This is a genomic window from Pseudomonas sp. L5B5 (genome assembly GCF_020520285.1).
In the GTDB taxonomy this organism is placed as follows: domain Bacteria; phylum Pseudomonadota; class Gammaproteobacteria; order Pseudomonadales; family Pseudomonadaceae; genus Aquipseudomonas.
Genome location: NZ_CP084742.1, coordinates 4,645,763 through 4,701,468, shown reverse-complemented (window position 1 = coordinate 4,701,468; position 55,706 = coordinate 4,645,763). Strand labels below are relative to the sequence as shown.

55 protein-coding genes and 1 riboswitch (2 of these 56 running past the window's edge) are annotated in these 55,706 nt (G+C 63.8%); of the genes, 23 read left to right on the top strand and 32 right to left on the bottom strand.

All coding sequences use genetic code 11. The features are described 5' to 3' along the window. From LGQ10_RS21480 to yccS, 6 genes are all read left to right on the top strand, one after another. A protein-coding gene (locus tag LGQ10_RS21480; RefSeq protein ID WP_058436563.1) for a TldD/PmbA family protein crosses the window boundary here: on the top strand, positions 1-1,048 show its 3' portion. Its footprint begins 395 nt before the window's first position; only the last 1,048 of its 1,443 coding nucleotides appear in the window; its start codon lies beyond the left edge, outside the window; the stop codon is at positions 1,046-1,048. Next, a complete protein-coding gene (locus tag LGQ10_RS21475) occupies positions 1,048-2,385 on the top strand; it encodes a TldD/PmbA family protein (protein ID WP_058436562.1) in 1,338 nt (445 codons plus the stop codon). The genes LGQ10_RS21480 and LGQ10_RS21475 overlap by 1 nt, the downstream gene beginning before the upstream one ends. A 74-nt stretch (positions 2,386-2,459) precedes the next feature. After that, positions 2,460-3,887 (top strand): multidrug transporter subunit MdtD, encoded by a 1,428-nt coding sequence (gene mdtD / locus LGQ10_RS21470; protein ID WP_226523128.1) that lies wholly within the window; start codon positions 2,460-2,462, stop codon positions 3,885-3,887. Between the two features lie 253 nt (positions 3,888-4,140). Next, on the top strand, positions 4,141-5,478 hold the full coding sequence (dbpA, locus tag LGQ10_RS21465) for an ATP-dependent RNA helicase DbpA (RefSeq protein WP_264194100.1): 1,338 nt from the start codon (positions 4,141-4,143) through the stop codon (positions 5,476-5,478). 150 nt (positions 5,479-5,628) lie between these two features. Next, positions 5,629-6,807 (top strand): NAD(P)/FAD-dependent oxidoreductase, encoded by a 1,179-nt coding sequence (locus LGQ10_RS21460; RefSeq protein ID WP_226523126.1) that lies wholly within the window; start codon positions 5,629-5,631, stop codon positions 6,805-6,807. Positions 6,808-6,949: 142 nt separating this feature from the next. Then, positions 6,950-9,124, top strand: a complete 2,175-nt coding sequence (yccS, locus tag LGQ10_RS21455; protein WP_226523125.1) for a YccS family putative transporter — start codon at positions 6,950-6,952, stop codon at positions 9,122-9,124. A 46-nt stretch (positions 9,125-9,170) separates the two neighbouring features. Here yccS and LGQ10_RS21450 read toward each other — a convergent pair whose 3' ends face one another. Then, positions 9,171-9,908: a substrate-binding periplasmic protein gene (locus tag LGQ10_RS21450; RefSeq protein ID WP_058434874.1), complete on the bottom strand. Its 738-nt coding sequence runs from the start codon at positions 9,906-9,908 to the stop codon at positions 9,171-9,173. A gap of 268 nt (positions 9,909-10,176) precedes the next feature. Here LGQ10_RS21450 and LGQ10_RS21445 point away from each other — a divergent pair, with 268 nt between their 5' ends. Continuing rightward, on the top strand, positions 10,177-10,629 hold the full coding sequence (locus LGQ10_RS21445; RefSeq protein ID WP_058434875.1) for a GNAT family N-acetyltransferase: 453 nt from the start codon (positions 10,177-10,179) through the stop codon (positions 10,627-10,629). Between the two features lie 3 nt (positions 10,630-10,632). On the opposite strand, the gene LGQ10_RS21440 is transcribed toward LGQ10_RS21445, so the two are convergent. From LGQ10_RS21440 to LGQ10_RS21430, 3 genes are read right to left on the bottom strand one after another with little or no spacing between them, the layout of a single operon-like run. Beyond that, positions 10,633-10,929, bottom strand: coding sequence for a winged helix-turn-helix domain-containing protein (locus tag LGQ10_RS21440; protein ID WP_058434876.1), 297 nt, complete (start codon positions 10,927-10,929; stop codon positions 10,633-10,635). Between the two features lie 13 nt (positions 10,930-10,942). Further along, positions 10,943-11,455: a M48 family metallopeptidase gene (locus LGQ10_RS21435; RefSeq protein WP_226523124.1), complete on the bottom strand. Its 513-nt coding sequence runs from the start codon at positions 11,453-11,455 to the stop codon at positions 10,943-10,945. Positions 11,456-11,496: 41 nt separating this feature from the next. Continuing rightward, on the bottom strand, positions 11,497-13,620 hold the full coding sequence (locus LGQ10_RS21430) for a putative bifunctional diguanylate cyclase/phosphodiesterase (RefSeq protein ID WP_226523123.1): 2,124 nt from the start codon (positions 13,618-13,620) through the stop codon (positions 11,497-11,499). 320 nt (positions 13,621-13,940) lie between these two features. Between LGQ10_RS21430 and LGQ10_RS21425 the strand changes: the two genes are divergently transcribed. Continuing rightward, complete coding sequence (locus LGQ10_RS21425) at positions 13,941-14,612, top strand: polysaccharide lyase family 7 protein (protein WP_058436395.1); 672 nt, start codon at positions 13,941-13,943, stop codon at positions 14,610-14,612. 61 nt (positions 14,613-14,673) lie between these two features. On the opposite strand, the gene fba is transcribed toward LGQ10_RS21425, so the two are convergent. The 6 genes from fba to tkt all read right to left on the bottom strand — a co-directional run bounded on the left by fba (position 14,674) and on the right by tkt (position 21,024). Beyond that, the gene (fba, locus tag LGQ10_RS21420) at positions 14,674-15,738 is read right to left on the bottom strand and encodes a class II fructose-bisphosphate aldolase (protein WP_003229012.1); all 1,065 of its coding nucleotides are present in this window, start codon (positions 15,736-15,738) and stop codon (positions 14,674-14,676) included. Between the two features lie 252 nt (positions 15,739-15,990). Further along, positions 15,991-16,320 carry an MliC family protein gene (locus tag LGQ10_RS21415; protein ID WP_226523122.1) on the bottom strand — a complete coding sequence of 110 codons (330 nt, stop codon included), beginning with the start codon at positions 16,318-16,320 and terminating at the stop codon, positions 15,991-15,993. Positions 16,321-16,379: 59 nt separating this feature from the next. Next, positions 16,380-16,601 carry a hypothetical protein gene (locus tag LGQ10_RS21410; RefSeq protein WP_058436393.1) on the bottom strand — a complete coding sequence of 74 codons (222 nt, stop codon included), beginning with the start codon at positions 16,599-16,601 and terminating at the stop codon, positions 16,380-16,382. A gap of 32 nt (positions 16,602-16,633) precedes the next feature. Then, on the bottom strand, positions 16,634-17,797 hold the full coding sequence (locus LGQ10_RS21405; protein ID WP_058436392.1) for a phosphoglycerate kinase: 1,164 nt from the start codon (positions 17,795-17,797) through the stop codon (positions 16,634-16,636). Positions 17,798-17,814: 17 nt separating this feature from the next. Beyond that, positions 17,815-18,879: an erythrose-4-phosphate dehydrogenase gene (gene epd / locus LGQ10_RS21400; RefSeq protein WP_226523121.1), complete on the bottom strand. Its 1,065-nt coding sequence runs from the start codon at positions 18,877-18,879 to the stop codon at positions 17,815-17,817. Positions 18,880-19,026: 147 nt separating this feature from the next. Next, complete coding sequence (tkt, locus tag LGQ10_RS21395) at positions 19,027-21,024, bottom strand: transketolase (RefSeq protein WP_226523120.1); 1,998 nt, start codon at positions 21,022-21,024, stop codon at positions 19,027-19,029. 258 nt (positions 21,025-21,282) lie between these two features. Here tkt and LGQ10_RS21390 point away from each other — a divergent pair, with 258 nt between their 5' ends. From LGQ10_RS21390 to LGQ10_RS21375, 4 genes are all read left to right on the top strand, one after another. Then, on the top strand, positions 21,283-22,278 hold the full coding sequence (locus tag LGQ10_RS21390) for an ArsR/SmtB family transcription factor (RefSeq protein ID WP_226523119.1): 996 nt from the start codon (positions 21,283-21,285) through the stop codon (positions 22,276-22,278). 18 nt (positions 22,279-22,296) lie between these two features. Continuing rightward, entirely contained in the window at positions 22,297-23,487 is a 1,191-nt protein-coding gene (gene metK / locus LGQ10_RS21385; protein ID WP_058435452.1) for a methionine adenosyltransferase, read from the top strand. Positions 23,488-23,708: 221 nt separating this feature from the next. Continuing rightward, positions 23,709-25,379 carry an NAD-dependent DNA ligase LigB gene (gene ligB / locus LGQ10_RS21380; protein WP_226523118.1) on the top strand — a complete coding sequence of 557 codons (1,671 nt, stop codon included), beginning with the start codon at positions 23,709-23,711 and terminating at the stop codon, positions 25,377-25,379. A gap of 121 nt (positions 25,380-25,500) precedes the next feature. Then, the gene (locus LGQ10_RS21375) at positions 25,501-25,896 is read left to right on the top strand and encodes a DUF1090 domain-containing protein (protein WP_058435450.1); all 396 of its coding nucleotides are present in this window, start codon (positions 25,501-25,503) and stop codon (positions 25,894-25,896) included. A gap of 74 nt (positions 25,897-25,970) precedes the next feature. Here the strand turns inward: LGQ10_RS21375 and LGQ10_RS21370 are convergent, their stop codons facing one another. Next, on the bottom strand, positions 25,971-26,420 hold the full coding sequence (locus LGQ10_RS21370; protein WP_058435449.1) for a c-type cytochrome: 450 nt from the start codon (positions 26,418-26,420) through the stop codon (positions 25,971-25,973). 131 nt (positions 26,421-26,551) lie between these two features. On the opposite strand from LGQ10_RS21370, the gene LGQ10_RS21365 reads away from it, so the two are divergent. Further along, positions 26,552-27,730 carry a murein transglycosylase A gene (locus LGQ10_RS21365; protein ID WP_226523117.1) on the top strand — a complete coding sequence of 393 codons (1,179 nt, stop codon included), beginning with the start codon at positions 26,552-26,554 and terminating at the stop codon, positions 27,728-27,730. 63 nt (positions 27,731-27,793) lie between these two features. Here the strand turns inward: LGQ10_RS21365 and LGQ10_RS21360 are convergent, their stop codons facing one another. Both LGQ10_RS21360 and LGQ10_RS21355 read right to left on the bottom strand, forming a co-directional pair. Next, entirely contained in the window at positions 27,794-28,177 is a 384-nt protein-coding gene (locus LGQ10_RS21360) for an MAPEG family protein (RefSeq protein WP_058433498.1), read from the bottom strand. Positions 28,178-28,212: 35 nt separating this feature from the next. Then, the gene (locus LGQ10_RS21355; protein ID WP_226523116.1) at positions 28,213-29,046 is read right to left on the bottom strand and encodes an EamA family transporter; all 834 of its coding nucleotides are present in this window, start codon (positions 29,044-29,046) and stop codon (positions 28,213-28,215) included. 309 nt (positions 29,047-29,355) lie between these two features. On the opposite strand from LGQ10_RS21355, the gene LGQ10_RS21350 reads away from it, so the two are divergent. Continuing rightward, positions 29,356-30,615: a cation:proton antiporter gene (locus LGQ10_RS21350; RefSeq protein WP_226523115.1), complete on the top strand. Its 1,260-nt coding sequence runs from the start codon at positions 29,356-29,358 to the stop codon at positions 30,613-30,615. 72 nt (positions 30,616-30,687) lie between these two features. Here the strand turns inward: LGQ10_RS21350 and LGQ10_RS21345 are convergent, their stop codons facing one another. Then, positions 30,688-31,092, bottom strand: a complete 405-nt coding sequence (locus LGQ10_RS21345) for an acyl-CoA thioesterase (protein ID WP_058437091.1) — start codon at positions 31,090-31,092, stop codon at positions 30,688-30,690. A gap of 199 nt (positions 31,093-31,291) precedes the next feature. Continuing rightward, positions 31,292-31,398: riboswitch (S-adenosyl-L-homocysteine riboswitch) on the top strand. A gap of 21 nt (positions 31,399-31,419) precedes the next feature. On the opposite strand from LGQ10_RS21345, the gene ahcY reads away from it, so the two are divergent. From ahcY to LGQ10_RS21325, 4 genes are all read left to right on the top strand, one after another. Further along, entirely contained in the window at positions 31,420-32,829 is a 1,410-nt protein-coding gene (ahcY, locus tag LGQ10_RS21340; RefSeq protein WP_058437092.1) for an adenosylhomocysteinase, read from the top strand. Positions 32,830-33,018: 189 nt separating this feature from the next. Further along, the gene (gene metF, locus LGQ10_RS21335) at positions 33,019-33,864 is read left to right on the top strand and encodes a methylenetetrahydrofolate reductase [NAD(P)H] (protein WP_226523114.1); all 846 of its coding nucleotides are present in this window, start codon (positions 33,019-33,021) and stop codon (positions 33,862-33,864) included. Positions 33,865-33,983: 119 nt separating this feature from the next. Next, a complete protein-coding gene (locus LGQ10_RS21330) occupies positions 33,984-34,799 on the top strand; it encodes a substrate-binding periplasmic protein (protein WP_226523113.1) in 816 nt (271 codons plus the stop codon). Between the two features lie 223 nt (positions 34,800-35,022). After that, positions 35,023-36,900: a DEAD/DEAH box helicase gene (locus LGQ10_RS21325; RefSeq protein ID WP_226523112.1), complete on the top strand. Its 1,878-nt coding sequence runs from the start codon at positions 35,023-35,025 to the stop codon at positions 36,898-36,900. Positions 36,901-37,139: 239 nt separating this feature from the next. On the opposite strand, the gene LGQ10_RS21320 is transcribed toward LGQ10_RS21325, so the two are convergent. Next, a complete protein-coding gene (locus tag LGQ10_RS21320) occupies positions 37,140-37,736 on the bottom strand; it encodes a YceI family protein (RefSeq protein ID WP_058436986.1) in 597 nt (198 codons plus the stop codon). Between the two features lie 32 nt (positions 37,737-37,768). Then, entirely contained in the window at positions 37,769-38,320 is a 552-nt protein-coding gene (locus LGQ10_RS21315) for a cytochrome b (protein ID WP_058436987.1), read from the bottom strand. Positions 38,321-38,619: 299 nt separating this feature from the next. Here LGQ10_RS21315 and LGQ10_RS21310 point away from each other — a divergent pair, with 299 nt between their 5' ends. Beyond that, positions 38,620-40,026 carry an adenosylmethionine--8-amino-7-oxononanoate transaminase gene (locus tag LGQ10_RS21310; RefSeq protein ID WP_226523111.1) on the top strand — a complete coding sequence of 469 codons (1,407 nt, stop codon included), beginning with the start codon at positions 38,620-38,622 and terminating at the stop codon, positions 40,024-40,026. Positions 40,027-40,109: 83 nt separating this feature from the next. After that, positions 40,110-40,829: a 16S rRNA (uracil(1498)-N(3))-methyltransferase gene (locus LGQ10_RS21305; protein ID WP_226523110.1), complete on the top strand. Its 720-nt coding sequence runs from the start codon at positions 40,110-40,112 to the stop codon at positions 40,827-40,829. A gap of 113 nt (positions 40,830-40,942) precedes the next feature. Here the strand turns inward: LGQ10_RS21305 and LGQ10_RS21300 are convergent, their stop codons facing one another. Genes LGQ10_RS21300 through LGQ10_RS21290 form a run of 3 tightly spaced genes read right to left on the bottom strand, consistent with a single transcriptional unit; the run spans position 40,943 to position 43,490 of the window. Further along, the gene (locus LGQ10_RS21300; protein ID WP_413247563.1) at positions 40,943-41,845 is read right to left on the bottom strand and encodes a transporter substrate-binding domain-containing protein; all 903 of its coding nucleotides are present in this window, start codon (positions 41,843-41,845) and stop codon (positions 40,943-40,945) included. Between the two features lie 30 nt (positions 41,846-41,875). Next, positions 41,876-42,226, bottom strand: a complete 351-nt coding sequence (locus LGQ10_RS21295) for a RidA family protein (protein WP_058436585.1) — start codon at positions 42,224-42,226, stop codon at positions 41,876-41,878. A 22-nt stretch (positions 42,227-42,248) separates the two neighbouring features. Continuing rightward, positions 42,249-43,490 (bottom strand): D-amino acid dehydrogenase, encoded by a 1,242-nt coding sequence (locus LGQ10_RS21290; RefSeq protein ID WP_226523109.1) that lies wholly within the window; start codon positions 43,488-43,490, stop codon positions 42,249-42,251. A 107-nt stretch (positions 43,491-43,597) separates the two neighbouring features. On the opposite strand from LGQ10_RS21290, the gene LGQ10_RS21285 reads away from it, so the two are divergent. Then, on the top strand, positions 43,598-44,512 hold the full coding sequence (locus LGQ10_RS21285; protein WP_058435034.1) for a LysR family transcriptional regulator: 915 nt from the start codon (positions 43,598-43,600) through the stop codon (positions 44,510-44,512). Positions 44,513-44,603: 91 nt separating this feature from the next. Here the strand turns inward: LGQ10_RS21285 and trhA are convergent, their stop codons facing one another. Continuing rightward, positions 44,604-45,221, bottom strand: a complete 618-nt coding sequence (trhA, locus tag LGQ10_RS21280; RefSeq protein ID WP_226523108.1) for a PAQR family membrane homeostasis protein TrhA — start codon at positions 45,219-45,221, stop codon at positions 44,604-44,606. Between the two features lie 153 nt (positions 45,222-45,374). Between trhA and LGQ10_RS21275 the strand changes: the two genes are divergently transcribed. Then, on the top strand, positions 45,375-46,295 hold the full coding sequence (locus LGQ10_RS21275) for a LysR substrate-binding domain-containing protein (protein ID WP_226523107.1): 921 nt from the start codon (positions 45,375-45,377) through the stop codon (positions 46,293-46,295). 34 nt (positions 46,296-46,329) lie between these two features. On the opposite strand, the gene madM is transcribed toward LGQ10_RS21275, so the two are convergent. The 11 genes from madM to LGQ10_RS21220 form a co-directional block, all read right to left on the bottom strand. Continuing rightward, positions 46,330-47,097 carry a malonate transporter subunit MadM gene (madM, locus tag LGQ10_RS21270; protein ID WP_058435040.1) on the bottom strand — a complete coding sequence of 256 codons (768 nt, stop codon included), beginning with the start codon at positions 47,095-47,097 and terminating at the stop codon, positions 46,330-46,332. Positions 47,098-47,102: 5 nt separating this feature from the next. After that, positions 47,103-47,495 (bottom strand): malonate transporter subunit MadL, encoded by a 393-nt coding sequence (madL, locus tag LGQ10_RS21265; protein WP_058435037.1) that lies wholly within the window; start codon positions 47,493-47,495, stop codon positions 47,103-47,105. Between the two features lie 67 nt (positions 47,496-47,562). Continuing rightward, positions 47,563-48,498, bottom strand: coding sequence for a malonate decarboxylase subunit epsilon (gene mdcH / locus LGQ10_RS21260; RefSeq protein ID WP_226523106.1), 936 nt, complete (start codon positions 48,496-48,498; stop codon positions 47,563-47,565). Continuing rightward, positions 48,495-49,121, bottom strand: coding sequence for a malonate decarboxylase holo-ACP synthase (locus tag LGQ10_RS21255; RefSeq protein ID WP_226523105.1), 627 nt, complete (start codon positions 49,119-49,121; stop codon positions 48,495-48,497). The genes mdcH and LGQ10_RS21255 overlap by 4 nt, the downstream gene beginning before the upstream one ends. After that, the gene (mdcE, locus tag LGQ10_RS21250; RefSeq protein ID WP_226523104.1) at positions 49,118-49,921 is read right to left on the bottom strand and encodes a biotin-independent malonate decarboxylase subunit gamma; all 804 of its coding nucleotides are present in this window, start codon (positions 49,919-49,921) and stop codon (positions 49,118-49,120) included. Before mdcE ends, LGQ10_RS21255 begins: the two co-directional genes overlap by 4 nt. Then, positions 49,918-50,769 (bottom strand): biotin-independent malonate decarboxylase subunit beta, encoded by an 852-nt coding sequence (locus LGQ10_RS21245; RefSeq protein ID WP_226523103.1) that lies wholly within the window; start codon positions 50,767-50,769, stop codon positions 49,918-49,920. The genes mdcE and LGQ10_RS21245 overlap by 4 nt, the downstream gene beginning before the upstream one ends. Then, positions 50,762-51,061 carry a malonate decarboxylase subunit delta gene (locus tag LGQ10_RS21240; RefSeq protein WP_058434708.1) on the bottom strand — a complete coding sequence of 100 codons (300 nt, stop codon included), beginning with the start codon at positions 51,059-51,061 and terminating at the stop codon, positions 50,762-50,764. Before LGQ10_RS21240 ends, LGQ10_RS21245 begins: the two co-directional genes overlap by 8 nt. Continuing rightward, the gene (locus tag LGQ10_RS21235) at positions 51,061-51,936 is read right to left on the bottom strand and encodes a triphosphoribosyl-dephospho-CoA synthase (RefSeq protein ID WP_226523102.1); all 876 of its coding nucleotides are present in this window, start codon (positions 51,934-51,936) and stop codon (positions 51,061-51,063) included. The genes LGQ10_RS21240 and LGQ10_RS21235 overlap by 1 nt, the downstream gene beginning before the upstream one ends. Beyond that, positions 51,936-53,612, bottom strand: a complete 1,677-nt coding sequence (gene mdcA / locus LGQ10_RS21230) for a malonate decarboxylase subunit alpha (RefSeq protein WP_226523101.1) — start codon at positions 53,610-53,612, stop codon at positions 51,936-51,938. Before mdcA ends, LGQ10_RS21235 begins: the two co-directional genes overlap by 1 nt. A 108-nt stretch (positions 53,613-53,720) precedes the next feature. Next, positions 53,721-54,137, bottom strand: coding sequence for a hypothetical protein (locus LGQ10_RS21225; RefSeq protein WP_058434711.1), 417 nt, complete (start codon positions 54,135-54,137; stop codon positions 53,721-53,723). Next, positions 54,100-54,729, bottom strand: coding sequence for a transcriptional regulator (locus LGQ10_RS21220; RefSeq protein WP_226526173.1), 630 nt, complete (start codon positions 54,727-54,729; stop codon positions 54,100-54,102). Before LGQ10_RS21220 ends, LGQ10_RS21225 begins: the two co-directional genes overlap by 38 nt. Positions 54,730-54,888: 159 nt before the next feature. On the opposite strand from LGQ10_RS21220, the gene LGQ10_RS21215 reads away from it, so the two are divergent. Continuing rightward, the gene (locus tag LGQ10_RS21215; RefSeq protein WP_226523100.1) at positions 54,889-55,449 is read left to right on the top strand and encodes an NADAR family protein; all 561 of its coding nucleotides are present in this window, start codon (positions 54,889-54,891) and stop codon (positions 55,447-55,449) included. Between the two features lie 158 nt (positions 55,450-55,607). On the opposite strand, the gene LGQ10_RS21210 is transcribed toward LGQ10_RS21215, so the two are convergent. Next, positions 55,608-55,706 carry the 3' portion of a chemotaxis protein CheW gene (locus tag LGQ10_RS21210; protein ID WP_058434714.1) on the bottom strand. It continues 360 nt past the right edge of the window, so 99 of the gene's 459 nt are visible here — the last part of the coding sequence; the start codon falls outside the window, past its right edge — the gene reads right to left on this strand; the stop codon is at positions 55,608-55,610.

The window sequence follows — 55,706 nt, the reverse complement described above, 5'->3', positions numbered from 1 at the left end:
GGCCTCGGTGCCCAGGGATGAGCGCCTGGTGAACTGGCAGGTGGGCATCGGCGTGACCCAGGTCGAGCAGATCTACCTCAACAGCGCCGGGGCAGAGCTGCGCCAGGCCCAGCGTTTCGTCTACCCGGGCCTGGACGTCACCGCCTATGACGGCAGCGACAGCCAGACCCGCAGCCTTGGCCGGGAGAACTTCGGCCAGCAAGGTGCTGGCGACGTGATCAGCCGCTGCGGCCTGATGGGCGCCGCGCCCCGGGTCGCCGACCAGGCCCTGCAACTGCTGCTGGCTCCAAACACCCCGCAAGGCCCCCGCGACTTGCTGCTGATGCCGGACCAGATGATGCTGCAGATCCACGAGTCCATCGGCCACCCGCTGGAGCTGGACCGCATCCTGGGCGATGAGCGCAACTACGCCGGCACCAGCTTCGTCAAGCAGGCGGACTTCGGCCGACTGCAGTACGGCTCCCGGCTGCTCAACGTGACCTTCGATCCGGACATCCCCGAGGAATTGGCCAGCTATGGCCATGACGACGAGGGCACGGTCGCCAGCAAGCAGTTCCTGATCCGCGAAGGCCTGCTGGTACGCCCCCTGGGCGGTGCCATGTCGCAATACCGCAGCGGCCTGGAAGGTGTTGCCAACAGCCGCGCCAGCAGCTGGAACCGCGCCCCCATCGACCGCATGGCCAACCTCAACATCGAGCCTGGCGACCAGTCCCTGGACCAGTTGATCGGCGGTATCGAGCACGGCATCCTGATGTCCACCAACCGCTCCTGGTCCATCGACGACGCGCGCAACAAGTTCCAGTTCGGCTGCGAATGGGGCCAGCTGATCGAGAACGGTGAACTCAAGGGCGTGGTGAAGAACCCCAACTACCGGGGCATTTCCGCGCACTTCTGGCGCAACCTCAGCGCCGTCGGCAACCACGGCACGTTCCAGGTCCTGGGCACGCCCAACTGCGGCAAGGGCGAACCCAACCAGGTGATCCGCGTGGGCCATGCTTCGCCAGCCTGTGTATTCAGCAAGATCGACGTATTCGGAGGAGATGCCTGATGACCAGCACGACCAATCAGGCCCAGCAGTTCAAGACGCTGGTGCAGTGGCTCAAGGACGCGCTCCGCGAGTCGGAACAATTCACCCTGAGCTACGCGGCCGAATCCTCGGAGTTCATCCGCTTCAACCATGCCAAGGTGCGCCAGGCCGGCCAGGTACAGCAGGCCAGCCTGACTCTCAAGCTGATCGATGATGGCCGCCATGCGGACCTCGACATCACCCTGGGCAACGATCCCGAAGTGGACCGCCAGCGCCTGGCCGAAGGCTTGCAGCAGCTGCGCGAAACCCTGCCGTTGCTGCCAGCCGACCCGTACCTGATGCTCAACCATACCCACTGGCAGTCCCAGCATGAGCAAAGCCACCCGCTGCCCGGCAGCGAGCAGGTGGTGCAAGAAATCGGTCGTGCCGCTGCCGGCCTGGACCTGGTCGGTATCTATGCCGCCGGCCCCATCAGCCGAGGTTTTGCCAGCTCCAGCGGGGCCTTCGGCTGGCACCAGGCCAACAGCTTCAACTTCGACTTCAGCCTGTTCCACGAGAACGGCGAGGCGGTGAAGGCCAGCTACGCCGGCCATGCATGGAGCAGCGCAGGATTCGCCCAGCGCTTCGACCAGGCCCGCCAGCAACTGGAGTTCCTCGGCCGGCCGCTGCGTACCCTGGCTCCTGGGCAGTACCGTGCCTACCTGGCACCGGCAGCCCTGGAGGAAATCATGGGCATGCTGGCCTGGGGCGGTTTTTCGGCCCAGTCCATCGCCAGCAAGCACAGCTCGCTGCAGAAGCTCTATGCCGGCGACACCGCCCTCAGCCCACTGGTGTCCCTGGGCGAGCAGGTCAGCGGCTCACTAAGCCCGGCGTTCTCCGATGAAGGCTACCCGCGCAGCGACCTGGCCCTGATCACCGGCGGGGCGGCCGAAGCCCGCCTGATCAACTCGCGCAGCGCCGCCGAATATGGCCTGACCGCCAACGGCGCCGGCAGCGGCGAATACCCCAGCGCCCTGGACATGGCGGCCGGGCAGCTGGCCCAGCAGGACATCCTCAAGCAACTGGGCACCGGGCTGTACATCAGCAACCTGTGGTACCTGAACTACTCGGACCTGTCGGCCGCGCGCCTGACCGGCATGACCCGCTTTGCCACCTTCTGGGTGGAGAACGGCGAGATCCAGGCGCCGGTGAGCACCATGCGCTTCGACGACAGTGTCTACAGCCTGCTGGGCTCGCAGCTCGAAGCACTCACCGAGCAACGTGAGCTGCTGCTCTCGGCCAGCACCTACGGCCAGCGCCAGACCGCGTCGATGCATCTGCCCGGAGCACTGGTCAGCCGCCTGACGCTAACCTTGTAAAATCAACTTCAGGTTGCAAGCCACAAGCTTGCAACTTGAAGCTTGCAACTCACCTCTGTCGTTGTTGAGGTCCCATGCCCGAACGTCCGCCACTCGATGCCACCATCACCCGCTGGCTGCCCTGGGTGGTGGCCATCGCCTTCTTCATGCAGTCCCTGGACGGCACCATCCTCAATACCGCGCTGCCGGCCATGGCCAGGGACCTGGCCGAAGACCCGCTGCGCATGCAGGGCGTGGTGATCGCCTACATGCTCACCGTGGCGCTGCTGATCCCGGCCTCGGGCTGGATCGCCGATCGCTTCGGCACCCGCAACATCTTCTTCGGCGCGATCTTGCTGTTCAGCATCGGTTCGCTGCTGTGCGCCCTTTCCAGCTCCCTCGGCATGCTGGTTGGCGCCCGAGTGATCCAGGGCCTGGGGGGTGCACTGATGTTGCCGGTGGGACGCTTGGTGGTCCTGCGCGCCTACCCGCGCTCGGAGCTGGTGCGGATCATGGGCTTCATCACCATTCCCGGGCTGCTGGGGCCGCTGATCGGCCCGACCATGGGCGGCTGGATGGTGCAGTACCTGACCTGGCACTGGATCTTCCTGATCAACCTGCCGGTGGGCGCCATCGGCTGCTACGCGGTATGGCGTTTCATTCCCGACCTGCGGGGCAGCGAGCGCACACGCTTCGATGGCCTGGGCTTTTTGCTGTTCGGCGCGGCGATGGTGCTGATCACCGTCGCCATGGAAGGCCTGGGCGAACTGCACCTGCCGCACCTGCGGGTGATGTTGCTGCTGTTCGGCGGGCTGGCCTGCCTGGCGGCCTACTGGTTGCGCGCCGGGCATATCGAGAATCCGCTGTTCGCACCTTCGCTGTTCAAGGTGCGGACCTTCGCCGTGGGCATCCTCGGCAACCTGTTCGCTCGCCTGGGTAGCGGTGCGCTGCCATTCCTGGTGCCCCTGCTGCTGCAAGTGGCCCTGGGTTATTCCCCCTCCCAGGCCGGGATGAGCATGCTGCCCCTGGCAGCGGCGGCGATGCTGGCCAAATCCATTGCCCAGCCGCTGATCGAACGCCTGGGCTACCGCATCGTACTCACCGGCAACACCCTGGCCCTGGGCCTGATGCTGGCGAGCATGGGCCTGGTCAGCGAACAGACGCCCTACCCGCTGCTGCTGTGCATGCTGGCGGTGCTGGGGGCGATCAACTCATTGCAGTTCACGGCGATGAACACCGTGACCCTGATCGACCTCGACGATGCCGCCGCCAGCAGTGGCAACAGCCTGCTGTCGGTGGTGGCGCAACTGTCCCTGAGCCTGGGAGTGGCCTGTGCCGGCGCATTGCTGGGCGGCTTCACCGCCTCCATGGACAGTGGCAGCGGCGACACGGTGCTCGGTGCCTTCCAGTTGACCTTTGTCACCGTGGGCCTCATGGCCATGCTGGCGGCGGCGATCTTCCTCCAACTGTCGCCCACCGACGGCCGGAGGACGCGCAAGGTGCAGGAACATATCGAGCACTGATTGCCCTCCCCCTGTAGGAGCGGAGCTTGCCCGCGATAGCGATTCATCCGTCGACACCTGCATTGACTGACCGGGGGCCGTCGCGAGCAAGCTTCGCTCCTACAACATGGACCTGGGAGGCTCTGGCTACTTTTCGTCCAGAAATTGCAGGAAGGGTGAGCGGGACTGATACACTGCGCGACATTTTGTTTTGCAGGCCCGTCCCGTGACCACCATCGCCACCGCTTTTAATACCTTGCCCCTGTCTCCCGCCATGCTGGCCAACCTCGACTCTCTCGGGTATGCCCAGATGACGCCGATCCAGGCGCAAGGCTTGCCGGTGATCCTCAAGGGCCTGGACCTGATCGCCCAGGCCAAGACCGGCAGCGGCAAGACCGCCGCCTTCGGCATCGGCCTGCTGAATCCGATCAACCCGCGCTACTTCGGCTGCCAGGCCCTGGTGATGTGCCCGACCCGCGAGCTGGCCGACCAGGTTGCCAAGGAACTTCGCCGGCTGGCCCGCGCCGAAGACAACATCAAGGTCCTGACCCTGTGCGGCGGTGTGTCCTTCGGGCCGCAGATCGCCTCCCTGGAACATGGCGCCCATATCATCGTCGGCACCCCGGGGCGCATCTCCCAGCACCTGCGCAAGGGTTCGCTGAAACTCGACGGCCTCAACACCCTGGTGCTCGACGAAGCCGACCGCATGCTCGACATGGGTTTCTACGACCCGATCGAGGAAATCATCGCCTATACCCCGGAACGCCGGCAGACCCTGCTGTTCTCCGCCACCTACCCGGTGGGCATCAAGCAGCTGGCGTCGAAGTTCATGCGCGACCCGCAGCAAGTGAAGGCCGAGGCCCTGCATGCCGACAGCCAGATCGAACAGCGCTTCTACGAGATCTCCCCGGAAGATCGCATGGATGCGGTGGTCAAGGTGCTCAACCACTTCCGCCCGCAGTCCTGCGTGGCGTTCTGCTTCACCAAGCAGCAGGTGCAGGAAACCGTCGACCACCTGACCGCCAAGGGCATGTCCGCGGTGGGCCTGCACGGTGACCTGGAACAGCGTGACCGCGACCAGGTACTGGCGATGTTCGCCAACCGCAGCACCTCGGTGCTGGTGGCCACCGACGTCGCTGCCCGCGGCCTGGATATCGACGCCCTGGACATGGTGATCAACGTCGAGCTGGCACGGGATTCGGAAATCCACATCCACCGGGTCGGCCGTACCGGTCGCGCCGGCGAGAAAGGCATCGCCATCAGCCTGGTGTCGCCGTCCGAGGCCCACCGCGCCCAGGCCATCGAGCAGTTGCAGAAAGCCCCGCTGAACTGGGAGCAGATCGACAGCCTGAAGAGCCAGGGCGGCGGCCCGCTGCTGCCGGCCATGAGCACCCTGTGCATCGCCGCCGGACGCAAGGACAAGGTACGCCCAGGCGACATCCTCGGTGCCCTGACCGGCGAGGCCGGCATTCCCGGCACCCAGGTCGGCAAGATCGCGATCTTCGACTTCCAGGCCTATGTGGCCGTTGAACGGGACATCGCCAAGCAGGCTTTGCAGCGCCTCAACAGCGGCAAGATCAAGGGCCGTTCGCTGCGGGTACGAATCCTGTAACCCACCCCGCTCGATCTGTAGCCGCTGCCGCAGGCTGCGAACGACTCCGAAGGAGGCGCCGCTCTTGCGGCCGTGAAGCCCCTGCGGGGCTTGTCGCAGCCTGCGGCAGCGGCTACAGGTTCATTTGCCTGCACTCTCGAGGACACCGTTTTGCGCTCTACCGAAGTCGTGATCATCGGCGCCGGCGCCGCCGGCCTGATGTGCGCCCTGACTGCCGCTGGCCGTGGGCGCCAGGTGCTGGTGCTGGACCATGCCAACAAGGCCGGGAAGAAGATCCTGATGTCCGGCGGCGGCCGCTGCAACTTCACCAATATGTACACCGAGCCGGCCAACTTCCTTTCGCAGAACCCGCATTTCTGCAAGTCGGCCCTGGCCCGCTACACCCAGTGGGATTTCATCGGCCTGGTGGCCAAGCATGGCGTGCCCTACCACGAAAAGAAGCTCGGCCAGCTGTTCTGCGATAACAAGTCCAGCGACATCCTCGGCATGCTCCTGGACGAGTGCGACCAGGTCGGCGTCGAGCTGCACCTGGATACGTCGATCCAGCAGATCGAGAAGCTGGAGCCCGGCTACCTGCTGCAGACCACCCTGGGCCCGGTGCAGTGCCAGTCCCTGGTGATCGCCACCGGCGGCCTGTCGATCCCGACCCTGGGCGCCACCGGTTTTGGCTACCAGGTGGCCCGGCAGTTCGGCCATGAACTGCTGCCGACCCGCGCCGGCCTGGTGCCCTTCACCATCACCGACCAGTTGAAGGAGCTGTGCGGCGAGCTGTCCGGGACCTCGGTGGATTGCCTGGTGAGCTGCAACGGCCAGAGCTTTCGCGAGAACATCCTGTTCACCCATCGCGGCCTCAGTGGCCCGGCGATCCTGCAGGTTTCCTCCTACTGGCAGCCTGGTGACAGCGTCGAGATCAACCTGCTGCCGGACCACGACGCCCTGGACTGGCTGCACCAGCAGCAGGCCGAGCGCCCCAATAGCGAACTCAAGACGCTGCTGGGGGAGATCTTCACCAAGAAGATGGCCGGCCTGCTGGCCGATCACTGGTTCGCCTCCAAGCCGATGAAGCAGTACACCCCGGCGGAACTGTCGGAGGTGGCCGACAAACTGGGCAACTGGCAACTGGTGCCGGCGGGCACCGAGGGCTACCGCACCGCCGAAGTCACCCTGGGCGGGGTCGACACCCGCGAAGTGTCGTCCAAGACCATGGAATCGCTGAAGAGTCCGGGGTTGTACTTCATTGGCGAGGTGCTGGACGTCAGCGGCCACCTGGGCGGTTTCAACTTCCAGTGGGCCTGGGCTTCCGGCTACGCCGCCGCGCAGTACGCCTAGGGCGCTGGCCGGCGCGCCACCGAGGCCGGTGCCGATGAAAAACAACGGGAACAGAATTTGCTGTCGGATGTGACGGCGGCATTGCGCCGTCGTCAATACTGGCTCAATTTAGCGGCATCGCCCCGGAAGGCCTTCTCTCTTCATGTCATCGTCCTCTTTTCGCCAGTCCCTGCGCCGCCTCTGGGCGCTGGATAAATTCAGCTACAGCGTGCGGGTGTTCGTCGCCCTGACCGGCAGCATGGCGCTGTGCTGGTATCAGGACGAAATGAGCCTGCTGATCCCGCTGTTCCTCGGCATCATCGCCAGCGCCCTGGCGGAAACCGACGACAGCTGGCAAGGCCGCCTCAACGCCCTGGCGGTGACCCTGGTGTGCTTCAGCATCGCGGCCCTGTCGGTTGAGCTGCTGTTCCCCTACCCCTGGATCTTCGCCATCGCCCTGGCCCTGGCCAGTTTCGGCCTGACCATGCTCGGGGCCCTGGGCGAGCGCTACGGCGCCATCGCCTCGGCGACCCTGATCCTCGCGGTCTACACCATGATCGGTGTCGACCAGCGCGGCGGCGCGGTGATCGACTTCTGGCACGAGCCGCTGCTGCTGGTGGCCGGCGCCGCCTGGTATGGCGTGCTCTCGGTGCTGTGGCAGGCGCTGTTCTCCAACCAGCCGGTACAGCAGAGCCTGGCGCGGCTGTTCCGTGAACTGGGGTACTACCTCAAGCTCAAGTCCTCGCTGCTCGAACCGATCCGCCAGTTGGACATCGAGGCCCGACGCCTGGAGCTGGCGCAACAGAACGGCAAGGTGGTGGCGGCCCTCAACACCGCCAAGGAAATCATCCTGCACCGGGTCGGCAATGGCCGGCCGGGGTCGAAGGTCAGCCGCTACCTGAAGCTGTATTTCCTCGCCCAGGATATCCATGAGCGCGCCAGCTCCTCGCACTACCCCTACAACGCCCTGGCCGATGCCTTTTTTCACAGCGACGTGCTGTTCCGCTGCCAGCGCCTGTTGCGCCAGCAAGGCAAGGCCTGCCGGGCGCTGGGGGAGTCGATCCAGATGCGCCAGCCGTTCGTCTATGACTCGGGGTTCGCCGAGGCCCTGAGCGACCTGCAAGCCTCGCTGGAACACCTGCGCATCCAGAGCAACCCGGCCTGGCGCGGACTGTTGCGCTCGCTGCGGGCCCTGGCCGCCAACCTCGGCACCCTCGATCGCCTGCTCAGCGACGCCAGCAACCCCGACGCCCTGGCCGATGCCACCGACAGCAGCCTGCTGGACCGCTCGCCACGCAACCTCAAGGATGTCTGGACCCGCCTGCGTACCCAGCTGACACCAACTTCGTTGCTGTTCCGCCATGCCCTGCGCCTGCCCCTGGCGCTGAGCATCGGTTACGGCATGGTGCATTTGATCCACCCCTCCCAGGGCTACTGGATCATCCTCACCACGCTGTTCGTCTGCCAGCCCAACTACGGCGCTACCCGGCGCAAACTGGGCCAGCGGATCATCGGTACGGCCATCGGCCTGACCATCGCCTGGGCGCTGTTCGACCTGTTCCCCAACCCCCTGGTGCAGTCGATGTTCGCCATCGCCGCTGGCGTGGTGTTCTTCACCAACCGCACCACCCGCTACACCCTGGCCACCGCCGCCATCACCCTGATGGTGCTGTTCTGCTTCAACCAGGTGGGCGACGGTTATGGGCTGTTCCTGCCACGGCTGTTCGATACGCTGCTGGGCAGCTTGATCGCCGGGCTGGCGGTGTTCCTGTTCCTTCCAGACTGGCAAGGCCGGCGCTTGAACAAGGTGCTGGCCAACACCCTGACCTGCAACAGCATCTACCTGCGCCAGATCATGCAGCAGTACGCTGCCGGCAAGAGCGACGACCTGGCTTACCGCCTGGCCCGGCGCAACGCCCACAACGCCGACGCGGCGCTGTCCACCACCCTGGCCAACATGCTCATGGAGCCTGGGCACTTTCGCAAGGAAGCGGACGTGGGCTTTCGCTTTCTGGTGCTGTCCCACACTCTGCTCAGCTATCTCTCGGGCCTGGGCGCACACCGTGGCACGCAGCTACCCGATGAGGTCCGCGAACACCTGATCGGTGGTGCGGGAGCCAGCCTGGCAGCCAGCATCGACGAGATCGCCCAGGGGCTGGCCAGCAAGACACCCATTGCCATCCAGAGCGATGCCGAGGAGGCCTTGGCCAGCGAGCTGGAGCAGATGCCGGATGACATTGACGAGGAACAACGCCTGGTGCAGACCCAGCTGGGGCTGATCTGCCGCCAGTTGGGCCCGTTGCGGACCCTGGCGGCACACCTCATAAAAGCCGCCTGAGGGCAGCGGCAAGCACCCCGCGAGTGGTCTCGGCTTGCCGCGTCTCCTACATGCCGTGCTGGCGCAGCAACCGGGCGTAGCTGCCATCGGCCTTCATGGCGGCGATCTCGCGATCGAACCCGGCGACGATCTGGGCATGGTCGGGGTTCTTCAGGCTGACCAGGATATGCAGGCTGTTCTCGCTCAGGGGCTTGGGCAGGAATTCCACGGCATTGCGCACCCTGGGTGACTCCCGGGCCAGGTAGTAACGAGCGACGTATTCATCCTCCAGGGTCAGCTTGACCCGGTCTGCCGCGAGCATGCGCACGGCCATGGCGAAGTTGTGCACCGGCACTTTCTGCAGGGCCGAATCGTTGTCGAACTCGGAGGAATAGGCATACCCACGGACCACGGCAATGGGGTACTCGTGCAGTTGCTTGAGGTTGTTGTACTCCAGCGGGGCATCCTTGCGCTTGAGGAAGCGAATCCGGTTGACCAGGTATTCCGCAGAGAACTGCCCCAGCCGGGTGCGCTCATCGTTGTACCAGGCATTGATCAGCACGTCGTAGCGCCCCTCGCCGATACCCAGCAGGGCCCTGGCCCAGGGCACCTGTTCGAAGTCACTGGCATACCCGGCACGTGCCAGGGCGGTACTGACGATATCTGTCGCCACTCCCCCATTGACCAGGGTCGCGTCGGTGAAAGGAGGCCAGGCATCAGCCACCAGGCGCAACTTCTCTGCAGAAGCGCCCTGGCCCAGCAACAGCAATCCGATCAAAGCCAAAGCCCGATGCAATCGCAGCATGCTTAAAGATCCTTAGCGGGCACAGGGCCCAGCGCGTTCCAGCCTACACTCGAGGGCCACGCAACGAGCGGCCCAGCTCCTAACATTAGCTCATCACAGCCAATGCACAGAACTTGCAAAACAGATTACACAAAGAAGGGAAAAGCCTGTGAACGCAGTAGTGGCATTTTGACCCATCTCACAGAAACGAACGCCATGCACCAGCCGACAAGACATCCACCGGCGATGTGCTTACTATTTCGCGCAGTACCTTCAACAGGATAAGAACATGACCGTCGAATGGGTCTGCAAGCACCACACCGATCTGGGCAAGGAACAGCTCTACGCCATCTTGCAACTGCGCACCGAGGTTTTCGTCGTGGAACAGAAGTGCCCCTATCAGGAGGTCGACGGCCGCGACCTGGAAGGCGATACCTGCCACCTGATGGCCTGGGACGGCGACCGACTGGTGGCGTACCTGCGCCTGCTGGACCCGATCTCCCAGGGCGGCGACGTGGTGATCGGCCGGGTGGTGATCGCCGAGCAGGCCCGGGGCAAGGGCCTGGGCCATACGCTGATGGAACAGGCACTGAAGCAGGCACAGCGGCACTGGCCCGACACACCGATCTACCTCTCGGCCCAGGCCCACCTGCAGGCCTACTACGGCCGCTATGGCTTCAGCGTGGCAGGCGAGCAGTACCTGGAAGACGGCATCCCGCACATCGGCATGCGCCGCAACTGATTGTCAGGGATAACCCAGTACGGCCTTGATCTGTCCCAGGTTGGGCTCGATCCAGCCCTTGTCGATGGCTCCCCAACTGTGGACCCGGTAATGCCCGGCATGATTGCGGGCGCCGTCCTGCTGTTCGAACTGGCAGACGATGTCCAGGTCGGCCAGGGCGGCGATGGTGTCCTGCGCGGTACGCCGAGGCATGCCGGTGACCTCGGTCAGCGCCGGCACGCTGCTGGCCAGGCCACTGTCGATCAGGTACGCCACGTACAGGCGGCGGTAGAAACTGCTCTTGGTCTTGCTCACATCCATCGCCCACTCCTTGCTAGTGCGCAGCACCCGTCTTCGCTTGCAGGTCGCGCCAGGTGAGGTAGACCCGCAGGTCGAACTCCAGTTGGTGATAGCCCGGCAGCATGTGCTCGCAGAGCTTGTAGAACGCCTTGTTGTGGTCCGATTCCTTGAAGTGCGCCAGCTCGTGCACCACGATCATGCGCAGGAACTCCGGTGCAGCCTCCTTGAACAGCGAAGCGATGCGGATTTCCTTCTTGGCCTTGAGCTTGCCGCCCTGCACCCGGGATACCGTGGTGTGCAGGCCCAATGCGCGATGGGTCAGGTCCAGGCGGTTGTCGAACAGTACCTTGTCGATGGCCGGAGCGTTGCGCAGGTAGTCCTGCTTGAGCTCCAGGGCATAGCTGTACAACGCCTTGTCGCTCTGTATCCCGTGCTTGTTCGGGTAACGCTTGTCCAGGTACTCGCCCAGGCGCTCCTCGGCAATCAGTTGGCGCACCTGCTCTTGCAGGGTAACGGGATAGGCCTGGAGGTATTTCAGTGCGGTCATGGGAAGCGGCGACAGGTGCAGGGGCCGTCAGTTTAGCGAATTCAAGCCTGCAGTGCGTCCCAGTCGAAGGGCTGGGCGAACTGGCTGGCGCTGGCGGACGTCAACGGCCGTGCCACCAGGAACCCCTGTACGTACTCGCAACCGTTGTCCTTGAGCCAGCGATACTGCTCCAGGGTCTCCACGCCCTCGGCAATCACCAGCAGGTCGAACTGCTTGCACAGGTCGATCACACAGCGGGCGATCGCGGCGTCCCGCGGTGAGGTAAGCAACCGCGCGATCAGATGCCGGTCGAGCTTGAGGGTGTCCAGCTGCAGGTCACGCAGAAAGGCCAGGCAGCAGCTGCCGGAACCAAAATCGTCGAGGGCCACGCGGACTCCCAGCTGGTGCAGTTGCTGCAATTGCTTGCGAGTCTCGCCCAGGTTCTGGGTGAGCGCCGCCTCGGTGACCTCGACTTCCAGTTGCCGCGGTTGCAGGCCATTGCGCAGCAGCACCTGGCGCAGCTCGGCCGCAAGATTGGGCATGCTGAACTGGGTAGCGCTGAGACTGACGCTGAGAACCAGGTCAGGGCTGAACACCTGCTCCCAGTCCTTGCGCTGTGCACCGCCCTGCTGGTAGATCCAGCTGCCCAGCAGACTGATCAGCCGGGCCTCTTCCAGCAAGGGCAGGAACAACCCCGGGGGCACGTCGCCGACACTCGGATGGCGCCAGCGCAACAGGGCTTCGAACCCACGCAGGCGACCATCGGCGATGGCGACCTGAGGCTGGTACACCAGGGTGAACTCCTTGCGCTCCACCGCACTGCGCACGCTTTCCTCGAGCATCAGCCGTGACCGCGCACGGCCGTTCATCTCATGGTCGTAGTAGCGGTACTGCTGGCGGCCCGCTCGCTTGGCCTCGTACATGGCGATATCCGCAGCCCGTAGCAAGCCGTCCAGGTTGGAGCCGCAATCGGGATAGATGGCGATGCCGATACTGGCGCCCAGCACCACATCCATGCCGTCGATCTGCTGAGTGATGGACAGGCGCTCGATCAGCCGCTCGGCCACTTTTGCGGCCTGCTCGGGAAAACCCAGCTCCAGCAACGCGGTGAACTCGTCGCCGCCCATGCGCCCGATGATGTCGAACGAGTGCAGGCACTCCTTCAACTGCTCCGAGACCCAGCGCAGTATTCGATCGCCGGCGTCATGCCCAAGGGTATCGTTGATCCGCTTGAAGCCATCCAGATCCAGGTACAGCAGGACCAGGGACTTTCCCGAGCGGTCACTGCGCAACAGGATGCTCTCCACTGTTTGGTAGAAACCCCGGCGATTGAGCAGACCGGTCAAGGGATCGGTAACCGCCTGGTACTCCAGTTGCTGGTGCAGGTGCCGCACTTCGGACATGTCCAGCAGGGTCACCACCATGGCCTTCTGTTCGCTCGGCAACGGGGCGCAGGACAGCGCCACGTTGATCTGCTGACCGGGGACGGTGCGCAACAGGGCGTCATGCAGGCGGAAGGTCTCGCCTCGGCGATAGCTGGCGTACAACTCGGAAACACGCCAATCGGGAACATGGGGTTTTTGCAGGTAATCAAGGAAAGCCGAACCCTCGAGCTCCTTCACCTGCGCGTTGAGCAGACGCGACACCGCAGGATTGGCAAAACGTATCCGGCCCTCTTCGTCCACCACCAGGATGCCTTCGGCGGCGTTTTCCAGTACCGATGCATTGAATGCCCGGGCGACTTCCAGGTCGTGGCTCAGATGCTGCAGGGCCCGGCGGTTACGCTGGTGCTCCAGCAGTGCCTGGACCTTGGGCTTGAGGATCTGCGGGTCGAAAGGCTTGAACAGGTAGTCGACCGCGCCATTGGCATAGCCCTTGATCACGGCGTCCTGGGATTGCTCGTTGGCGGTAAGGAAGATGATCGGCGTCAAGCGTGTACGCTGGCTGCCGCGCATCAAGCGGGCCACCTCGAAACCATCCATGCCCGGCATCTGCACATCGAGCAGGACCAGGTCCACCTCATGCTCGAGCAACAGGCTCAGCGCCTCGACACCCGAAGCGGCGGTCATCACACGCCAGTCCTGACGCTGCAACAATGCGCGCATGCTCAGGAGGTTCTCAGGATAGTCATCGACGATCAGAAGAGTGGAGTGCCCCTCGGCTGTCTCCGGTTGCACGCATTCCATGCTGCTTCTCTTGTCTGTAGTAAGACTGTACGAGTGAGAAAACCTGACAAAAACTGAGGTTTCACTCTAGTCCCGGAAATTCAAAAGCAGAAGCTGTCCTGGAGCCATCACTTGGCCAATGGCCCCTGCACCCGACTAACGGTCACAGTTTTGCCGCATTGGCATCGGTACACATGGCACTTGGACACTTTGATGGCGCCATTTTTCTGCCGTACGGTGCTTGCCGAGTCGCGGTCACGAAGGCTAAAAAACAACCCGAGAAGTGCAGCCTAAAGCCTTCGGCAAGCTGCACCCGGCACACCCTTGCGGAACCTTCATCCATGATCGATCTGGCAACCTGGAACCTAAGCGTTCCCGTCGGCAGCCCACCGGCAACCATCGACACTCCGACCCTGGTCAAGGGCTTCAAGAACCGCTACTTCCATTCCGACTCCGGCACGCTGTTCTTCTGGTCGCCGGTCACCGGCTCGAAGACCGAGAACGCCATCTACCCCCGCACCGAATTGCGCGAAACCTACGCCAACGGCACCCTGCGCAACTGGACCTACCCCGAGGCCGACAACCTGCTGCGCGCCACCCTGGCGGTGAACCAGGTGCCCTCCTCGGGCAAGATCGTCATTGGCCAGATCCATGCCTACAACAGCACCCGGCCCCTGGTGAAGCTGGAATACCAGTACAAGGCCGGCCAGGGCAGCGGCAATATCGTCGCCAAGGTCCGCATGCGACCCGACGACAGCCAGTCGCGGGTCATCGACGTCGCCAAGAACGTACCGCTGGATCGCTCGTTCTCCTACCTGATCCACCTGAGCCCGGCAGGTGTGCTGGGCGTCAGCGCCGCCGGTTACCAGTGGGACACCCGGCTGGGGGCCGCCTGGCGGAACAAACCGCTGTACTTCAAGGCTGGGGTCTATGTCCAGGACAACACCGGCTACACCAGCGAGGGCGGCAAGGTGACCTTCTCCAAGCTGGACATCGACCACAACAGGAGCTGAGCCACCACGCAGGCAAAAAAAAGCCCGCATCGCTGCGGGCTTTTTCATTCATGACCGAGGCTTAGTTGACCTTGGCGTTCAGCTCACCCTTGAGGTAGCGCTGGAACATCGCTTCCAGGGAGATCGGCTTGATCTTCGAAGCGTTGCCGGCGGTGCCGAAGGCTTCGTAGCGAGCGATGCACACGTCGCGCATGGCAGTCACGGTAGCACCGAAGAACTTGCGCGGATCGAACTCGCTCGGGTTGGTGGCCATCAGGCGACGCATGGCACCGGTGGACGCCAGGCGCAGGTCGGTGTCGATGTTGACCTTGCGCACACCGTACTTGATGCCTTCGACGATTTCCTCGACCGGCACGCCGTAGGTTTCCTTGATGTCGCCACCGTACTGGTTGATGATCGCCAGCCACTCTTGCGGAACCGACGAAGAACCGTGCATCACCAGGTGGGTGTTGGGGATGCGCTTGTGGATTTCCTTGATACGGTCGATGGCCAGCACGTCACCGGTAGGCGGCTTGGTGAACTTGTAGGCACCGTGGCTGGTGCCGATGGCGATCGCCAGGGCGTCGACCTGGGTCTTCTTGACGAAGTCCGCGGCCTCTTCAGGATCGGTCAGCATCTGGCTGTGATCCAGCACGCCTTCAGCACCGATACCGTCTTCTTCACCGGCCATGCCGGTTTCCAGGGAACCCAGGCAGCCCAGCTCGCCTTCCACCGACACGCCGCAGGCGTGGGCCATGGCCACGGTCTGCTGGGTGACGCGCACGTTGTACTCGTAGTCGGTCGGGGTCTTGCCGTCTTCACCCAGGGAGCCGTCCATCATCACCGAGCTGAAGCCCAGCTGGATGGAACGCTGGCAGACGTCCGGGCTGGTGCCGTGGTCCTGGTGCATGCACACCGGGATGTGCGGGAATTCTTCGATCGCCGCCAGGATCAGGTGGCGCAGGAACGGGGCACCGGCGTATTTGCGAGCACCGGCGGAAGCCTGGACGATCACCGGGGAGTCAGTCTTGTCAGCGGCTTCCATGATGGCGCGCATCTGTTCAAGGTTGTTGACGTTGAAGGCTGGGACGCCGTAGCCGAACTCGGCTGCGTGGTCCAGCATCTGGCGCATGCTGATGAGTGCCATTGTGTGTATCTCTCCCGGACGAGGGTCGTTAATCGTGCAAGCCTGCCGTAGCGGCGACTGCTATTCAAGTGATTGCAGATCGGGGGTCAGCCCGCTCTGCGGATTCGTTACTTCATCAATTTCAAGAGCCCTGTGTCCCTGCATGAGCGAGGCTTGCCCGCGATAGCGATCGGCCTGGCGACATCCATCACCAATGTCCGGGCCTCATCGCGAGCAAGCTTCGCACCTACAGGTTCAGCATCGGTTCCCGGCCTACGGCGCTTTGCAGCCGCGGCCGATCAGGTCATTGGTAGCGACCCAGTAGACCAGGCCTTCCTCACCCTTGACGTGAAACGCCAGCATGTCATCGCTGTACAGCGAACCCGAACCACTGGGCTCGAGTTTCAGGCGGCGAACCTGATCATCGCCGCCAAGGCGCACGTCGACAGCGTTGCGGCTATCGTCGGTGTAGCGCCAGAGCACTTGTGCCTGGCTGTCGCATACCCAGGTGGTCCAGTTGTCGGTGGTTGGCGACTTGAGCAGGTGCAGGTCGGCGCACCCGCCAAGCAACCCCAGCATCGCCACGGCGATCAAAGCTTTCATCAATATTCCTTGGCTGGCGGCCTTGGGCCCCGGCACGTCGTATTGTCCAATCAGACCCATCAAGGGCAACCCTGTTCCCTTACCTTTGACGGAGTCTCGTACTTCTCCAGGCCCTCGGGCCCCAGGCGCTTGTTGATCACCGGAGCCGTCTCGGCCTGCCAGTCGGCCTGATAGCAACCTTTTCCCTGCCTGTCGGCATCATCCGCGGGCTTGGCCTGCGGAGTGGCCGAGCACCCCGCGAGCCAGGCTGCCGCGAGCAAAAGTGGCAACATCTTGACCATCAGAACACTCCTTTGCCCGGCCAACGGACAGCTCAGGCCTTCGCCCGGGCTTCCAGGACTTCGACCGCCGGCAGCACCTTGCCCTCGACGAACTCGAGGAAAGCACCACCACCGGTGGAAATGTAGGAGATCTGCTGGGCCACGCCATACTTGTCGATGGCCGCCAGGGTATCGCCACCACCGGCGATGGAGAACGCCGCGCTGTCGGCAATGGCCTGGGCCAGCACCTTGGTACCGTTGCCGAACTGGTCGAACTCGAACACGCCGACCGGGCCGTTCCAGAGAATGGTCCGGGACGACTTGAGCAGCTCGGCGAAGTGCGCAGCGGTTTGCGGACCGATGTCCAGGATCATGTCGTCGGCTGCCACGTCGGCGATAGCCTTGACGGTGGCCTCGGCGCTTTCGGCGAACTCCTTGGCAACCACCACGTCCACCGGCAGCGGCACGCTGACCTTGGCAGCAATGGCACGGGCAGTCTCCAGCAGGTCCGGCTCGTACAGCGACTTGCCTACCGGATGGCCGGCAGCGGCCAGGAAGGTGTTGGCGATACCGCCACCGACGATCAACTGGTCACAGACCTGGCTCAGGCTGTTGAGCACGTCCAGCTTGGTGGAAACCTTGGAGCCGGCAACGATCGCCGCCATTGGTGTGGCCGGAGCACCCAGGGCCTTGCCCAGCGCGTCCAGCTCGGCTGCCAGCAGCGGGCCTGCTGCCGCCACCTTGGCGAACTTGGCCACGCCATGGGTCGAGCCTTCGGCGCGGTGAGCCGTGCCAAAGGCATCCATCACGAATACATCGCACAGGGCCGCGTATTGCTGGGCCAGCTCGTCGGCGTTCTTTTTCTCGCCCTTGTTGAAGCGCACGTTTTCGAACAGCACGACATCGCCGGCCTTGACCTCGACACCACCCAGGTAGTCGGTCACCAGCGGTACTTCACGGCCCAGGGCGCGAGTCAGGTAGTCGGCTACCGGCTTGAGGCTGTTCTCGGCCGAGAATTCGCCTTCGGTCGGGCGGCCCAGGTGCGAGCAGACCATCACCGCCGCGCCTTTTTCCAGGGCCAGCTTGATGGTCGGCAGCGAAGCCAGGATACGCGCGTCGCTGGTGACAACACCGTCCTTGACTGGGACATTGAGGTCTTCGCGGATCAGCACGCGCTTACCTTGCAGATCGAGGTCGGTCATCTTCAACACGGTCATGGGTCGCAATTCCTGGGTTACTGAATATTGGAAACAGGGAGTGGAGCGGCTGTTCGCAGGTAATGTTGCGCAACATCCAGCATCCGATTGGCAAAACCCCATTCGTTGTCGAACCAGGCCAGGATGTTCACCAGCCTGGGGCCGGAAACGCGGGTCTGACTGGCGTCGACAATCGCCGAGTGGGGGTCGTGGTTGAAATCGCAGCTGGCGTGCGGCAATTCCGTGTAGGCCAGCAGGCCCTTGAGCGGCCCGCTGGTAGCAGCCTCGCGCAGGATCCGATTGACCTCGGCGGCGTCGGTGTCGCTCACCATCTGCATGGTGATATCCAGGCAGGACACGTTGACCGTCGGCACTCGTACCGCTTTGGCCTGGATTCGCCCGGCAAGTTCCGGCAGCAGGCGCTCGATACCCCGGGCCAGGCCGGTGGACACCGGAATCACCGACTGGAAGGCCGAACGCGTGCGGCGCAGGTCCTCGTCGTGATAGGCGTCGATCACCGGCTGGTCGTTCATCGCCGAGTGGATGGTGGTGATCGACACGTACTCCAGGCCGAGGGCCTGGTCCAGCAGGCGCAGCAGCGGCACGCCGCAGTTGGTGGTGCAGGACGCGTTGGACACCAGCAGCTCGTCGCCGCTCAGGCAGTCCTGGTTCACTCCGTAAACGATGGTGGCGTCGACATCCGCCTCGCTGGCCATCGGCTGGGAAAACAGCACCCGCGGTGCGCCGGCGCCGAGGAAGCGCTGGCCGTCCTCACGGGTGTGGTAGGCACCGGAACACTCCAGCACCAGGTCGATGCCCAGGGATGCCCAGTCGATGCCTTCAGGGGTGGCACTGCGCAAGACTTTCACGCAGTTGCCATTGATATGCAGACAATCACCATCGACCGTCACCTCGCCGGGAAACCGGCCGTGGGTGGAGTCGAAGCGCGTCAGGTATTCGACGCTGGCCATGTCGGCCAGGTCGTTGATGGCCACGATCTCGAATCCGGCCGCAGCCCCTCGCTCGAACAGAGCACGCAAGACGCAACGACCAATCCGGCCGTAGCCGTTGAGTGCAACTTTGTAGGGACGCGGTTGAGGCATGGAGTTCTCGATTACCGGGGTGAATCCATCAGTGCAACGTTCGCTGCTCGATTATCATCGCGGGCAAGCTCCGCTCCTACAGGATCTCGGTGATCTGTAGAAGCGAGGCTTGCCCGCGAATAACAGCAGATAACGCAACCAGCGGACTTAGTCTTCCAGCAGCTCTTCGGCCTGGCTCAGGATGTTGTCCAGAGTGAAGCCGAACTCTTCGAACAGCGCTGGCGCTGGCGCCGACTCGCCGTAGGTGGTCATGCCGATCACGCGGCCTTCCAGGCCCACGTACTTGTACCAGAAGTCGGCATGGGCGGCTTCGATGGCAATCCGCGCACCCACCTGCAGCGGTAGGACCGCCTGCTTGTAACCGGCGTCCTGGGCATCGAACACAGTGGTGCACGGCATGGATACCACACGCACCTTGCGACCCTGCTCGGTCAGTTTGTCGAAGGCCTGCACTGCCAGGCCAACTTCCGAACCGGTAGCGATGAGGATCAGCTCAGGTTCGCCTGCACAGTCCTTCAACACATAACCACCGCGGCTGATGTCGGCGATCTGGCCGGCATCACGGGTTTGGTGTTGCAGGTTCTGGCGGGAGAAGATCAACGCCGAAGGACCGTCCTTGCGCTCCAGCGCGTACTTCCACGACACCGCCGATTCCACGGCGTCGGCTGGACGCCAGGTATCGAGGTTGGGAGTGGTGCGCAGGCTGGTCAACTGCTCGATCGGCTGGTGGGTCGGGCCGTCTTCGCCCAGGCCGATGGAGTCATGGGTGTAGACCTGGATGACCCGCAGCTTCATCAGCGCCGACATGCGCACCGCGTTGCGGGCGTATTCCATGAACATCAGGAAGGTCGCGCCGTAAGGCACCAGGCCGCCGTGCAAGGCAACGCCGTTCATGATGGCGGTCATGCCGAACTCGCGCACGCCGTAGTACATGTAGTTGCCGCTGGCGTCTTCGGCGCTGACGCCCTTGCAGCCTTTCCACAGGGTCAGGTTGGACCCGGCCAGGTCCGCCGAACCACCGAGAAACTCGGGCAGCAGCGGGCCGAAGGCATTCAGGGTGTTCTGGCTGGCCTTGCGGCTGGCGATGGTCTCGCCCTTGGCCGCCACTTCGGCGATGTAGGCATCGGCCTTCGCGGAGAAGTCAGCCGGCAGGTCACCCGCCAGGCGACGTACCAGTTCGTTGGCTTCGGTCGGGAACGCTGCGGAATAGGCCGCGAAACGTTGATCCCATTCGGCCTCGGCAGCGCGACCGGCTTCCTTGGCGTCCCACTCGGCATAGATGTCGGCAGGAATTTCGAACGGGCCATGGTTCCACTTCAGGGCCTCGCGGGTCAGGGCGATCTCCTCGGCACCCAGTGGTGCGCCGTGGCAGTCTTCCTTGCCCTGCTTGTTCGGCGAACCGAAACCGATGGTCGTCTTGCAGCAGATCAGGGTTGGCAGCGGGCTCTTGCGCGCAGTGTCGATGGCCGTCTTGATCTCTTCCGGATCGTGGCCGTCGACGTTGCGGATCACCTGCCAGTTGTAGGCTTCGAAGCGTTTCGGGGTGTCGTCGGTGAACCAGCCCTCGACTTCGCCGTCGATGGAGATGCCGTTGTCATCGTAGAACGCAATCAGCTTGCCCAGGCCCAGGGTACCGGCCAGGGACGCCACTTCGTGGGAAATGCCTTCCATCATGCAGCCATCACCCAGGAACACGTAGGTGTGGTGGTCGACGATGTCATGACCTGGACGGTTGAACTGCGCCGCCAGGACTTTTTCCGCCAGGGCGAAACCCACGGCATTGGCCAGGCCCTGGCCCAGCGGGCCAGTGGTGGTTTCCACACCCGGGGTGTAGCCGAATTCCGGGTGGCCCGGGGTACGGCTGTGCAGTTGGCGGAAATTCTTCAGATCGTCGATCGACAGGTCGTAGCCGGTCAGGTGCAGCAGCGAGTAGATCAGCATCGAGCCATGGCCATTGGACAGCACGAAGCGGTCACGGTCGGCGAAGGATGGATTGCTCGGGTTGTGCTTGAGGTAGTCACGCCACAGTACTTCGGCGATATCCGCCATACCCATCGGCGCACCCGGATGGCCGCTGTTGGCTTTTTGCACGGCATCCATGCTGAGGGCACGAATGGCGTTGGCACGCTCACGACGGCTTGGCATCGCTGATCTCCTGAAGATTGGATAAAACGGAACGGAAAAAAGGCCTGCATTTTCCCTCAGGCGTCTGGCGGGGGCAATGACAGATAGTCACTCAAGCGCGTTTTTCCCACGGCTAACTGCACAATCGACCAGGCAAACCCCGACACCGTTCCCCATATCGAATGGCAAGCCCCCCCTTCAGGCATCCCTCCCACCAATATCAAAACTTTTTGATATTGGCCTTGCGGGCGGTTTCGACCACCACTAGACTGCGTCTCCATGAACCTGCATGCCTCCTCCATCCACCAAGACGATTGCGACGACCTGGCCGTCCTGTGCAAGGCCGGCGGCGATCCCTTGCGACTGAATGTATTGCGCGCTTTAAGCAACGATTCGTTTGGAGTGCTGGAACTGGCGCAGATCTTCGCCATCGGCCAGTCGGGAATGAGCCACCACCTGAAGGTACTGGCCCAGGCCGGACTGGTGGCCACGCGCCGCGAAGGCAATGCGATCTTCTACCGGCGTGCCCTGCCCCATAGCGTTCTGCTGGGCGGCAAGCTGCACGCGGCACTGCTGGAGGAAGTCGACCAGCTGCCGCTACCGGTCGAGGTCCAGTCGCGGATCGGCCTGGTCCATGGGCAACGGGCTGCAGCCAGCGAAGACTTCTTTTCCCGGGTGGCGGAGAAATTCCACGCCCAGCAGGACCTGATCGCAGGACTGCCCCAATACCGTGACAGTGTCCTGGCGTTGCTGGACAAACTGGGCTTCCAGCCCGCGGCCACGGCCATCGAGGTTGGCCCCGGAGACGGTGGTTTTCTCCCCGAGCTGGCCCGACGCTTTGCCCGGGTAACTGCCCTGGACAATAGTCCGGCGATGCTGGAACTGGCGCGTCAACTGTGCGAACGCGAAAGGCTGGCTAACGTCAGCCTGCAACTGGCCGATGCCTTGAAGGGCGTGCCACTCAAGGCCGACTGCGTAGTGCTGAACATGGTCCTGCACCATTTCGCGGCGCCAGCCGAAGCACTCAAGCAGATGGCGCAAATGCTGCAAGCAGGCGGCAGCCTGCTGGTAACAGACTTGTGCAGCCATAACCAGAGCTGGGCCAGAGAGGCCTGCGGTGATCTCTGGCTGGGGTTCGAACAAGATGATCTGGCCCGTTGGGCCACCGCTGCGGGACTGACTCCCGGGGAAAGCCTGTATGTAGGCTTACGTAATGGTTTCCAGATCCAGGTCCGCCACTTTCAGCGACCGGCTGGCGACACTCACCATCGGTAAATTTAGGAAACCGTCGAGATGAGCGAATACTCCCTTTTCACCTCCGAGTCCGTGTCCGAAGGGCATCCGGACAAAATCGCTGACCAGATTTCCGATGCGGTGCTGGACGCCATCATCACCCAGGACAAGCACGCCCGCGTTGCGGTTGAAACCCTGGTCAAGACCGGCGTGGCCATCGTTGCCGGTGAAGTGACCACCAGCGCCTGGGTCGACCTGGAACAGATCGTTCGCGATGTGATCTGCGATATCGGCTACACCAGCTCCGACGTCGGCTTCGACGGCGCCACCTGCGGCGTGATGAACATCATCGGCAAGCAGTCCCCCGACATCAACCAGGGCGTCGACCGCGCCAAGCCTGAAGACCAGGGCGCCGGTGACCAGGGCCTGATGTTCGGTTACGCCAGCAACGAAACCGAGGTGCTGATGCCGGCGCCGATCACCTTCTCGCACCAGTTGGTGCAGCGCCAGGCCGAAGCCCGCAAATCGGGCCTGTTGCCTTGGCTGCGTCCGGACGCCAAGTCCCAGGTCACCTGCCGCTATGAAGGTGGCAAGGTTGTAGGTATCGACGCAGTTGTGCTGTCGACCCAGCACAACCCGGAAGTGTCCTACAACGATCTGCGCGAAGGCGTGATGGAACTGATCGTCAAGCACGTGCTGCCTGCCGAGCTGCTGAGCAAGGACACCCAGTTCCATATCAACCCGACCGGCCAGTTCATCATCGGCGGCCCGGTGGGCGACTGCGGCCTGACCGGCCGCAAGATCATCGTCGACAGCTACGGCGGCATGGCCCGCCACGGCGGTGGTGCGTTCTCCGGCAAGGACCCATCCAAGGTCGACCGCTCGGCGGCCTACGCCGGCCGCTACGTGGCCAAGAACATCGTTGCCGCCGGCCTGGCCGAGCGTTGCGAGATCCAGGTTTCCTACGCCATCGGTGTCGCCCAACCGACCTCGATCTCGCTGAACACCTTCGGCACTGGCAAGATCAGCGACGACAAGATCATCAAGCTGGTACGTGAAGTGTTTGACCTGCGTCCTTACGCAATCACCACCATGCTCGACCTGCTGCACCCGATGTACCAGGACACCGCAGCCTACGGTCACTTCGGCCGCGCCCCGCAAACCCGGACCGTGGGTGAAGATACCTTCAGCACCTTCACCTGGGAAAAGACCGACCGCGCCGAGGCCCTGCGCGCCGCTGCCAGCCTGTAAGCGTCTGCTGCCTCACCCAAGGCCCCGCCGGCATTGCCGGCGGGGCTTTTTTGTTGCCGCAGTTTACTCGCCAGCCCGGAGAACCCCTGCCAACAGCGCAGAACCACCCGATTGCAACGCAGCCCGGCACTTCGGGAAATACCCGGCAAACACCTCCCTCCACGATCCCCATCCCCACATCTAACCTTCAAGCATGACTTTCCCGGGCAAGGACGCTCGCCATGCTGCCAAGACTCTTCCTGCTGCTGACCCTGATCCCGCTGCTTGCCCAGGCTCGCTGCCCCGAGTGGCAGATGACACAGGCTGCCGAGGAAATCGCCGCCCTGCAGCATCAACTCCAGCACTGGGATACCCGCTATCACCGGGACGGCCAGGCACTGGTGAGTGACGAACTCTACGACCAGTCACGTCAGCGCCTGAATGCCCTGCACCGCTGCTTCCCGCAAGTTGCCCGGGTAGAGGAGCGCCCCCTGGCCAGTGCCCGGGGCAGCATCGCCCATCCCGTGGCCCATACCGGCGTGGAAAAGCTCCCCGACCAGGAGGCCGTGCAGCGCTGGCTCAAGACCCGCAAGCATGCCTGGGTACAACCCAAGATCGACGGTGTGGCCGTAACCCTGATTTACCGCCAGGGTCGCTTCCACCAGGCGTTGAGTCGCGGTGACGGTCTGCACGGACATGATTGGAGCGATGCAGCGCGCCTGCTCCCGGCCATTCCCAAGCAACTGCCGCAACCTGTGGACCTGCTGCTCCAGGGGGAGCTGTATCAACGCCTGGACAACCACGTCCAGGCGCAGGTCGGCAGCCGAAATGCCCGTAGCCGGGTGGCAGGCTGGATGGCACGCAAGCGCCTGGCACCGGCAGACGCGGCGCAGATCGGCCTGTTCGCCTGGGACTGGCCCCAGGGCCCCGATACCCTGGAAGAACGCCTGGATCAGCTGGCCGACCTGGGTTTTCCCGAGGGCCGCCAGTACAGCCGGGCCGTCCGGGACATCGACACCGTCCTGCATTGGCGCGATCACTGGTACCGCTCGCCCCTGCCGTTTGCCAGCGACGGCATCATCCTGCGCTTGAGCCGGCGTCCAGCCGCCGGGCGCTGGCAAGCCAGGGCCCCGCACTGGATCGCCGCCTGGAAATACCCCTACGCTCAAGCACTGGCCAATGTTCGCGAGGTGCAGTTCAAGATTGGCCGCACCGGGCGCATCACGCCGCTGCTGCTGGTCGGACCGGTCACGCTCGACGACCGACAGATCCGCCGAGTCAGCGTCGGCTCGTTACGCCGCTGGCGCGAGCTGGATATTCTTCCCGGTGACCAGGTAGCGGTCAGTCTTGCCGGCCTGACCATCCCGCGACTGGATGGCGTGCTCCTCAGGACCCGGCAGCGTCAGCCGGTCCAGGTACCAAACGAAGCCGACTTCCACTTGCTGAGCTGCTGGCAACCGTCCCCCGGTTGCGAAGGCCAGTTCCTGGCACGGCTGGCCTGGCTCAGCGGCAAGCAGGCCCTGGACCTCAAGCACGTCGGCGAGCAAACCTGGGCACGGCTGGTAGAAACAGGACGAATCAATGGCCTGCTGGATTGGTTGACCCTCGACCAGGCAGAGCTTGTTAACATGGCGGGCTTCGGCGAGCGCAGCAGCAACCGCTTGCTCGAAAGCCTGCGCGGTGCCAGGCAACGACCCTTTTCACGCTGGCTGAAGGCCCTGGGCCTGCCGCCCAGTGGCGCGGCCGACCTGAACGTTCCATGGCAGGCTCTGGCACTCAAGGACAAACTGGACTGGCAACAGGAAGCCGAGGTCGGGGCTGAACGCGCGGCGCAACTGACCGCTTTTTTTCGTGATCCGCAGGTGCTGGCCTTGCGCGCCACCCTGAATGCTGCCGGAGTCGAAGGTTTTTAGTCTCACCCTGGACAGGGCATTGAACCACCGGGGGAGGAATGTGCTCCAACAGCCCATTCCGGCACTCCCCCAGTCTTGTATTTATTGGTTATTTTTTGATCTTTTTCACCTGGAGCCGTCAATGAACATCTTTCCATCTCTCGCTGCCCTGACCCTCTGCGGCCTGATGAGCGCGCCACTGCTGGCCAACGAACAAGCGCCACAGCTGACCGGCTGCGCCGCCAAGCGCCAGGCCATTGCGACCCAGATCGAACAGGCCAAGGCCCATGGCAACAGCGATCAGCAGGCTGGCCTGGAGCGTGCGCTGAACGAAGTCACCACCCATTGCACAGACGCCTCGCTGAAGAAAGAGCGGGAAAACAAGGTGCTCGATGCCAAGCACGAGGTCAGCCGCCGCCAGGCCGACCTGGAAAAGGCCATGAAGAAAGGCGACTCGGAGAAGATCAACAAGCGCAAGGACAAGCTCGCCGAATCCCGCAAGGAACTGCAGCAAGCCCTGGACGATCTGGACAAGTAAACCGGCACGGTTACCTGGGAGGCAAGGGAACCCGGCGCCCCTGCCACGGCAATGCTCCGTGGCAGGAGAGGTGATCAGTGATTGCGGAACTCTTTGTGACAAGCGCTGCAGGCATCCTCGACCTTCTGTACTGCCGGACCGAGATTGCTGGCCTTGTAGGGCTGAACCTGGCTGATGGCCGCCAACTCACCGGTGGCCACCTCCAGGGTGCGGGCCAGCTCCTGGAAGCGTGCCTGTCGGCGCCAGACATCGTCCGTGGCGCTGGTGTGGTCTTCTTCCTTGACCGCCGGGAAGTGCTTCCAGGGTTCGTGGGACAGGTTGTCGAGCTTCACCGCACCCTCGGCGAAACGCGCACCGTCGAACGGGATGCGCCCACGGAGCATGCCTCCCAGGTCCTCGCCGGTCTTGAGCATCTGCTTGAAGATTGCCTTGCGCTGGCCCAGGGGAGAATTGGGATCGACCCCACCGCAAGCGGAAAGCGTCAGGCAGGCCAGCAATACAACAGAAAGTCTTTTTAACGTCATGGTGGCTTCTGGTCAGGTCACGGGAAACGGCGGCCAGTATCCTCGCCTGCCGGGCAAAGACCAATAGCCCTATTAATAATATGGGTTGTCCCGGCCATGAGCGCGGGACGTCCCTATGAAGGAAACACCACATGAATCCGAGCTTTCCCCGCTGGCGCCGCCATTGGCTCTGGACCGTCCCGGCCCTGGTGCTGCTTGCCGGCTGCAACGGTGGCGACAACGGCAAGCCACCCGCGCAGACCCACGCTCTGGCGACCTACAACAGTACGTCGTGGGAGGCCTTGCCCAGCGTCGCCGACAACGACCTGCTGGCCGGTTTCGGTTCCTGGCGCAGCGCCTGCACCCGGCTCAGGAACGATCCGGCATGGTCGACCACTTGCACCGCAGCGGCCAACGTACCGCAGAGCCCCGAGGCAATTCGCAGCTTTCTCAAGGATCATCTGCAGGTCTACGGCCTGCGCTCGGGCACCGGTAGCACCACCGGCCTGATCACCGGCTACTACGAGCCGGTGTATCCCGGCAGCCTGACCCGGACCAAGGTGGCCAATGTACCGGTGTACGGTGTGCCGGACGACATGATCGTGGTCGCCCTGGACAGCCTCTACCCCGAGCTCAAGGGCAAGCGACTGCGAGGTCGGCTCGAAGGCCGGGTACTCAAGCCCTACGACGACGCTGCAACCATCGAGGCCCAGGGCATCAAGGCACCGGTGATCGCCTGGCTGACCGACCCCATGGACCTGCAATTCCTGCAGATCCAGGGTTCGGGGCGGATCCAGCTGGACGATGGTCGTCAGTTGCGCATCGGGTATGCCGACCAGAACGGCCACCCCTACCGGCCCATCGGACGCTGGCTGGTGGACCAGGGTGAACTGAAGAAGGAAGAGGTGACCATGGGTACCATCGCCGCCTGGGCCAAGGCCCACCCGACACGTATCCCCGAGCTGCTGGGCAGCAACCCGAGCTATGTATTCTTCAACCGCAACCCTGACAGCAACGAAGGGCCGCGCGGTTCGTTGAACGTCCCCTTGACCTCCGGTTACAGCGTCGCCGTGGACCGCAAGGTGATCCCTCTCGGCAGCCTGCTGTGGTTGTCCACCACCCGCCCGGACGGCAGCAGCCTGGTGCGCCCCGTGGCAGCCCAGGACACCGGCGGTGCAATCACTGGCGAGGTGCGCGCCGACCTGTTCTGGGGGACCGGTGACGCAGCCGGGCAGCTGGCCGGCGACATGAAGCAGCCAGGTCAGATCTGGATGCTCTGGCCCAAGGACGTACCCCTGCCGCAAGTACCCGAGGTCGCCAATACCCCCTGATGCCGCGCCGTGCCCGGCTTGCCGACCTGGGAGCCGGCAAGCCGCGACAGGAACAGACGGGGTTCAGGCTGAAACGAAGAAGAAGCTGGCGATCAGGCCCATCCCCACGAACCACACCAGGGAACGCAGCACCGCCCAATTCGCCAGGTAGCAGATCATGTACAGCAGGCGGCTGGTGATGAACAGCACTGCCAGTACGTTGATGGTCACCAGCTCGGCGTTGCCTGCCACATGGGCAATGATCACTGCTGCAGCGAATGCCGGGGTTACCTCGAAGCCATTGAGTTGCGCGCTATGCGCACGCTTGGGCAGCCCCTCCAGAGTGCTCAGGAAGCCCCGTGGATCATGATTGTGCCGAAGCCCGTAGTTGCCAGCGCCCTTGGCGATGGCGGTACACAGGTAAGGCAGGGCAATTGCGATCAACACACACCAGAACGCGACAGTCATAGCGTAAATCCTTTTTTAGAGTTTTCAGGGAGTGCTCACAACTTCATCACCAACATGCCGATCAGCACCATGCCACAGGCCAGCAGCCTGGGTCGGCCGAAGGGTTCCTTCAGGTAGCGCATACCAAGCACTACCACCAGGATCACACTGATTTCACGCAAGGCTGCCGCTTCGGCGATGGACCCCAACTGCATGGCCCAAAGCACCAGAGCGTAGCTGAACAGTACACAGAAACCGACGCTCAGCCCCAGGCGCCATTGCTCGCGCCAGAACAAGGCGAAGGCCGGGCGTTTCCATACCAGGGCCACCAGAGGAAAAGGCCAGGCGCTGAGCAGCGTGACCCAGGTCAGGTAGTCCAGCGGGTGCGACCAACGGCGCAAGGCCTGGCCGTCGATGAAGGTGTAGCAACCGATGCACAGGCCGATCAGGGCCACCACCGGCAGCATGCTCCAGGGCAGGCGCCCACCACCCCCACCTTGCCAGAGCAGGCAGAGCATGCCGAAGGGAATCAGCAAAATACCGAGTATCTGCTGGGTACTTAGCACCTCGCCGGCAAAAATCAGGGTCAGTGCCAGCACCACCAAGGGCGAGAGACCACGCATCAGTGGATAGACCAACCCCAGGTCACCCACTCGATAAGCCTGGATCAACAGGTAGCGGTACAACAGTTCGAAAGCCGCAGAGGCGAAGATCCAGGGCCAGAGTTCCAGGGGCGGCCACTCAAGGAAAAACAGCATGAGGGCGACGAACAGCAATGCCACGCTGTCCATGCAGGCCACCACCAGCATCCGCTCGCCACTGAACTTGATCAGCGTGTTCCACGCCGCATGCAGCAGCGCAGCCATCAGAACCAGAGTTGTTGCCAGCACCTCGCCTCCCTGCCTGAGTTACCCTCACCTCGAATCGGGAATCCTCGCACGCCATCAGCCTCGCTTGCACGAGCCTTCGGCACTTTTGGCAGGGCCACCACCGAATTCGTCCAGAAGGACATGGAACCAACTTTTACCCATGGACCTGCAACGTCGCCGCTGCGCCGCGGTCAATGTGCCAACCACTACCCTGCTTGATGGCGACTTGCCCTCGCCGCCACGGACTGTGCCTCTGCGCGGGGCCGGGACATCAAACCCTTGGCCTGAACGACTTCAGGCTGTTTTTTCTGATCATCCAAAGGAGTCCGGATGCTTGAACTTGTCGCTGCCTTTATCTGCCTGACAACCCTGCTGACTTACGTCAACTTCCGCTTTATCGGCCTGCCGCCAACCATCGGCGTAATGGTCACCGCCCTGCTGTTCTCCCTGCTGCTGCAAGGCCTGACCTACCTGGGTTATCCCGGCCTGGAAGAACATGTCGAAGAGTTGATCGGCAAGATCGACTTCGGCGACTTGCTGATGAACTGGATGCTGTCGTTCCTGCTGTTCGCCGGCGCCCTGCACGTCAACCTCAACGACCTGCGCAGCTATCGATGGCCCATCGGCCTGCTGGCGACCGTCGGCGTATTGATCGCCACCTTTGCCATCGGCGGCCTGGCCTACTGGATCTTCGGCCTGTTCGGCTGGCATGTGAGCTTCCTCTACTGCCTGCTATTCGGTGCCCTGATCTCGCCGACCGATCCGATCGCGGTGCTGGGCGTGCTGCGTACCGCCAATGCCTCCAAGCCGCTGAAGACCACCATCGTCGGCGAATCATTGTTCAACGACGGCACTGCGGTAGTGGTGTTCACCGTGCTGCTGGGCATCGCCCAGCTGGGCGAAACCCCGACCCTGGGTGCCACGGCCTGGTTGTTCGTGCATGAAGCCATCGGCGGCGTGCTGTTTGGCGGCCTGATCGGCTACCTGGTGTACCTGATGATCAAGAGCATCGAGCAGCACCAGATCGAGGTAATGCTGACCCTGGCCCTGGTGATCGGCGGCTCGGCCATGGCCAGCGAGATCCATGTCTCGGCGCCCATCGCAATGGTGGTGGCGGGCCTGATCATCGGCAACCTGGGGCGCAACCTGGCGATGAACGACATGACTCGCCGCTACCTGGATGGTTTCTGGGAGTTGCTGGACGACATGCTCAATGCACTGTTGTTCGCGCTGATCGGCCTGGAACTGTTGCTGCTGCCCTTCAGCTGGCTGCACCTTGCGGCCGCCAGCCTGTTGGCAGTGGCCATCGTCGCGTCTCGCCTGCTTACCGTGGCACCTGCGATCCTGCTGTTGCGTCGCTGGCGCAGCGTGCCGCGGGGCACCATTCGCGTACTGACGTGGGGCGGCCTGCGCGGCGGAGTCTCGGTGGCCCTGGCCCTGGCATTGCCCCTGGGGCCAGAGCGTGACCTGGTACTGAGCATCACCTACATCGTGGTGCTGCTGTCGATCCTGCTGCAGGGCCTGACCATCGGCAAGCTGGTGCGCCATGTCACCAGCGAAACGCCAGCGGCCACGACCGACACTCACTGACCGGGTCCGAGTACGCAGCGGCCACCGTGGCCGCTGCGCCTCCTCCCCTGGCCTGCCGCCCGGCAGGCCGACTCAGGCGATGGGCGCGTCGTCCTTGAACTGATCCTTGACGTACCTGATCTCGGTACGACCATGGGGCGCCGGCAAACCGTCCTCACCCAGGTTGACGAAGACCATTTTCTCCACGGTGAGGATCGACTTGCGAGTGATCTTGTTGCGCACTTCACACGTCAGGGTGATCGAAGTACGCCCAAACTCCGTGGCGGTGATCCCCAGCTCGATGATGTCGCCCTGGCGCGAGGCACTGACGAAGTTGATTTCCGAAATGTACTTGGTGACCACGCGCTGGTTGCCCAGTTGCACAATCGCGTAGATCGCCGCTTCCTCGTCGATCCAGCGCAGCAGGCTGCCGCCGAACAGCGTGCCGTTGGGGTTGAGGTCTTCGGGTTTTACCCACTTGCGGGTGTGGAAATTCATGTTCACTCCTGACCGTCCTGCCATTTGATGCCCGGCATGATGGCAGACCGGGCAGACTCACTCTATGCAACCTCGACTATGGTCTCGATTGAGGAACTTCATCCAGGCAGCAGAAACACTTTGGGAAGTCTGGCTCAGGTCGCTATAATCGCCACCGTTTCGAAACGGTCATCGACCCTTGATACCGTTTTCCCGCCACCTGTCCGAGGGGCGCTGCAGCAGGCTCGGCCTGTCAGGCTCGGATGGGGCGTTGTCGGTACGGGGTTCCCCATACGGACACTAAACGCACAACGGCGCCCATTCGCACATTACGAATGGAGGCTCTACATGAGCGCTGTCAACACGCCTGCAGATTTTACCGATTACAAAGTCGCCGATATGTCCCTGGCTGCCTGGGGCCGCCGTGAAACCATCATCGCCGAATCGGAAATGCCGGCCCTGATGGGTCTGCGCCGCAAATACCTGGCCGAACAACCGCTCAAGGGCGCGAAGATCCTCGGCTGCATCCACATGACCATCCAGACCGCCGTGCTGATCGAAACCCTGGTTGCCCTGGGTGCCGAAGTGCGCTGGTCGTCCTGCAACATCTTCTCCACCCAGGACCAGGCCGCGGCCTCCATCGCTGCCGCCGGCATCCCGGTCTTCGCCTGGAAAGGCGAGACCGAACAGGAGTACGAGTGGTGCCTGGAGCAGACCATCCTCAAGGATGGCCAGCCTTGGGACGCCAACATGATCCTCGACGACGGCGGCGACCTGACCCAGCTGCTGCACGACAAGTACCCGCAGGTGCTGGATCGCGTTCACGGCGTGACCGAAGAGACCACCACTGGCGTGCACCGCCTGCTGGACATGCTGGCCAAGGGCGAGCTGAAGGTTCCTGCGATCAACGTCAACGACTCGGTGACCAAGAGCAAGAACGACAACAAATACGGCTGCCGTCACAGCCTGAACGACGCCATCAAGCGCGGTACCGACCACTTGCTGTCCGGCAAGCAGGCCCTGGTGATCGGCTACGGTGACGTGGGCAAGGGCTCGGCCCAGTCCCTGCGTCAGGAAGGCATGATCGTCAAGGTGACCGAAGTCGACCCGATCTGCGCCATGCAAGCCTGCATGGACGGTTTCGAACTGGTTTCGCCGTTCATCGACGGGATCAACAACGGCACCGAAGCAAACATCAACAAGGACCTGCTGGGCAAGATCGACCTGATCGTGACCACCACCGGCAACGTCAATGTTTGCGACGCGAACATGCTCAAGGCGCTGAAAAAACGCGCCGTAGTCTGCAACATCGGCCACTTCGACAACGAAATCGACACCGCTTTCATGCGCAAGCACTGGGCATGGGAAGAAGTGAAGCCTCAGGTGCACAAGATCCACCGTACCGGCCACGGCGACTTCGACCCACAGAACGACGACTACCTGATCCTGCTGGCCGAAGGCCGCCTGGTGAACCTGGGCAACGCCACCGGTCACCCAAGCCGCATCATGGACGGTTCGTTCGCCAACCAGGTCCTGGCCCAGATCTTCCTGTTCGGCCAGAAGTACGCCGACCTGTCGCCAGCCCAGAAGGCCGAGCGTCTGACCGTTGAAGTACTGCCCAAGAAACTCGACGAAGAAGTGGCCCTGGAAATGGTTCGCGGCTTCGGCGGCGTAGTCACCCAGTTGACCAAGCAACAAGCTGAATACATCGGCGTGACCGTCGAAGGCCCGTTCAAGCCCGACGCCTACCGGTACTAAGAGCAGCTGCAAGCTTTGAGCTTCAAGCGGCAAGTAAAGGCCAAAAGCCGACCTTGCCGCACAAAGCCCGCGGCTTCGCCACAATTTGCCAAAACAGTGTCAGGCTCCAGGCTCCAGGCACAAGAGACGAGCGCACCTCCGCTTCTCTTGCAGCTTGCAGCTTGCAGCTTGTAGCTGGAGGTCCCCTCCATGTCCCAAGATCGTCGCTACAGCTTCGAGTTCTTCCCCACCAAGACCGATGCTGGGCATGAAAAGCTGCTCGCCACTGCTCGTCAGCTGGCCAGCTGCAATCCCGACTTCTTTTCCTGCACCTATGGTGCCGGCGGCTCGACCCGTGATCGTACGGTCAACACCGTGCTGCAACTGGAGAGCGAGGTAAAAGTTCCTTCCGCACCGCACCTGTCCTGCGTCGGCGACAGCAAGGACGACCTGCGCGGCCTGCTGCAGCAGTACCAGGCAGCCGGCATCAAGCGCATCGTTGCACTGCGCGGCGACCTGCCTTCGGGCATGGGCATGGCCAGCGGTGAGCTGCGCTACGCCAATGACCTGGTGAGCTTCATTCGTGAAGAATCCGGCAGTCATTTCCATATCGAAGTCGCCGCCTACCCGGAAATGCACCCGCAAGCGCGCAATTTCGAGGACGACCTGCAGAATTTCGTGCGCAAGGCCAACGCCGGTGCCGACAGCGCAATCACCCAGTACTTCTTCAACGCCGACAGCTATTTCTACTTCGTCGAGCGTGTGCAGAAGATGGGCGTGAGCATTCCGGTCGTGCCGGGCATCATGCCGATCACCAACTACAGCAAGCTGGCGCGTTTCTCCGATGCCTGCGGCGCCGAGATCCCACGCTGGATCCGCAAGCAACTGGAAGCCTATGGTGACGACAGCGCCAGCATCCAGGCCTTCGGTGAACAGGTGATCAGCCAGATGTGCGAGCGCCTGCTGCAAGGTGGCGCCCCGGGGTTGCACTTCTACACCCTGAACCAGGCTGAGGCGAGCCTGGCGATCTGGAACAACCTGAAGCTGCCGCGCTAACCGGCAACACCGTACGAGGCTCCGGTGCAAACCGGAGCCTTTTGCCTGCGCCAGGCTTGAGTTAGAGCGCCTGGAACTGCCCCTAGCATTTGCATGAACTCTCGGCGTACTCTCCAGCAATGTCCGTTATTGCCCGGTTGCTGACCGCCCTTTTCTGCACTTGCCTGAGCCTTGCCGCTCATGGCGAGAAACTGCGCATTGTCACCGAGCCCTGGGCTCCCTACATCTACGAAGAAAATGGCAAGTCCCTGGGGCTGGACTACGAAACCACCGCCATTGTCTTCCAGCGCCTGGGCATCGAGGTGCAATGGCAGTTCCTGCCCTGGAAGCGCTGTTTGGCGATGCTCGAGACCGGCCTGGCCGATGGCGCCCTGGACATCTTCCACAGCGATCAGCGCGACAGCACCCTGCTCTACCCCAGCGAGGCGCTTTCCGAGGTCGAGTTCGTGATGTTCTACACCAACCGTCGGCCCCATCCGTTCAAGCACCTGGATGAGCTCAAGGGCCTGACCATCGGCACTTCCCCGGGCTACCTGTACAGTGAAGACTTCAGCAACTCCAGCCTGTTCAATCGCGAACCCGCTCCCACCCACGAGGCCAACTTCGGCAAGTTGCTGCTGGGCCGGATCGATCTGCTGATCACCGACAGAAGAGTCGGCCAGCATCTTCTGGACACCCTGGGCATCCGCGACCAGATCAGCCAGAACCCCCTGGTCATCAGCCGCCAGAAACAATACCTGGCCGTGCGCCGCAATGCCGGCATGGACCTGCTGGTGCAGCGTTTTGGCGCCGAACTCAAGCGGTTCAAGCGCGAACCTGCCTACGCCGCACTGAGCGCCAGGTATGGTGCAGAACCTGTGCTACCACCTGTCAGGTCATCTTCGACCCGCGAGTCAGAAAAAACCGTTGAGCAGCAGGAAAGCAGCGCACGCTGAATGCTCTGTTATACTCCGGCCTCCCGCCAGGCTCACGCCCGGACGCTGGAACCTGTTCAAGCCATCTCCACCCCGCTACGGCGCAGCCAACCGGCCCGCGCGAGCCCCTGGTGAATGGCTCTCCAGGCCAGCAGGACCGGACGGGATTGCGTCCTAATGAACGCCATTCGCGCCCGGCAAGATTATCCCTTTGGGCCAAGCCCTCACTAAAACAGGATTACTCATGTCCTTTGCTTCCCTCGGTCTCTCCGAGGCTTTAGTCGGCGCTATCGAAGCAGCCGGCTATACCCAGCCTACTCCGGTGCAACAGCGGGCCATTCCCGCCGTGTTGCAAGGTCGCGACCTGATGGTTGCGGCACAGACAGGTACTGGTAAAACCGGCGGTTTCGCCCTCCCGATCCTGGAGCGGCTGTTTCCCAATGGTCACCCGGACAAATCCCAGCGTCACGGCCCGCGCCAACCCCGCGTACTGGTCCTGACCCCGACCCGCGAGCTTGCCGCGCAGGTGCATGACAGCTTCAAGCTGTACGCCCGCGACCTGAAGTTCGTCAGTGCCTGCATCTTCGGTGGCGTTGGCATGAACCCGCAGGTCCAGGCCATGGCCCGTGGCGTCGATGTGCTGGTGGCGTGCCCCGGCCGCCTGCTGGACCTGGCCGGCCAGGGCAGCGTCGACCTGTCCCACGTGGAAATCCTCGTTCTCGACGAAGCCGACCGCATGCTCGACATGGGCTTCGTCCATGACGTGAAGAAGGTCCTCGCACGCCTGCCGGCCAAACGCCAGAACCTGCTGTTCTCCGCAACGTTCTCCAAGGACATCACGGACCTGGCCGGCAAGCTGCTGCACAACCCCGAGCGCATCGAAGTCACCCCGCCGAACACTACGGTGGAGCGTATCGAGCAGCGGGTCTTCCGCCTGCCGGCCAGCCACAAGCGTGCCCTGCTGGCGCACCTTATCACCGCCGGCGCCTGGGAACAGGTCCTGGTGTTCACCCGCACCAAGCACGGCGCCAACCGCCTGGCCGAGTACCTGGACAAGCACGGCCTGAGTGCCGTGGCGATCCACGGCAACAAGAGCCAGAACGCCCGCACCAAGGCCCTGGCCGACTTCAAGGCCGGCGACGTGCGGATCCTGGTCGCCACCGATATCGCGGCCCGTGGCCTGGATATCGACCAACTGCCTCACGTGGTCAACTTCGAACTGCCTAACGTCGACGAAGACTACGTGCACCGTATCGGTCGTACCGGCCGTGCCGGTCGCTCGGGCGAGGCCATCTCCCTGGTGGCTCCGGACGAAGAGAAACTGCTGAAAAGCATCGAGCGCATGACCCGGCAGAAAATCGCCGACGGCGACCTGATGGGCTTTGATGCCAGCACCGTGGAAGCCGAGAAGCCGGAAGTACGCGAACGTCCGGACACGCGCAACTCGCGTAACGCTCGCGCCCCACGTGGCGACAACCCGAACGGCGGCGGTGGCGGTGGCGGCGGTCGCAAGGACAAGGGCAAGGACAAGGGTGGCAAGGACAAGCCGGCTCGTGGCGAACGTCCAGCCCGTGAACAGAAGCCTCGTGAAGGCACTCCGGCCCGGGAACAGCGTCAAGCGACTCCCCGTGCCGATCGGGCGCCAGACGAGTTCCTGGATGACGACGTGGACAACTTCGGCAACCGTGCCGACTACGTCAGCCCGTACCAGAACAAGGGCAACCAGCAAGGCCGCGGCCGTCGTCCGGGTACTCCAGGACAAGGCCAGGGTGCAGGCGGCGCATCCCGTGGCACCGGCCAGGGTCGCAACAGCAACCCGCGCGCGGGTGGCGGCAGCGGCAGTGCCAGCAACAGCAACGGCGGCACGCCAGCCAAGCGCAATGGTCCGCGTAGCGGCGCCCCCCGTGATGGCCAGGGCCGTCGCGACGAGTCGCGCAGTCGCCGCCCGGGGAGTGACGATCAAGGTCGCCAGGAACCCGCTGTGCAGAATCCACGGAGCAACCAGCCAAAGATCATGCACAAGGAATCCAAGGTCGATCGTTTCCCGACGCCTGAGCAACTCGACCAGCTGCCAAGCCGCCCACGGGGCGAGAAGCCGGCCCTGCTGACGCGCAACCGCTAAGCAGTCCGCAATGCAGAACGCCCCGTGCCGCAAGGTCCGGGGCGTTTTTTTGTGGCGGCTGACAAGGATGCGCCCTGCACAGCGACTCCGCCTTGGGAGGCTGACCGGCCTCACGCGTGTCTTGACCGGCAATAAAAAACGCCCCCGATGTGTGGTCGGGGGCGTTTTTCATTGCCTTGATGCAGGTTGCGAAGGCCCTGTGGGCCTCATCGCAGCCTGCGGCGGCTACAGACGAAGCATTACTTCGCCTTCACCCCTTCGAAGGTGATGTACAGGTCGACGTTGTTGGACGCCGGGCCCAGGTCCATCATCTTGCCGAAATCCTGGCGATTGATGCTGGTGGTGCCTTCGAAGCCGGCACGGTAGCCGCCCCATGGATCCTTGCCTTCACCCAGGAAGGTGGCCTTGACTACCACTGGCTTGGTCACGCCATGCAGGGTCAGGTCACCGGCCACGTCAGCGGTCAGCTTGCCATCAGCGTTCTTGCCGGTTGGCTTGACGCTGGTGGAGACGAACTTGGCATCGGCAAACTTGCCAGTGTCCAGGAAGTCCTTGCTGGTGATGTGCTTGTCGCGCTCAGCATGGTTGGTGAACACGCTGGCGGTGCGCACGTTGACTTCGATCTTGGCATCTTCGGGCTTGGCCGCGTCGAAGCTGAACTTGCCGTCCAGATCCTTGAAAGTACCGGTGATGAAGCTGTAGCCCAGGTGGCTGATCTTGAAGTCGACGAAGGCGTGCTGGCCTTCCTTGTCGATCACGTAGTCCGCTGCCATAACTTGACCGGCCGCCAATACGGCAGATCCGATTGCCAGAGCGGCGAGAGTCTTTTTCAACATGCTTTCTATTCCTTTCGAGTCAAGGTTGAACATCAGGCTTTGCGGCCCAGCATACGAGTGAAGGTCGCATCACGATCGATAAAGTGGTGCTTCAAGGCAGCCAGTCCATGGATGCCGGCAAAGACTACCAGCGCCCAGGCCAGGTACAGATGCACCACACCTGCTACATCTGCCTGGTCCGGTAGTCCGGATACCAGGGCAGGAACTTCGAACAAGCCAAACACCGGGATACCCACGCCATCTGCGGTGGAAATCAGGTAACCGGCAATCATCACCGCAAACAGGCCCAGGTAGAGGAACGCGTGCCCCAGCTTGGCGCCCAGGCGAGTCAGAGGCCCGTGGTTGGCCGGTGCCGGTGGCGGTGGACTGACAAACCGCCACAGCACCCGCAACAGCATGATCGCAAACAACGTCAGGCCAATGCTCTTGTGCAGGTCCGGAGCGTCCTTGCGCCAGGTGCTGTAGTAGTCGAGGCCGACCATCCACAGACCCAGGGCGAACAGCCCGAATACCACCAGGGCCACGCCCCAGTGCAGAACAATGCTTACCCAGCCGTAGCGCGAAGAAGAATTACGTAACTGCATTGCGATGCATCCTGTTAAGAAACGCGGACCAAGACTAGCGATTTACCTATCGAATTAAAGCGGAAATTTTCGCTTTGAAATATCGAGAAATACGATCGATAGTCTGGACCTGGCGAGTTAAGTCAAGATTAAATCCCACGAGTGTCCTTCCCGGTAGCCCCTCGCCCGGTGCCTTGTCCCCCCTCGACTGCGTCTCTGCCTGGTGCCCTGCACAATAGGTTGTCCCACGGCCATGCATTGCATAGGCTTGCCCGATCGTTTGCCCGCGCCTTTTAGCGAGCACCTCCAGGAGACTTTACATGGGCCTGAATAACCAGTGGATGCAACGCGATCTCGCGGTGCTGTGGCATCCCTGCACCCAGATGAAAGACCACGAACAACTGCCGTTGATCCCGATCCGGCGTGGCGAGGGTGTCTGGCTGGAGGATTTCGAGGGCAAGCGCTACCTGGATGCGGTCAGCTCCTGGTGGGTCAACGTGTTCGGCCACGCCAACCCACGCATCAGCCAGCGCATCAAGGACCAGGTCGACCAGCTCGAGCATGTGATCCTCGCCGGCTTCAGCCACCAGCCGGTGATCGAGCTATCCGAGCGCCTGGTGGCCATGACCCCCGCCGGGCTGGACCGGGTGTTCTATGCCGACAACGGTTCGTCGTGCATCGAAGTGGCGCTGAAAATGAGCTTCCACTACTGGCAGAACACCGGCAAGGCGCAGAAAAAACGCTTCGTCACCCTGACCAACAGCTATCACGGCGAGACCATCGCCGCGATGTCGGTGGGCGATGTGCCGCTGTTCACCGAGACCTACAAGGCCCTGCTGCTGGACACCATCAAGGTGCCCAGCCCCGACTGCTACCACCGCCCCGAAGGCATGGGCTGGGAAGAACACTCGCGGAACATGTTCGCCGCCATGGAGCAGACCCTGGCCGAGCACCACGACAGCATCGCCGCGGTGATCGTCGAGCCGCTGATCCAGGGCGCCGGCGGCATGCGCATGTACCACCCGGTCTACCTCAAGCTGCTGCGCGAGGCCTGCGACCGCTACGACGTGCACCTGATCCACGATGAGATCGCCGTGGGCTTCGGTCGCACCGGCACGATGTTCGCCTGCGAGCAGGCTGGCATCCGTCCGGATTTCCTGTGCCTGTCCAAGGCCCTGACCGGTGGTTACCTGCCACTGGCCGCGTGCCTGACCACCAACAAGGTGTACCAGGCCTTCTACGACGACTACCCGACCCTGCGTGCCTTCCTGCATTCGCACAGCTACACCGGCAACCCGCTGGCGTGCGCCGCGGCCCTGGCGACCCTGGACATCTTCGAGCAGGACAACGTTATCGAGGCCAACCAGGCCCTGGCCGCGCGGATGGCCAGTGCCACGGCGCACCTGGCTGACCATGCCCACGTCGCCGAAATTCGCCAGACCGGCATGGCCCTGGCGATCGAGATGGTCCAGGACAAGTCCAGCAAGACGGCTTACCCCTGGCAGGAGCGCCGGGGCCTGAAGGTCTTCGAGCATGCCCTGAGCCGTGGCGCGTTGCTGCGTCCACTGGGTAGCGTGGTGTACTTCCTGCCGCCGTATGTGATCACCCCTGAGCAGATCGACTTCCTCGCCGAAGTGGCCAGCGAAGGCATCGACATCGCCACCCGAGACAAGATCAGCATGGCGGTGCCCAAGGACTTCCACCCGGACTTCCGCGATCCGGGCTAAAGCAGGTCATCGAGTGTGGCGAGGGAGCAAGCTCCCTCGCCACAGAATGCTGTTCACCGATTCACATTCAACAGAGACCCCAGATGAGACTGTCCCGCTTCTTTATCGACGCCCCCTTGAGCCTCGGCGAGCACGAGTTGCCCGAAGCCCAGGCCCACTACATTGCCCGGGTGCTGCGCATGGCCGAGGGCGATGCGTTGCAGGTGTTCGACGGCTCGGGCCAGGAGTTTCGCGGCACCCTGGTGGAGGTAGGCAAGAAGCGCGTGCGGATCAGCCTGGACGACAGCTTCACCGGGCAGCCGGAGTCGTCGTTGCGGATCCACCTCGGCCAGGGCTTGTCCCGGGGCGAGCGCATGGACTGGGCAATCCAGAAGGCCACGGAACTGGGAGTGAACGAGATCACCCCGATCTTCAGCGAACGCTGCGAAGTGCGGCTCAAGGATGAACGGGCCGACAAGCGCCTGCTGCACTGGCGCCAGGTGGCCGTCAGCGCCTGCGAACAGTGCGGGCGCTCGCAGGTTCCGGTGATCCACCCGCCCGTCCTGCTGGCGGATTGGATCAAGCAGACCCAGGCCGACCTGAAGCTGGTGCTGCACCCGGTGGCCGAGCCTCTGGAAAGCCACGCCAAGCCCGCCAGCCTGGCGTTCCTCATCGGCCCCGAAGGCGGCCTGACCGACGCTGAAGTGACCCAGTCCCACAACGCCGGTTTCCTCCCGGCACGCCTGGGCCCGCGGGTGCTGCGTACCGAAACCGCCCCAGTGGTGGCCCTGGCCGTGGCCCAGCAGCTCTGGGGCGACTTCTAGCCCGCCCCGCCCTTGCCTGACACACCGCGGCGCGCCCATCGCCGGCAAGCCTGGCTCCTACAAAAAGCCGGCCAGCGGCGACCCGGCCTCGCGGGTGGCAAGCGACGCGGCGTCTACTGCACCGGATCGCTGGTGGGCCGGGCGATGATCGCCTTCAGTTCGCTGGTCATGGGGAACTCCAGGTTCAGCCCCTTGGGCGGGATCGGCTGCTCGAACCAGCGCTGGTAGATGCCGTTGATCTCGCCCGAGCGATACACGTCCGCCAGGGCGCCGTTGACCAGGGCCAGGAACTGCGGGTCGTCCTTGCGCACCATGCAGCTGTAGATTTCCCGCGACTGCTCCTCGCCCACCACGATCCAGTTGTGCGGGTCGCGAGCCTTGGCCCGCTCGCCGTAGAGCAGCGCGTCATCCATGTAGAACGCCGCCGCACGGCCCGACTGGAGCATCTGGAAGGCCTCGCCGTGGTCCTTGGCACTGATCACGAACATGTCGATCTTGTGCTCGACGTTGTAGCTCTTGAGATAACGCTCGTTGGTGGTCCCGGCGGTGGTCACCACGTTCTTGCCCCGCAGATCGGCGAAACTCTTGATCCCGCTATCCTTGGCGGTCAGCAACTGGCCCTTGACGTAGATGAAGCCGTAGGAGAAAGCCACCTGTTTCTGGCGCTCGGCCGTCACTCCGGTGGAACCGCACTCCAAGTCCACGGTGCCGTTCTGTACCAATGGAATGCGGGTCTGGGAGGTCACCAGGTTGTACTTCACTGCCAGCTTGGGCAGCTGCAGTTGCCGCTGGATGCGCTCCACCACCTTGCCCGCCAGCTCCACGGAGTAGCCCATGGGCTTGCCGCTGTTGTCCCCCACGTAGGAAAACGGCACCGAAGCATCGCGATAACCCAAGGTAATACTGGCGCTGTTGGCGATCTTGGCCAGGGTGCCATCCAGGGGCACCTCGCTGGCCTGGGCCATGGCGCTGAACAACAGGCCGAGGGTGCAGCCGAGCAACGTGATCTTGTGCATTGTTATTCTCCGTTGGGGGTTGAAGGCGCTTCAGCGACGGGTCGCGATGATACTGATTTCGACGAGGATTTCCGGACGGGCCAGGGCCGCCTGCAAGGTGGTGCGCGCCGGCGCCTGGCCGGGGGACAGCCAGGCCGACCAGACCTCGTTCATGCCGGCGAAATCCGCCTGGATGTCCTTGAGGTAGAGGGTGGCGCTGAGCAGATGATCCTTGTCGCTGCCGGCCTCGGCCAGCAGCGCATCGATCTTTTCCAGGACCTCGCGGGTCTGGCCGGCGATGTCCTGGCTGGCGCCCGGCACCTGGCCGGAAAGAAACACCAGTTCGGCAAAGGTCACGGCGCCGCTCAGGCGGTTGTTGCTGTGGATACGCTGGATACTCATTGGACAGACTCCTGTTGATGACTCAGGCGGCGCGTGGCGCCAGGCCCTGCATGTCGATACTGGTGGGGCGCCGATCGATCAGCTCGGCAAGCAACTGGCCGCTGCCACAGGCCAGGGTGAAACCCAGTGCGCCATGGCCGAGGTTGAGCCACAGGTTGCGGTAGGCGGTAGCTCCTACCAGCGGCACGCCGCTGGGGGTCGCCGGGCGCATGCCGGCCCATTCCACGGCGGCCTGGTAATCGCCGGCGTGGGCAAAGGTCTGCGCCGCCTGGCGTCGCAGCAGGGCCAGGCGGCCAGGGTCCGGGGCCGGATCGAAGCCGACGATATCGACCATGGCCGCCACTCGCAGCTGCTGGCCGATCCGGGCATAGACGATCTTGCGGTTGTAGTCGGTGATGCTGATGTCAGGTGCCCGGTGCTGCGGGCCGATGGGCACGCTGAGGCTGTAGCCCTTGAGGGGGTACAGCGGCAACTTGAGCCCGGGCAGGTGCAGTTCGGGGCTGCGGTGCCCGGCGGCCAGCACCAGGTGGTCCACTGCCAGCTGGCGCCCGCCCAGGTCGATGGCCTGTACTCGGTCGCCCTGGTGGCGAATACCCCGGACCCGCTGCCCCAGGAGAATCTCGCAGCGCCCGGAAGCCTTAAGGCGCGCCGCCAGCTGCTGGCAGAAGGCATGACAGTCGGCTACTTCCTCGTCCGGGGTGTAGATGCCGCCAATGAAGGGCGCATCGCCCAGGGCCGGCTCCAGGCTGGCGCACTCGGCCCCCGTCAGCACTTGCTGCTGGCGCGGGTCGGACAGGTTGTGCCGGGCGTGTTCGAAGCTGCCCGCCTCGCGAAAGGTCACCAGCTTGCCGTTACGCTGCCAGTCGAAACCCTCCAGGCCGTCGGCTTCGCGCCAGGTCTTGAGGATGTCCTGGCTGAACAGCGCCAGGCGCAGCAGATGGGCACCATTGCGCTGGTTCACCGAATGCCGGCACGCCCCCAGGAACCCCGCCAGCCAGCGCCACTGCGCCGGGTCCAGGCGCGGCCGCAGCTTGAGCGGCGAATCGCCCTTGAGCATCCAGCCCAGGGCCTGCCAGGGCACCCCGGCATCGGCCAGCGGCGCCACATAGCGATAGGACAGCTGGCCGCCGTTGGCGAAGCTGGTCTGGCTGCCCAGGGTGTCCTGGGCTTCCACCAGGGTCACCTCCATGCCCTGGCGGACCAGGGCATAGGCGCTAGCCAGGCCGATGACGCCACCGCCGATGATGCAAACCCGCTGACTCATGATTGCCCCTGGATCGTTGTTCGATGGGCCCAAGGTTAGGGGCAGGTGACAGGCGCCGGACAATGAGTAAAGATGGATCACCCATAAACAAAGGTTATGGAGTTGTCATGCGCCTTCGCCATATCGAGATCTTCCAGGCCATCCGCCAGACCGGTTCCATCAGCGGCGCCGCGCAGCTGCTGCACGTCTCGCAGCCAGCGGTGACCAAGGTGCTGCAGCACGCCGAGTTGCAGCTGGGCTTCCCATTGTTCCTGCGGATACGCGGCAAGTTGCAGCCAACCCCGGAAGCCCTGGAACTGGAGCGGGAAGTGGACAAGGTCAGCGAAAGCCTGCAAGGCGTGCGGCGCCTGGCCCAGAATCTGCGCCGGACACCGGGCCACAGCTTGCGCATCGGCGCCACGCCGGCCCTGGCCCTGGCCCTGCTGCCGCCTGCCATCAGCGAGTGGACCCGGCGCTACCCGGACAACCTCTGCGAGTTGTCCAGCGCCCACAGCCGCGAGCTGGTGCAGAACCTGTTGATGCGCGAAATCGATGTGGCCCTGACCCTGCAACGACCGGATCACCCCGGCCTGAGCGGCCAGGCCCTGGCCCAGGGCGTGCTGGTGGCCCTGGCCCCCCATAGATACTGGCCCGCTGGCAGCCTGGGGCAGCCGCTATCCCTGCAAGAGCTGGCGGGCGCCCCGCTGATCGGCCTGAGCAGCGCCGACCCGCTGTCGGCGCGACTCGATGGCTACCTCAAGACAGTGGAGCCACCACCGCGAGTGAGCATCGCCGTACAGACCTATTCCCTGGCCCGGGCCATGGTGGAATCCGGCGCCGGCCTGGCGCTGATCGACCCCTTCACCGCCCTGGGCGCTTCCCCGGCCAGCACTGCGATCCGGCCCTTGAGCCCGTCGCTGCCGATCACCCTGTACGCCGTGACCCGCGCCGCGGAGGCGCTGCCGCATACCTTGAGCAGCCTGCTGGAGATCTTTGGCGGGCGGGCGCAGGAGCAGCTGGATCGGTTGATGACCATAGATTGAGGTGGCTTGCCAGGGCGTCATCACGAACCCGCTTCTACACAGGTATCACCGAGCAAGGCTGGCCCGCGATGAACGACGAGGCGCTCGCCGATCACACTACATAGAACAGGATGGCGACGAAGTGCAGCAGGCTCCCGGCGATCACGAACAAGTGCCAGATGCCGTGGGCATGGCGCAGGCGGTTGTCGAGGGCGAAAAAAATGATCCCCACGGTGTACAGCACCCCGCCCGAGGCCAACCAGGCGAACCCCACAGGGCCCAAGGCCGCCAGCAGCGGCTTGACCGCCACCAGCACGATCCAGCCCATGACCGCGTAGATCACGATGGACAGGATCCGCGCCTCGGAACGCGGCTTGATCTCCTGGAGGATGCCGATCAAGGCCAGGCTCCAGACGATGCCGAACAAGGTCCAGCCCCAGGGCCCGCGCAGGGTCACCAGGCAAAACGGCGTATAGCTGCCGGCGATCAGCAGGTAGATCGAGAAATGATCGACCTTTTGCATGATGCTCTTCGCCCGCCCGCGCACGCTGTGATAGACCGTGGACACGCTGTAGAGCACCAGCAAGGTGAAGGCATAGATCGCCACCCCGACGATCTTCCACGGACTGCCGTCGAGACTGGCCAGCACCACCAGCCAGATACCGCCGATAAACGCCGCGACCGCACCCAAGAGGTGGGTCCAGGCATTGAGTCTTTCTCCGTGATACATCAGTCACTCACCCTGAAAACATAAAAAGAACCCGCAGGCTCGGCCTGCAGCTTGAACGCGCAACATGTCCATTGGGGCGACGCCCCGAAAAAACCAGCGGCCACATTCCGACTCATCGGGCATCATCGGACCCTCTCCACCAGAGTCCGGACCATGCTCATCGACGAAGAGTTGACCCTCAAGAAGCTCGAAGTGTTTCTGGCTTTCATGCGCACCGGCAACCTCGCCCGTGCCGCCAGCGAACTGCAGACCAGCAATGTCAGCGTGCACCGGGCCATCCATTCCCTGGAAAGCGCCCTGCGCTGCCCGCTGTTCAAGCATGAGGGACGCAACCTGACCCCGCTGGAAAGTGCCTACGTGCTGGAGGAGCGAGCGCAGAAACTGGTGCAGGACGTGGTCGAGAGCGTACGCCTGACCCGAGAGGCCGCTGGCTTCTCGGCAGAACGTTTCAAGCTCGGCGCGCTTTACTCCCTGACCGTGAAAACCGTGCCACAACTGATCATGGGCCTGAAGCTGCGGCGCAGCGAGCTGAACATCGACCTGATCCTGGGTTCCAACACCGACCTGCTGTACAAGCTCAAGAACATGGAGGTGGACGCCATCCTGGTGTCCCTGGACGACAGCGTCAACGACCCGGACTGCGAACAACTGCCGCTGTTTTCCGATGATATTTTCCTTGCCACCCCAGCCGATTCGCCCTTTGCCCGGCAGAGCGAAGTGGACCTGGCCCAGGTGCGCGACGCCACCTTCATCACGCTGACCCAGGGCTTTGCCACTCACCAGGACGGTGTGCGGGTATTCAAGCAGGCGGGGTTCGAGCCGAAGGTCGCAATGCAGGTGAACGACATCTTCACCCTGCTGAGCATGGTCAGCTCGGGCGTGGGTTATGCCCTGCTGCCGGGAAGGATTGCCGCCGTCTATGAAAATCGCGTGAAGCTGATACCCCTGCAGGCGCGCTACCGCCTGCAGCAACACATCGGCGTGGTGTTCCTCAAGGCCAAGGAGCGCGACCCGAACCTGCTGGCGCTGCTGGCCGAATGCCGGATGTACACCAACCGCCAGGCGCTCTCCTGAGCCTGGCGGCAGCGCCGTGGTCGGCAGCCAGGTGCTACGCGCCCAGCAGGCCGCGCATCATGAGGAACAGCAACGACGGCCCCAGCAGGCAGCCCAGGGCGGTGTAGAACGCCGCCGTGAGGCAACCATAGGGCACCAGCTTCGGATCGGTGGCCGCCAGGCCTCCGGCGACGCCGCTGGAGGTGCCCATCAGACCGCCGAAGATCACCGCGCTGCGCGGGTTGTTGAGTCCGATCAGCGGCGCCACGAAGGGGGTCATGACCATCACCAGGATCGCCTTGATCAACCCTGCGGCAATCGACAGCGCCATGACCTCGGAGCTGGCGCCGATGGCCGCCCCGGTCACCGGCCCGACGATATAGGTCACAGCGCCGGCGCCAATGGTGGTCAGGCTCACCGCATCGGTATAACCAAAGGCCATGGCCACCCCGACTCCCGCCACAAACGACGAGCCGACCCCGACGAACAGCGCCAGCACCCCCACGAATCCGGCGCGCTTGAGCTCCTCGACACTGACCCCGAAGGCCGTTGCGACAATCGCGAAGTCCCGCAGCATGGCCCCGCCCAGCAGGCCGATGCCCGACAGCAGCGGAATATCCACCACCCCCTTCTGCCCGCCGGTAAAGGCGCCGCCCACATAGGACAGCACCAGCCCCAGCAGGATGGCGATGGCCGAGCCGTGCAGGCGGCCCTTGGTAAAGGTGTTGGAGATCCAGTAGGAGACCCACATGGTGATCCCGATCACCGCGAAACCGCTGATCAGCCCGTAGCCGGTAATGACCTTCATCATCGATTCGTACATGGCCATTACCCCGCTGTTTTCTGAGGGACAGGCACTTGCGGCGCCTTGTTGCCGATGCGCACCAGCACCGGCACCAGGGCAAAGGCGATCACCACCGCCAGGGTCCCGGCGAGAATCGCCATGGGCCCGCCCTTGAGCGCGCCATACACGTTCTGCTGCGCTGCCATGGCCACCACGATGGGGATGTACACCGCACTCCAGAACTCCACGCCCTGCTCGGACTTGCCGGTGAACAGGCCGCGCTTGTTCAGGTAGCTGCCCAGGCCGATCAACAGCAGCATGGCGATACCCACGCCGCCGACATTGGCCGGCACGCCGATCAGCTTGCCCAGCAGCTCACCGATGAAAATACCCACCAGGGTACAAAAGGCCAGGAAGGCCACACCGTAGATAATCATTGTTGTTGTCCTCAAAGTGCATCGTCGAAGTTGTTGTTCTTGTGCTTCGTCAGCTTGAGTCGGTGCTCTATCGGTCGCGGCCGCCCTCCTCGCGCAACAGCGCCTGCAAGGTGTCCGGACGGGCGCCATCGAAGGCGATCACCGAACCCTGTTCGAATACCCGGCGAGCCAGGCCGGTCAGGACCGCGCCGGGGGGCAGCTCGATCTGCAGGCGCACCCCGCGCTCGTAGGCGCTCTGCACCGTGCCGCGCCAGTCCACCACCCGGCACATGTTGAACGCCAGGTCATCGCGTAGCTGCTCCACCGTGCGCAACAGCCGCGCCCGGCTGCCGCTGAGATAACCCAGGCTGGACGCCCGCATCGGCACCGTGGCAAAGGCTGCGGCCAGGGCCTGGGCCGGTTGCTCCAGCAGCGGGCAATGGGACGGCACGCTGACCGCCAGGCGCCTGGCCACTCCAGTGCCCCGCTCCCGGGCCAGCTCGGCCACGGCCTGCATCCCCGCGTCGCTGCCGGCGATCACGATCTGGTTGTCGGCGTTGATGTTGGCCAGGTACACCGGCCTCTCCTGGCTGTGGACCCGGGCCAGCAGCCCTTCCACTGTCCCCAGGTCCAGGCCGGTCAGCACGGTCATGCCATAGCCCTGTGGATAAGCCCGTTGCATCAACTCCCCGCGCAGGCTCACCAGGCGCAAGGCATCGGCAAATTCCAGGGCCCCGGCCACCACGGCCGCCGGGTAGGCACCGATGGACAGGCCAGCCACGTAATCCACCGTACAGCCCGGTTGCAGCAGGGTCCGGGCACAGGCCACCCCGGCAACCAGCAGGCACAACTGCACCGCCCGGGTGCCGGCCAGGGCCTGGGATGAATCCAGGGCCAGCACGTCCTGCCCCAGTACGTCGCTAGCCTCTTGCAGACAAGCCGTGACCTCCTGGCTGCCTGGCAGGCGCCGGAGCATTCCCGGTTGCTGCGCGCCCTGGCCGGGAAATACCAGCAAGCTGCTCATGCCGCCCACTCCTGGACGCCCCAGGGATCGCTCACCAGGTGCGCCCCGGTGGCGCTCTTGAGCAGCACCCGGGGCGCTGCTCCCGCCCATTCGCGCAGGGCCAGGCCGCCGGCCGGAACCTGCAGTTGCAGGTCCACCGGGCACTCGGCGCGCTCCAGCAGGGACAGCAACTCCCGCGCCCAAGTCCGGGAAAAAGGCTCCGGCGTACGCAGGATCAGATCCAGGTCGCTGTGCTGGTGCAGCACACCCCTGCCACTGGCCAGCTCGTACCCGGCACTGCCGCCCACGCCCCAGGCCAGGCCCAGGGCATCCAGCGCGCCGCGCAACTGATCCAGCGCCTGGAGCGCAGGCCATGCCCGAGATGACGGCACATGGCGCAGCTCCTCCGGGTGCACCCCACGCTGTACCGAGTCCAGCGCCAGGAATGCCGGATAACGCTGTTCCCGGGACTGGCCACGCAACCCCACCGCGATCGAACCGGGCGCGCTCACCGCCCGGCGCACCACCACCGGCTGCCCTTGCTCCAGCACCCGGAAGGCCCAGGCTGGCGCGTCGGCGGCCAAGTGTGCCGGGGTCATGCCCCACAGCAGGTCGTGGGGCAGCCAGGGGCCGAGCCCGCTCACCACTGTTCCCGCAGCAATTGCCGGACCCGGCTCGAAGCCTCTCGGTTCACTGCCCCCAGGCGGCTGCCAAGGTCGACGCCCTTGGCCCGCACATCGGCAATCGCCGCCAGCAGGCACTCCTCCACCGCGGCCAGATCCTGCGCCGTCGGCTGTTCGATCTGCCGCACCGACAAGGTTTCCCAGAGCAGGCCCAGGCCGGCATAGCTGTCGATGTCATAGGCCATGGGCGGCACGCTGGCGGCCAGGGCTTCCAGTTCCTCGACGCTGCGCAGGGTGACCCGGGCCGCCGAAGCCTTGCCCATGGCATGCACCATTACCCCCGGATCGCGCAGGGCGATCAGGCGGTTGGCCTGGTAGCCGTGGGCCAGAAAGGCCCCGGACATGGCCTTGCCCACCAACAGGGCGATCACCGGGTGCCCGGCCAGCCGCGCCCGGGCGTAGCTGTCGGCAGCCGCGGCCAGGGCCTGATGAATGCCCAGGGCCTCTTCACGGCGGCCATAGGCCTGGCTCGGCACATCGACAATGGCGATCAGCGCTCGCTTGTGCGGTTGATCGCGGTCGGCATCGATCAGCCCGTCCACCGCCTTGGCCAGGCCCCAGCCCTCCAGCAAGCCGACCTCGCCCTGACGGGCACGGGGAAAACGGTTCTCGGGGTCGGGCACCACGGCGATAAAGCGTGCAGGCTGGCCGCCCAACTGGCCGTCGGCGACTTGCAGCGAAGGCGGCAGGCCGGCAACCCCGGGCGCATCGCCTCTCAAGGCGTTGAACCAGTTCAGGCCCCGCAGGGAACTAGCATTCATGAGCGGTCTCCTTGATACAGATCGCGAACTGTCGCCGCATCGATCTGCGGCTGCGTGTCCAGGCCAGCCAGACGGTGCAGATACAGATCCGCCTCGCGGCTGCGCTGCCGCTGAGGCAGGCCGAGGACCAGCAACTCACGGACCTGGGCCTGGATCTGCGCCACATCGTCGGCGACATAACGGTCCACCAGGCCACTGGCAAAACGCTGCTCGCCACCGGTCAGGCTCCAGATGAACGGCCGGTCCCGGGAGTCGTATTCCTCCAGCCCGGCTTCCTGCTCGATGACCTGGGGGCCGTTCAGCCCCAGACGTGCTTCCTGGGTCACCAGCAGATAGCTGCACAGGCCGGCGGCGATCGACATGCCACCAAAACAGCCGACGCTGCCCGCTACCACGCCCACCACTGGCTGGTACTGGCGCAGGTCGACGATGGCCGCGTGGATATCGGCGATCGCTGCCAGGCCCAGGTTGGCCTCCTGCAAGCGTACGCCGCCGGTTTCCAGCAGCAGCACGGCGCGGGTGGCAATGCCCTTGCGGTTGTCCTCGGCGGCAAGTTCCAGGGCACCGGCGATCTTCGCCCCGCCCACTTCCCCGAGACTGCCGCCCTGGAACGCGCCTTCGATGGCGGCGATCACCACCGGCAGGCCGTCGATGCTGCCCTTGGCGATCACCACGCCGTCATCGGCCTGGGGCACCACGCCCTGGCGCGGCAGCCAGGGCGACATGACCCGCTGGAACGGATCGAGCAGCTCGCGAAAGCTGCCGGCATCCAATAGCGCTCTGGCGCGCTGCCGGGCACCGAGTTCGACAAAGCTGTGCTGGTTGAGCAAACGGGCGCTGTCAGTCATGGCCGATCTCCTCCAGAGCTTGTTCTAGACGCAAGCGCACCACCCCTGGAGTGGCACCGAAGTCATGGATATCGATCAGCAGCGCCGGCAGCCTCTGGCCGTCGAACATACGCTCGAACAGATGCTGCCAGCGCGCGGCGCTGCCGTTGACCGAGGTCTGCACCTGGATCGTCAGCTTCCCGGCCGGGGCCGGTTCCAACAGCACTTCCAGGTCACCGGAGCCGACACAGCCCACCAGGGCACGGCCCCGACCGGGCTGGCCGGCGGGAAATTCGAAAGACAAGGTTTCCATCACACTGCTCCCTGGATAAGGACGGCGCCGGAGGCGATCCGGTCGATCAGCAGGCAGGCCGCGAGCAAGTCCGCGGCCCCCCCGGGCGAGGCGTTCAAGGCCACCAGGCACTGGTCCAGCTCATGCAGCCGGCGACGCCCGGCCAGGCTGGCGCTGCCACCTGCATCGAGCACTGCCTGGGCGCCTTCCTGCATGGCTCGCAGGCCGGTCTCGCCCGCGCGATAGAGCACACAGGTGTCGGCCAGGCCGGTCATGATCGCCAGCAGCGCATCGAGCCGGGCGTTCTGTTCGCCATGGCCTTGGGCGCGACTGCGCTTGAGCTGGGGCAGCCCCAGTTGCAGCACCGCAGGAAAGCCCTGCTGCGCTTGTTCCCGGGCACCGCGCACGCCGTAGCGCAGTGCCACCTGGGCGCCATGACTCAAGGGCCGGGGTGCGTAACGATCCTCCAGCAGGGCCAGGCGCGCGGCCCGCAGCGCGACCTTGCCGGCGCCAGTGGATCGAGGCTCCAGGGCGGTCGCGGCCACCAGCAGGCCCAGGGCCCAGATCGCCCCGCGATGGGTGTTCACCCCGCCAGTGGTGGCCAGCATGGCCTGCTCGCCTTCGCGACCGATGCGTCCCAGAGCTTCGCGCAGCGGCAGGCCGACCACGCCGGACTCCAGGGCCACCTCGGCCATTTCCTTGAACGCCGGCCACAGGCTCAGCGCCGAAGCATGCATCAGCCCCAGGTGCAGGTCGCTGTGGGCGCCGTTGCCGCGCCGGTCCACCAGGGCCGGCTTGGGCGACAGGTCGGCCTCGTCGATCAGCGCGTCCACCGCCAAATCCGCCAGGCGGTCAGCCAGCCCCTGGGGCCGGGATTGCAGATTGAATGCGTGCATCACCAACTCCTGAATTTGGCGGGCGGGTTGTACAAACCACCGGACCACTGCACCAGATCGGCAACGCTTTTCGCCGCCAGCAGCTCACGACTGGCGTCGGTACGGCGGATGCCGAGGTCTTCCGGCAGGGCGATCAGCCCTTCACGGCGCATGCTTTCGGTGTCCCTGGGGTTGTGGCGCAGGCCGATGGCGGTGACCCCGGCCACCGCCGCGATCATCGCCTGGCGCTCCTCCAGGGAACGGGCCTTGTACAGGTAGGCGATGCCTTCTTCGGTGAGCAGGTGGGTGACGTCGTCGCCGTAGATCATGATCGGCGCCAGGGGCATGCCGCTTTTCCTGGCCACGTCCACCGCGTCGAGGGTCTCGACGAAGGTCGGTTTGCCCCCCTCCTGGAAGGTCTCGACCATCTGCACCACCAGTTTCTTGCCGCGCTCGAGCAGGGCCTGGGGCGCATCGTTCTGGTCCAGGCGCATGTCCAGCCAGGCCGGGGTCCCGTGGCGGCGCCCACGGGGATCGTGGCCCATGTTCGGCGCACCGCCGAAACCGGCCAGGCGGCCCCGGGTCACGGTGGAGGAATGGCCATCGCCGTCCACTTGCAAGGTGGCACCGATGAACAGGTCCACCGCGTACTGCCCGGCCAGTTGGCAGAACATCCGATTGGACCGCAGCGAGCCGTCGCGGCCGGTGAAGAACACATCCGGGCGGGCGGCGATGTAGTTTTCCATGCCCAGTTCGGTGCCGAAGCAGTGCACGCTCTCCACCCAGCCGCTTTCGATGGCCGGGATCAGGGTCGGATGGGGATTGAGTGTCCAGTTGCGGCAGATCTTGCCCTTCAGCCCCAGGGATTCGCCGTAGGTCGGCAGGATCAGCTCGATGGCCGCGGTGTTGAAGCCGATACCGTGGTTCAGCGACTGGACGTTGTGTTTCTCGTAGATGCCGCGGATCGCCATCATCGCCATCAGCACATGCACAGGCTTGATGTGCCGGGGATCACGGGTGAACAGCGGTTCGATGTAGAACGGCTTGTCGGCCACCACCACGAAGTCGACCCAGGACGCCGGGATATCCACCCGGGGCAGCTCACTGACATCGTCCACCAGCTGGTTGACCTGGACGATGACGATGCCATCGCTGAAGGCCGCCGGTTCGATCAGCGCCGGGGTGTCCTCGGTGCTGGGCCCGGTGTAGATGTTGCCGGCGCGGTCGGCCATGAAGCCGGCCGAGAGCACGACGTTGGGGATCAGGTCCACCACCAGTCGTGCGTAGAGCTCGATGTAGGTATGGATCGCGCCGACTTCCAGCAGCCCATCTTCGAGCAGTTGGCTGATGCGCAGGCTCTGGGTGCCGGCAAAGGAAAAGTCGAGCTTGCGGGCGATGCCGCGCTCGAACAAGTCCAGGTGCTCGGCCCGGCCGACGCTGGGCATGATCATGTGCAGGTCGTGCAGCCTGGCCGGGTCGGCCTTGGCCAGGGACCGGGAGAGGAAGTCCGCCTGCTTCTGGTTGTTACCCTCCAGCACCACCCGGTCCCCAGGCAGGATCAGGGCCTCCAGCGCCGCGACGATCTGGTCGGTGGGCAACACCACGCCATCGGCGATGGCCCGCACCTGCTCGAGGCGACGCTGCTTCTCGCTGCGCCGCCGCGTCCAGCGCGCGTCGGGGGATATTGTCGTTGTCATGCTCGCTCCACGGGTTCGCTGTCGTGGCAGCCACCATAGGAGTCAAGCCTGGGGAGCATCAATCAAGCCCGGTGCGAGATCGTTACGCTGGGCGTAATGATTCAGGCGCTACATTCTGTCCGTGATCTGCTCCAGCAAATGCTGGGTGCTGACTCGCAACGCCTCCAGCAGGTCTTCATCTTCATCCATGTAGCCTTCATATTCCGCCAGGTTGCGCCGCTCGTGACACAACGCGAACAGACGCACTCGCACCCGGTCCAGGCCTGCGGTGAGTCCCAGGCACTGAAATACCAGATAGCGTTTTTCGGAACGATAGCCTTGCAGGCGCAAGGCACAGAGCGCAGCAGCATGGGCCGCGTTGTAGGCCAAATCGAAGCGGCTGGAGAAGGACAAGCCGGGTGTGCCCACGTCCTGCAAGCGTTGCGCCGCAGAACGCAGTAACCCTGCACATTCACGCGTGTCGCTGGGTTCAGCCTTCAAGGCGTTGCTACGTAGCAGGTTCTCCAGGTTGTGCTGTCCGTCCATCCATGGACTCCATGGGGTCGCACCCCAGCAAGGTGATCTTGTCCTGTTGCCTGACCCGCTGGACAAAACTGTTCCCGGCCACATGCCTGGCGATCCAGTTCTCTGGGGTGTACAGGGTAGGGTTGATCGGCCGGCCAAGCTGTTCTTCCGTAAGCAGCAGCCGTTCCATGACCTCACTGTAATGCAGGTCCTGGCCGATCAACATGAGATCAATGTCACTGGATGCGTGAGCCTGGTCACGGGCCACCGAACCATAGACAAAGGCCCATACCAATTGACTTGCGAAGGGCATCAGCGCCAGCCGCAACGGATCGGCAATACCGAATGTCTTGTGCACGATACCCAGTAGTTCGTGATAGATCGGACACTGATCGTTGGCCTGGTAGTGAGTCTGGTTACCCTGGCGGGTCAGCAGCAAAATGCCCGCGCCATGAAGACGCTCCAGTTCACGCATCAGGCTGCCCTTGCCCACCTGCGCCCAACGAGCGATCTCATTGGCGTAGAAGCTCTGGTCAGGCTTGCCGAAGAGCAGCCCGAGGATTTTCTGCTGGGTTGAGGTAAATAGCGCCTGGCTCAAAGATCGATTCGACATACTCACCTCAAGAGGTCCTAAAAAGGGAACGATAGGTCCCTTTTGGGGACTGATCAATACCGAAGAATTTCCTGCCAATAGCGCCCTCCCCGCTCCCGGTACACAATGCCCGCCGTACCGGCCTATGAATGGCCTGGGTAGACCAAGATGAGAGTCAGCATGGACACACCGATTCGCTCGAACCAGGCGCTGCTGGAGCAGATCAAGCAAGGCCTGAAACCCGATTACCTGATGTTCTGGGGCCACCAGCCGCCCCGTGACGGGCGCATTTCGCCAAGCTGTTTCAGCCAGTGGTTCGCTACCGGTTTCGAGCTCGATGGCATTCACTACCCTACCGCCGAGCACTACATGATGGCTGGCAAGGCCTTGCTGTTCGACGACCAGCAGACCCACGCGCGGATCATCCAGGCCGTGGCGCCTGCCGACGTCAAGCAGTTGGGCCGCGAGGTGCGCGGCTTCGATGATGCTCGCTGGACCGAGGCACGCTTTGCCATCGTGGTGCGCGGCAATCTGGCCAAGTTCAGCCAGCATCAGGCCCTGGGCGACTATCTGCTGTCGACCGGCAAGCAGGTGCTGGTGGAAGCCAGCCCGGTGGATCGGATCTGGGGCATCGGCCTGGCAGCCGACGACGCCAAGGCTGCTCAGCCGGCGAAGTGGCGCGGGCTCAACCTGCTGGGTTATGCACTGATGGAGGTGCGCGACCGCCTGCGCGGCGCCTAGCAGGCCGTTGAAAAACTACCTGCGTTGCCATCGCTGCGTTAAAAACAAGCTGGTGCGCCAGCCCGGTCAAAATGCTCATTTACCACTCGTAAACTGCGCTTTTTCGCCTGTTTTTTTGCCTTGCGCTGACTGCCTCACCTACGTTTTTCAACGGTCTGCTAGAGGGCCAGCCCGGCAGCCACCAGCCACTCTTCCAGGGCCAGCAAGTCCGGCACCCGGGCCACCTGCTCGGCCACCTGCACCGCGGCTTTCTCCAG

Coding starts and splice junctions, on each gene's coding strand:
- LGQ10_RS21415 (WP_226523122.1), bottom strand. CDS start 16,320: ATGAAAGCTTTGATCGCCGTGGCGATGCTGGGGTTGCTTGGCGGGTGC.
- LGQ10_RS21310 (WP_226523111.1), top strand. CDS start 38,620: ATGGGCCTGAATAACCAGTGGATGCAACGCGATCTCGCGGTGCTGTGG.
- LGQ10_RS21325 (WP_226523112.1), top strand. CDS start 35,023: ATGTCCTTTGCTTCCCTCGGTCTCTCCGAGGCTTTAGTCGGCGCTATC.
- LGQ10_RS21445 (WP_058434875.1), top strand. CDS start 10,177: ATGACCGTCGAATGGGTCTGCAAGCACCACACCGATCTGGGCAAGGAA.
- LGQ10_RS21410 (WP_058436393.1), bottom strand. CDS start 16,601: ATGGTCAAGATGTTGCCACTTTTGCTCGCGGCAGCCTGGCTCGCGGGG.
- LGQ10_RS21450 (WP_058434874.1), bottom strand. CDS start 9,908: ATGCTGCGATTGCATCGGGCTTTGGCTTTGATCGGATTGCTGTTGCTG.
- ligB (WP_226523118.1), top strand. CDS start 23,709: ATGCTGCCAAGACTCTTCCTGCTGCTGACCCTGATCCCGCTGCTTGCC.
- LGQ10_RS21405 (WP_058436392.1), bottom strand. CDS start 17,797: ATGACCGTGTTGAAGATGACCGACCTCGATCTGCAAGGTAAGCGCGTG.
- yccS (WP_226523125.1), top strand. CDS start 6,950: ATGTCATCGTCCTCTTTTCGCCAGTCCCTGCGCCGCCTCTGGGCGCTG.
- LGQ10_RS21305 (WP_226523110.1), top strand. CDS start 40,110: ATGAGACTGTCCCGCTTCTTTATCGACGCCCCCTTGAGCCTCGGCGAG.
- LGQ10_RS21370 (WP_058435449.1), bottom strand. CDS start 26,420: ATGACGTTAAAAAGACTTTCTGTTGTATTGCTGGCCTGCCTGACGCTT.
- LGQ10_RS21215 (WP_226523100.1), top strand. CDS start 54,889: ATGGACACACCGATTCGCTCGAACCAGGCGCTGCTGGAGCAGATCAAG.
- LGQ10_RS21360 (WP_058433498.1), bottom strand. CDS start 28,177: ATGACTGTCGCGTTCTGGTGTGTGTTGATCGCAATTGCCCTGCCTTAC.
- madM (WP_058435040.1), bottom strand. CDS start 47,097: ATGTACGAATCGATGATGAAGGTCATTACCGGCTACGGGCTGATCAGC.
- LGQ10_RS21390 (WP_226523119.1), top strand. CDS start 21,283: ATGAACCTGCATGCCTCCTCCATCCACCAAGACGATTGCGACGACCTG.
- LGQ10_RS21475 (WP_058436562.1), top strand. CDS start 1,048: ATGACCAGCACGACCAATCAGGCCCAGCAGTTCAAGACGCTGGTGCAG.
- LGQ10_RS21235 (WP_226523102.1), bottom strand. CDS start 51,936: ATGCACGCATTCAATCTGCAATCCCGGCCCCAGGGGCTGGCTGACCGC.
- LGQ10_RS21315 (WP_058436987.1), bottom strand. CDS start 38,320: ATGCAGTTACGTAATTCTTCTTCGCGCTACGGCTGGGTAAGCATTGTT.
- LGQ10_RS21275 (WP_226523107.1), top strand. CDS start 45,375: ATGCTCATCGACGAAGAGTTGACCCTCAAGAAGCTCGAAGTGTTTCTG.
- LGQ10_RS21290 (WP_226523109.1), bottom strand. CDS start 43,490: ATGAGTCAGCGGGTTTGCATCATCGGCGGTGGCGTCATCGGCCTGGCT.
- LGQ10_RS21220 (WP_226526173.1), bottom strand. CDS start 54,729: ATGTCGAATCGATCTTTGAGCCAGGCGCTATTTACCTCAACCCAGCAG.
- madL (WP_058435037.1), bottom strand. CDS start 47,495: ATGATTATCTACGGTGTGGCCTTCCTGGCCTTTTGTACCCTGGTGGGT.
- ahcY (WP_058437092.1), top strand. CDS start 31,420: ATGAGCGCTGTCAACACGCCTGCAGATTTTACCGATTACAAAGTCGCC.
- LGQ10_RS21430 (WP_226523123.1), bottom strand. CDS start 13,620: ATGGAATGCGTGCAACCGGAGACAGCCGAGGGGCACTCCACTCTTCTG.
- LGQ10_RS21440 (WP_058434876.1), bottom strand. CDS start 10,929: ATGGATGTGAGCAAGACCAAGAGCAGTTTCTACCGCCGCCTGTACGTG.
- LGQ10_RS21320 (WP_058436986.1), bottom strand. CDS start 37,736: ATGTTGAAAAAGACTCTCGCCGCTCTGGCAATCGGATCTGCCGTATTG.
- mdcE (WP_226523104.1), bottom strand. CDS start 49,921: ATGAATGCTAGTTCCCTGCGGGGCCTGAACTGGTTCAACGCCTTGAGA.
- tkt (WP_226523120.1), bottom strand. CDS start 21,024: ATGCCAAGCCGTCGTGAGCGTGCCAACGCCATTCGTGCCCTCAGCATG.
- metF (WP_226523114.1), top strand. CDS start 33,019: ATGTCCCAAGATCGTCGCTACAGCTTCGAGTTCTTCCCCACCAAGACC.
- LGQ10_RS21435 (WP_226523124.1), bottom strand. CDS start 11,455: ATGACCGCACTGAAATACCTCCAGGCCTATCCCGTTACCCTGCAAGAG.
- LGQ10_RS21345 (WP_058437091.1), bottom strand. CDS start 31,092: ATGAATTTCCACACCCGCAAGTGGGTAAAACCCGAAGACCTCAACCCC.
- dbpA (WP_264194100.1), top strand. CDS start 4,141: ATGCTGGCCAACCTCGACTCTCTCGGGTATGCCCAGATGACGCCGATC.
- LGQ10_RS21425 (WP_058436395.1), top strand. CDS start 13,941: ATGATCGATCTGGCAACCTGGAACCTAAGCGTTCCCGTCGGCAGCCCA.
- LGQ10_RS21295 (WP_058436585.1), bottom strand. CDS start 42,226: ATGAGTATCCAGCGTATCCACAGCAACAACCGCCTGAGCGGCGCCGTG.
- fba (WP_003229012.1), bottom strand. CDS start 15,738: ATGGCACTCATCAGCATGCGCCAGATGCTGGACCACGCAGCCGAGTTC.
- epd (WP_226523121.1), bottom strand. CDS start 18,879: ATGCCTCAACCGCGTCCCTACAAAGTTGCACTCAACGGCTACGGCCGG.
- LGQ10_RS21350 (WP_226523115.1), top strand. CDS start 29,356: ATGCTTGAACTTGTCGCTGCCTTTATCTGCCTGACAACCCTGCTGACT.
- LGQ10_RS21245 (WP_226523103.1), bottom strand. CDS start 50,769: ATGACTGACAGCGCCCGTTTGCTCAACCAGCACAGCTTTGTCGAACTC.
- LGQ10_RS21225 (WP_058434711.1), bottom strand. CDS start 54,137: ATGGACGGACAGCACAACCTGGAGAACCTGCTACGTAGCAACGCCTTG.
- LGQ10_RS21240 (WP_058434708.1), bottom strand. CDS start 51,061: ATGGAAACCTTGTCTTTCGAATTTCCCGCCGGCCAGCCCGGTCGGGGC.
- mdtD (WP_226523128.1), top strand. CDS start 2,460: ATGCCCGAACGTCCGCCACTCGATGCCACCATCACCCGCTGGCTGCCC.
- trhA (WP_226523108.1), bottom strand. CDS start 45,221: ATGTATCACGGAGAAAGACTCAATGCCTGGACCCACCTCTTGGGTGCG.
- metK (WP_058435452.1), top strand. CDS start 22,297: ATGAGCGAATACTCCCTTTTCACCTCCGAGTCCGTGTCCGAAGGGCAT.
- LGQ10_RS21330 (WP_226523113.1), top strand. CDS start 33,984: ATGTCCGTTATTGCCCGGTTGCTGACCGCCCTTTTCTGCACTTGCCTG.
- mdcA (WP_226523101.1), bottom strand. CDS start 53,612: ATGACAACGACAATATCCCCCGACGCGCGCTGGACGCGGCGGCGCAGC.
- LGQ10_RS21365 (WP_226523117.1), top strand. CDS start 26,552: ATGAATCCGAGCTTTCCCCGCTGGCGCCGCCATTGGCTCTGGACCGTC.
- LGQ10_RS21285 (WP_058435034.1), top strand. CDS start 43,598: ATGCGCCTTCGCCATATCGAGATCTTCCAGGCCATCCGCCAGACCGGT.
- LGQ10_RS21375 (WP_058435450.1), top strand. CDS start 25,501: ATGAACATCTTTCCATCTCTCGCTGCCCTGACCCTCTGCGGCCTGATG.
- LGQ10_RS21300 (WP_413247563.1), bottom strand. CDS start 41,845: ATGCACAAGATCACGTTGCTCGGCTGCACCCTCGGCCTGTTGTTCAGC.
- mdcH (WP_226523106.1), bottom strand. CDS start 48,498: ATGAGCAGCTTGCTGGTATTTCCCGGCCAGGGCGCGCAGCAACCGGGA.